This is a genomic window from Streptoalloteichus tenebrarius (assembly GCF_024171885.1).
GTDB lineage: Bacteria > Actinomycetota > Actinomycetes > Mycobacteriales > Pseudonocardiaceae > Streptoalloteichus > Streptoalloteichus tenebrarius.
Window position 1 is genome coordinate 57672 of sequence record NZ_JAMTCP010000014.1, and the last position, 57671, is coordinate 115342.

Sequence of the window (57671 nt, forward strand, 5' to 3'; positions counted from 1 at the left end):
CGGCGCGCCCGGCGCGCCGCCCACGGCTCGCTTCCGGAGCCCCGCACCGTGCCGGTGCGGGGCTCCGTGCCGTCCGGGGTCGTTTCCGCGTGGGGACGCTGGCGGTGCTGGCGGCCCTTGCCCGGCCGCGCGGATCCGGGGCGCGTCGGGCGTCACTCCGGCGAGATGTGACGCGGGTCCGAATGCGCCCGTTGATCACCCGATCCGACCATTGTCGGGCGACGGAGCGTAGAGAATGGACCTGGCGCGACCCGCGCCGCGCCCGGAACGAGAAGTGGTGAGCGTTCGATGAGCACGGCCGACCCACGCCGGACCCGACCGGCGTCCCTGGAGCTGACCTGGCACCCGGCGCGGCCGGCGCCGTCCGCTCCGGTCGTGGTCACGGGGGTGTTCGACGTGCTGCACGTCGGGCACGTGCGGTTCCTCGCCGCCGCGCGCGAGCAGGGCGCCGCGCTGGCCGTCGGAGTGGAGGACGACCCGAGGGTGCGGGCGTGGAAGGGCCCCGGCCGGCCGGTGCACCCCGCCACCGAGCGCGCCGAGGTGCTGGCCGCGCTGCGCTGCGTGGACGCCACCTTCCTCATCTCCGGCGACCCGACGCTGACGAGCTGGGAGCACTACGTGGAGCTGCTGCGCCCGCTGGCGCCCGCCGTCCTGGCCTTCACCGAGGGCGACCCGCACGCCGCCCCCAAGCGCAGGGCAGCGGCCGTGCTGGGCGCCACCGCGGTTGAGCTGCCGCTCACCGAGGGGCGGTCCACGACCGCCGCCCTGAACCGCCTGGGCGACGGGCGCGCCGGGTCGCTGGACGACGTGGCGGTGCCCCAGACCAGTCGCTGAGCCCCCGCCCGGGGCAGCCGCGACACGCGGGGACGACGTCGGTCCTGGTCGGCGGGCAGCGGCCGACCGGCCGGGGCCGCGTGCGTCGATCGGGTGATCTGCTCCGGACCGGACCACCGAATTTCACCGAAGGCGGCCGTTCCTGACAGTCCGACGCCGTACGGTCACGCGACGTGGGGGCCGAGCACCGGGGCGCGGCCGACCGCCCCGGGCCGGACGGGCCGTGGCGGGTCCGCGTCCGCGACGAGGACGGCGTGATCCTGGGCGCCGGGGTACTGGTGGGCACGGGACACGTGCTGACCTGTGCCCACGTGATCCCCGTCGCCGGTGAGCCCGCCCCGTCCGACGCCCGGTCCGCCCCGTCCGACGCCCGGGCCACACCACCCGACACGCGGGTCCTCGTCGACCTGGTCTGCCTGCCCGACTCCCCCACCGCGCACGCCAGGGTCCTCGACGACTGCTGGGCTCCTCCCGAGGGAGAGAAGGGCGAGGAGCGCGGGGACGTCGCCCTGCTCGTCCTCGACCGCCACCTGCCCGACGGGATGGGGGCGCCCCTGCGTCGCCTGCCCGTGAGCCTGGGCAGGGAGGTGCGCTCCTACGGGTTCCCGGACGGCGCTCCCGCCGGGATGTGGGCGCGGGCGACGGTGGCCGGCAGCAGCGGCCCCGGCGGCGAGTGGGTCCAGATGGACGCGTTGGTGCGCGGCAACCGGCCGCGCAGGGGCTTCAGCGGCGCCGCCGTGGTCGACCAGGCGACCGGCTACGTGATCGGCATGATGGTCAGCGAGTTCACCGAGGGCGACGCGGGCGTGTCGTGGATGCTGCCGATCGAGACGATCGTCGCCTACGTGCCCCTGGTGAGCGAGTGGGTGGGCGGCGACGTCGCGGTGGACCCCACCCTGGCCAGGGACTTCGACTCCTGGTCCCAGGACGTCGGGTTCGCGAGGCAGATCGCGGAGTGGTTCGCGCGGGCCGTGCGGGGCAGCGTCTGGCCGGTCGTCACCGGCGGCGCGGACTCGGCGGTGGCGGCCAACCTGCGGCGCGCCGCCGTGCTCGGGTCCCGCGAGCTGCGGCCGCCGGCCGTCGGCCGCGCGCCGTGGCCCGAGGGGACCGTGCCGCCGGTGGGCAGCGTCGACCTGGCGATGGACGTCTCGCACCGCACCGTGGAGGAGGTCGCGCGGCGCATCGCCGACCGGATCGGCCTGCCCGCCGACGAGGAGACCGAGGTGGTGGGGCGGGTCAGGAACGACCCCCCGCTGATGACGGTGGTGGTGGACGGGGTCGACCAGGCGGAGCGGCCGGAGGAGTTGATCAGCGAGGTGCTCCGGCCGCTGGCCGACCGGGGGCTGCGGCTGGTGCTCGGGTTCCGCAGCGAGTCCTCGCCCGGCCTGTCCGTCGCCCGGTCCTGGCAGTCGTCGCACCCGCCGGCCCCCGGGGACGACACGGCGTCCCTGCGCCGACGCCTCGACGAGCTGGAGCAGCGGCTGGCCGAGCTGGCCGAGAGGGAGGACGAGGTGCGCCGCCGTCGCGACCACGTGGCGACACGCGTCACGGCGGTGCCGGCGATGCCGGAGCGCGCGTCCCGGCTGCGGATGCGGTGGGGCTCCCTCCGCGTGGCGGACCTCGACCGGGACCGGGAGTGGGTGGCGCCCGAGCTGCGGGAGTGCGAGCGGTCGGTGAGCCGGGCCCTGGCCCGGCTGGCCAGCTTCGAGGGGCGGCTCGACCGGCTGCTCGACCGGCGCCGCGAGCTGCGGGGGCTGCTGGCCGCCTACCAGGCCAGGGCGGCCGACCACGGGCTGGCCGAGGACGACGAGCTGGACGACGCCTACCGCGCGGCCCACGCCACGCTGTGGACCGCTCCCTGCGACCTCATCGCCGCCGCCGACCGGGTCGCCCGCTACCAGCGGGCCGTGCGCCGCCGGATCGAGGGCGGCTCCGGAGGGGGGTGGCGATGACCCCCTGTGGCCGGCCCGGCTGCTCTGGTGTCGTGGAGGAGACGGGGTTCTGCGACACGTGCGGCCGCAGGCCCGTGCCCCGCGAGGAGAAGACCGCGCCTCGCGCGCCGGCCCCGTCGACCCACACCTCGCCGTGGCCCGCGCCGCCGCCCCGGGCGTCGACCGCGCGGAGCGGCGCGACCAGCGGCCGCTGGCCCGGCGCGGGCGGGGACCTGGTGTCCCTGCCGGCGCTCGACCTCCCCGACCCGACCGACCAGCTCGACCTGGACCCCGAGGTCCGTGAGGACCGGCGGTTCTGCGGCAACGCCGCCTGCCGGGCCGAGGTGGGCAGGAGCTACGCCGGTCAGCCCGGTCTGACCGAGGGGTTCTGCCCCCGGTGCGGCACCCGGTTCTCCTTCTCCCCCAAGCTGCGCCCCGGCGACCTGGTGGCGGGGCAGTACGAGGTGCTGGGCTGCCTGGGCCACGGCGGCCTCGGCTGGGTCTACCTCGCCAGCGACCGCAACCTGGACGGGCACCGGGTCGTCCTCAAGGGACTGGTCAACACCAGCGACGAGCAGGCGCTGGAGCTGGCGGTGACGGAACGCCGGTTCCTCACCGAGCTGGACCACCCGAACATCGTCCGGATCTTCAACTTCGTCAGCCACCCCGACCCGATCTCCGGGGAGTTGGGCGGCTACATCGTGATGGACCACGTCGAGGGCCTCTCGCTGCGGGAGATCAGGAGGAGGGCGGTCGGGCAGGGGCCGCCGCTGACCGAACCGCTGACCGTCGAGCACGTCGTGGCCTACGGCCTCCAGATCCTGGCCGCGGTGGAGTACCTGCACGGGCGGGGCCTGCTGTACTGCGACATGAAGCCGGACAACGTGATCCAGGGCGCCGGCCGGCTCAAGGTCATCGATCTCGGCGGGGTGCGGCGGATCGAGGACCGGTCCAGCCCGGTGGTGGGCACCCCGGGGTTCCAGGTGTCCCGCGAGGAGATCGAGAGCCACGGCCTGACCGTGCGCTCGGACCTGCACGCGGTGGGCAGGACGCTGGCGGTGATGCTCGACGCCGTCGACGAGGCCGCTCCCGGCGCGGATGGGCCGGTCGCCTTCGGCGTCGGCTCGCTGCGCCGGGTGATCGCGCGGGCGAGCGACCCCGAGCACGACCGGCGGTTCGCGTCGGCGGCCGAGATGGCGGACCAGCTCCGCGGTGTGCTCCGGGAGATCCTCTCGCTGCGGGACGGGCGGCCCCGCCCGGAGCGCTCGTCGGTGTTCGCCCCGTCCGCGACCCTGCTGGACGCCGGGCTCGGCGCGGTCCCCCCGCTGGAGCACTGGACGACCAAGGCCGCGCTGCCCCCGGACCGGCGCACCCTGTTGGCTGACGGCCGTCCCCCGGCGCACGCCGTTCCCTCGGGACTGCCCACGCCCGTCCCTGACGCGGACGACCCGGAGGCCGGCCGTCTGGCCTCCGTGGACGCGGCCGACCCGCGCCGGCTGCTCGCCAAGCTCACGGCCACCGCCCCGGCCCGGCCCACCGGCTCGGCGTCCGTGGAGGTCCCCCTGGTGCGGTGTCGCGCGCACCTGGACCTGGGCGAGCTGGACGAGGCGGCGGAGTGCCTGTCAGCCGCGCGGCGGGCGCTGGGCCGCGCCGCCGAGCACGACTGGCGGATCTCCTGGCACACGGGGCTGGTCTCACTCGCGCGGGACCGGGTGGACGTCGCGGAGTCCGCGTTCACCCGGGTCCTCGCGGCGTTACCGGCCGAGGACGCGCCCAAGCTGGCGCTGGGGTACTGCGCCGAGGCGCTGGGGCGGCCGGACGCGGCCGAGCCCTACTACGAGGCGGTGTGGCGCAGGGACCCGGCGCAGGCCAGCGCCGCCTTCGGCCTGGCGAGGATCAGCCTGGCCCGGGGTGACCGGGCGGGGGCCGTGCGGGTCCTCGACGGGGTGCCCGAGGCCTCCCGCCACGCCGACGCGGCGCGGATCGCCGGGGTCCGGGTGCTCGCGGGCCGACTCGGCGCGCCGGGGGCGGGGCGGACGGAGTTGCCGGGCGTCGACGACTTCGCCGAGGCGGGGAGACGGCTCGACGAGCTGTACCTCGACGACGGCGAGAGCGACGGGGACTCGCGGGGGCGGCTGGCCACGGCCCTGTTGGAGGTCGCCCTGGCATGGGTGCGCCGTGACGGCGACGCGCCGGGGCGGGCCGTGCTCGGGTGCCCCGCGACCGAGCGGGACCTGAGGTTCCGGCTCGAACGCCGCTTCCGGTTCCTGGCGGAGCAGGCGCACAGCGCGGCGGACCACGACGTCCTGGTCGACCTGGCGAACGCGGTTCGTCCGGTCACCCGATGGTGAGGGGTGGTGGAGGTGGGCACCGAGTGGGACTCCGGGGAGGACGCCGACGGAGGCACCGGGGATGGCGCCGGGGATGGCGCCGCGCCGGGGGCGACCGGCTTCGCGCTGGAGGTCAGCCAGAACCGGTACCTGTCCACACGGGACGACGTGATGGACGCGGTGCTGACCGTCACCGCGCACGACCCTGTCGAGTCCACTGTGGACACCGAGGCCGCCGAGGTCGTGTTGCTGGACTGCTCCGGCTCCATGGGCACGCCGCTCACCAAGCTCCTCGCGGCCCAGCAGGCGGCGGCCGCCGCCGTGGACACCCTCCGCGCGGGCGTGCGCTTCGCGGTCGTGCAGGGCACCCACCGCGCGGCGATGGTCTACCCCGCCGAACCCCGGCTGGCCAGGGTGGACGACCGGACGCGGGCCGAGGCCAAGGCCGCGATCGCGCGGATGCAGCCCAGCGGCGGCACCGCGATGGGGACCTGGCTGACGTTGGCCAACACGCTGTTCGACCAGCACCCCACCGCGATCCGGCACGCCCTGCTGCTGACCGACGGCAGGAACCAGAGCGAGAGCCGGGAGCAGCTCGACCGGGCGCTCGCCGCCTGCGAGGGCCGGTTCGTCTGCGACGCGCGGGGCATCGGCGAGCACTACGAGCCGAGGGAGCTGCTGCGGATCGTCTCCGTGCTCAGGGGGCGCGCGGCGGCCGTGCGCGCCGAGTCCGAGCTGGCCGAGGACTTCCGTCAGATGATGGCCGTCGCCATGGGCAGGACCGTCGCCGACGTCCGGCTGCGGATCCGCACCCTGCCCGGTGTGGAGGTGCGCCTGCTGAAGCAGGCTTACCCGACCGAGCTGCACCTGACCGAGCACGCCATCACCGTGGACGACCGGACCGCGGAGTTCTCCACCGGCTCGTGGGGGCGGGAGAGCCGCGAGTACCACCTGTCCCTCACCGTGGAGCGGGAGGGCCGGCCGTGGAACGAGGACCTCCAGGTGGCGGTGGTGGACCTGGTGGTCCGGCGGCCCGGCCAGGTGGAGGGCCGGCCGTGCGGCGCGCGCTCGCCCGTGCTCGTCCACTGGACCGAGGACCTGCGCCTGTCCACGCGGATCGACCCCAGGGTCGCCCACTACCTCGGGCAGGCGGAGCTGAGCCAGGCGGTGCTGGCCGGCTACGACGCCTACGGCGCCGGCGACCACGAGCGGGCCGGGGTCGAGTGGGGTCGGGCGGTGCGGCTGGCCACGGAGTCGGGCAACGGGGAGATTTTGGCGCGGCTCGTGCGCCTGGTCGAGGTCGTGGACGCGGGCGCGGGGCTCGTGCGGGTCAGGGCGAACCTGCGGGCCCGTGACCTGCTCGACGCCGCGGTGAGCCATGTCGTCTCCACGATGCGCCCCGACTCCGCCGCCGACCCGCCCCGGCAGGACGCGCCGTCGGGGCCGGACCGCACATGTGTCCAGTGTGGACGGATCTCGCCCGGCTCCGCGGCGCACTGCGCGGCCTGCGGGCGACGCCTCGACGACGAGGGACAGCCGGACCAGGCCGGCGTGGGGCTGCCGTGAGCGCGACGACCCTCCGGCCCCCGGCGCCGGCCGAGACCGCGCGGAGCACCACGCGTCGGACGTTGCGGTACCTGCGCGGCGTCTTACTCGGACTCACCGTCGTCGTCGGCCTCACCTCCCTGTGGGCGTTCACCGAGACGCACCGCACCGCCGAGGCCGTCCGGTCCCGCACCGCGCCGGCGATCCTGGAGGTGTCCTCGGCACGGGCCGCGCTGGTGGCCGCCAACGAGGCCGCGATCACCAGCTTCCGCACCGGGGAGGTCCGGCTCGCCGGACCCGGGGAGCGCTACCGGAGCCAGATCGCGTTGGTCAGCCAGAGCCTGGCCCAGGTGGCGGAGGACAACGCGGCCGGCGAGTTCGGCAGCCAGACCTTGCAGTTGGTGGAGGGGCTGCTCGCGGCGTACACGGGCGCGGTCGAGCAGGCGGCGGCGCACTTCCCCCGAGACAGCGGCACCGGCGGCACGGGCGGCACCGGCAGCACCGGCGCTGAGGGCACCGCCGGTTCGACGCTCGGCACGGCGGACCTGTGGCACGCCGCGCGCCTGCTGCACTCCGACGGCCTGCTCGCCCAGCTCGACGTTCTGCTGACCGCGCAACGCGAGGCGCTCGACGACCAGCTCGCCGCGAGTCCCGCCGGCCTGGTTCCCGCGCTGGCGTGGGCGCTTCCCGCGGTGGCCCTGTTCGTCGTGCTGGTCGTGACCCAGGTCTTCCTCCGGCGTCGCTTCCGCCGCAGGGCCAACCCCGCCCTGCTGGCGGCGACGCTGTGCCTGCTCGGGCTGGGCGCGGTCATGTCGCTCACCTTCGTGACGCAGCAGCGGCTGACCACCACGAGGGAGAGCCTGACCGTGGTGCTGAGCGAGTCCCGGGACCAGGCCGCGGTGCTGGACGACCGTGGCCGGCGCGCGCTGACCGAACTGGTCCGGGGGCGGTGCCGGGCGACGGAGAACGGGTGCGGCGAGACGATGGCCAGGGTCGAGGCGGGGCTCGGGCGGGTCAACGCCGGCCCCGACCAGCCCGACGACCGGAAGCTCGCCGAGGGCGCGCGCCACGTCCACGACCAGGCGGGCGCCGCGACGGAGTACGGGGACTGGGTGTTCCTGGCCCCGCTGACGGCACTGCTCATCGCGGCGCTGGTGGTGCTCGGCCTCCAGCCCCGCCTCGACGAGTACAGGTACCGGTGGCGATGAGAAGACGTCGACGGGGCCGGGCCCGGCCCCTGCTCCTCCTGGTCGTCGTGGCCCTCGCCGCGGCGCTCTGCGGATGCGCGGGCACGACCACCGGGGGCGCGGTGTCGGTGTTGGCCTCGTGGAGTGGCGCGGAGGAACAGCAGTTCCGCGCGGTGCTCGACGCGTTCACCAGGGAGACCGGCATCAAGGTGCACTACCAGGGCACCCGGGCGCTCAGCCAGGTGCTGCACACGGAGGTGCAGAAGGGGACCCCGCCCGACGTGGCGGTGTTGCCCAGCCCCGGCGAGCTGGCGCTCTACGCGCGACGCGGCGACCTGCGCCCGCTGGACGACGTCCTCGACCCCGCGCAGGAGCGCACGTACAGCCGGCAGTGGCGCAAGCTGGAACGGGCGGGAACCGAGAATCGGTACGGGGTGGCCGTCAAGGCCGACGTGAAGAGCCTCGTGTGGTTCAGCCCCCGCCACCTCCGGATGGCCAGGGCCCCCGGGACGTGGGACGAGTTGCTCGCGCTGGGCCGACAGGCGCCCGCCGGGGTCGCCCCCTGGTGCATGGGCATGGGCGCGCCGCCCACCTCGGGGTGGCCGGGCACGGACTGGATCGAGGACATCCTCCTGCACCAGTCCGGTGTGGACGCCTACCAGCGGTGGGTGGACGGCAGGCTCGCCTGGTCCTCGCCGGAGGTGCGGCGGGCGTGGGCGGCGTGGGCGGCCGTGACCGCGCCCGGTTCGGTGCGCGGCGGCGCGGGTTCGGCGCTGCTGACCGACTTCGGCGACGCCGGCCGGCCGATGCTCGCCGAGCGGCCGGGGTGCCTGCTGGACCACCAGGCGTCGTTCGTCATGGCGGTCTACCAGGGCTATGACGAGGTGGGCGGCCGGCAGCCGACCCCTGGCGAGGACTTCGACTTCGTCCCGTTCCCCGACTCGCGGGGCCCTGAGGCGTCCGCGTCGCGGGTCTGGGAGGTCTCGGCGGACCTGGCGGGGATGTTCAACGACACCCCCGAGGCGCGTCGCCTGGTCCGGTTCCTGGCCTCGACCAGGGGTCAGGAGATCTGGCCGGGCATCGAGGGCGCGAGCGCGTTCTCGGTGAACCGGGAGGTCGACCACCGGGTGTACCGGGACGACGTGCGGCGGCGCGTCGCGGAGGTGCTGACCGGCGAGGACACCCTCTGTTTCGACGCCTCCGACCTCATGCCCGCGGCGATGCGCAACGCGTTCTACCGCGCGGTGTTGGAGTTCCTCGCCGATCCGGGCCGGCTGGACGCCCTCCTGGCCGACCTGGACAGGGTGAAGCAGGGCGTGGCGTCCGGGGAGTGGCTGGGCTTCTCCTGCGCGAAGGCGGAATGAGGCGACGGCGGAACGAGGTGCGCCGGCGCGGGGGCGTCGGTGCGCGAGAGGTGGTGCGGCGTGACGGAGTTGGTGCGCTTCCCGCTGGAGAACGGGGGCGTGGTGACGATCGAGGTGGACGAGGAACCCAGGGTGGCCAGGGCGTCCCGCCAGGGCGAGGTGCTGCGGGAGGCCAAGGTCTACTTCGAGCGGGCGCTGGGCGAGGTGCGGAACGCGGCGGCCGCCGCGCTGGGCCAGTTCCAGCGGATGGCGCGGCGACCGGACGAGGTGGAGATCAAGTTCTCGGTGAAGATGGACGCCAAGATCGGGGCGGTCATCGCCAACACCGGGGCGCAGGGCCAGTTCGAGGTCAAGCTGAAGTGGCAACGTCCGGCCGACGACCGCCGGCCCGTGCAGGAAGAGACCAACGACGGCGACGGCTCACCGGCGCCCTGCGGTGAGCCGTCAACGGGTGGCACGGACGGACAGACCTCCACCTAGCCCGAGGATTCCTCTCCGTTTGAAGAGGACGAACCGCGCGCCTAGTGCTCGTGCTCGGGCGCCTGGCGCGCCGGCGTCTCCACGCGGTCGAGGAAGGCCGGCACGCGGGAGTTGATCACGTCGGCCGGGAGGAGGTGCCGGCTCCCCGGCACGATGTCCGCCTCGACCGAGGGAATCAGGGCCCGGGCGCGGTCCAGCGCCCGGCGCGCGTCGTGCGGCATGCTGTGCTCGCCGAGCAGCACGAGTGCGGGCACGGCGATCGAGCGCAGTTCGTCGTCGGTGAGGTACTGCGGCATCACCAGGCGGATGCGGTACCCGTACAGGCTCGCGATGGTGAGGTCCACCGATGGTGCGTCCCTCCTCTCCCCCGTCAGCTCGGACAGGAACCACCGCCGTGCCGCGTCGCTCCCGGCGAGGCTCATCACCACGCCGCCGAGCACGAACCTGGCGCGGAGCCCGGCCAGGGCGCGGGCCGGGTCGAGCACGGCGAGGCTGGCGACGCGCTCGGGGCGGCGCACCGCCTGGTTGAGCGCGATCCAGCCGCCGTAGGAGGCCCCGACGAGGTGGGCGTGGGCCACGCCCAGCCCGGCGAGGACCTCGTCCAACCACAGCGCCATGTCCTCGGGCCGGCGCAGGGGCGCGGTCTGCGTGCTGGGTCCGGCCTCCCCCACCGTGCTGACGGCGAACACCGGACGTCGTGCGGCGAGGGCCGCGACGTTCTCCACCCACATCGCCGGGGTCGCGCCCTGGCCGTGCAGCAGCACGACGGGCGTTCCGCCTTCCTGGCCGGAGCGGACGACGCGGGTCCTGCCGAAGCTCGTCGCGACGTCCAGGTCGGTCCGGTCGACCGGCCACGCCGCCATCATCCTGTCGTAGGCCGCCCGGAACCGCGCGGCGGCCGCGGCGGTGGTGAAGCCCCCAACTTCGTTCCCCATGCCCCTTTCCTAGTCCGCGAGGACGGGTGAGGACAGGATCATCGGGACAAGGTGACCAACGGAACAACCGGCGCGGACGGGGAGCCAGTCTCCTTTGTGTCCACTATGGACGTTCTTGTGTGGCCACCTGACCTCGCTTGGCCTACCCGGTTGACTCGATCTGTTGGAACAACCTGTGTTCGACGCCCTTGTCCAACCCCGCCCCCCGACCTGGTTGCCCCACTGTTCGTCCGGCTGGGTGCCCGGCTGGTTGTCCTCCTCGGCCCACGGGCGGTATGGCGGGGCGCGGGTGGCGGGCTGACGCGTCGCGGCCGGGATCTCGAAGGAGGTATGGGGTTCCTCGGGGAGAGCGGCGTCGACGTACGGCGAACCCTCCAGTGGACCACGGACGACGGCTATTCCTGTCTGGTCTCACCCTTCTGAGGCCCGAGTTATCCACATCCCCCGGAGTTGTCCACAGCCGGCGGTGTTCAGGTTCTCGCGCGGGGTTCGGGCCGATAGGCTGGAGCGGGGCTCGCCCCCCAGGGCGGGTGGGGGCTATCCACTGGGGGAGGACGGCGAGCCGGGTTCCGGTGAGTGTTTTCTGGGTCCTGTCAACCCTTTCGCCCTGTTGGGGGACAGGGTTGTCCACAGGGCCCTGAGTTGTCCACAGGAGACTGGCGCGGCCCTGTGTCGAGGGGTGTGCGGCGGTAGGCTGGAGCGGGGCTCGCCCCCCAGGGCGGGTGGGGGCTGACCTCAGGGCGGGGCGTCAGGGCGTTGGTGTCAGGGCGTTGGGGACGTTGACGGCAGGACCGGGGCCGCGGCCGGCGAGAGCCGGTCCGGGCACGAGGCGGCCCCGGGCACGAGGCGGCCCCGGGCGAGAGCCGGAGCGGGGCGGACCGGGGCGAGGTCAGACCGTGGACGCGCGGTGGACGTCGAGCAGATCGGTCTCCTGCGCTGCCCAGATCTCCCGGAGCGCGTCAGCGCCCTCGTGCTCGGCGTAGCCGCACTCGGCCAGGGTGATCGGCACGAGCGTGATGATCTGCAACTGGGGCTCGTCCGTGCCGGCCGGGTAGAAGTTGAACTCCTCGTCGCAGAACGGGTGCGTGGTCGCCAACACGCCCTGGATCAGGGTGCCGGGGACCAGCGGCTGGTCGTTCTGGACCACCGTCCCGTACTCCAGCCCCTCGCCGCTGTCGACGACGATCGCGCCCAGGGTGTCCACGAGGAACCGGGCCACCGGCTCCTGGTCGGCCTGGAGCGAGCAGACCAGCTCCTCGCCGTACCGGGCGTCGACCCTGCGCAGCCGCAGGCCGTTGGTCACCACCGAGACCATGTCGTACTCGGGGTGGTCGTGGATGACGAGCGAGTACGCGTGGTCGCCGGCCACCGAGCCGCCCGGCGCGTCGCCCCGGATGCGACCCAGGTGGCGTTCGATGTGCTCGACGAGCGCGTCGTCGTTGTCGGACACGGCGTTCCTCTCCTGCTCACGACTGCTCACGACCAGATCCGTGACGCCGCGCGCCCGGTTCGGGTCGTCCACCCTACCGGTCGCGCCGACCGGGGCTGACACCTGATCGTCCCAACGCCGCCGCGCCGATGCGGCGGATGGACGCGGCGTGGACCCCGCGAATCACCCAGCGGGGTTGCTCCGGCCCGCCGGCGGTGGCCGGACGGCCGCCCGTTTCCCGCTTCTCCCCCAGCGAAGTCGCGCGGATCGGAGCAACGCCGCGGGCGCGCCGCCGTGCGATGCTGCCCCGCGTGACCCTGTCGTCGCTGGCCGGTTTCGTCGTCGCCGTCGCGCTCGCGGCGATGGCCCCGGGGCCGACCACGGCGCTGGTCGTGCGCCGGGGCGCGCTCGGTGGCGTGCGGGCGGCGGCGCCGGTGATCGCGGGGATGCAGGCCGGCCTCTCCGCGTGGGCGCTCGCCTCGGCGTTGGGCCTGGCCGCGCTGGTCGCCGCGAGCGAGGTCGCGTTCCTGGTCCTGCGGATCGTCGGCGCGGTCGTCCTGGTGTTCCTGGGAGTTCAGGCGTGGCGGGCGTCTCGGGAGGCGTCGGGGGGCCTCGCGACCGGCGAGGAGGGGGAGCGGCCCGGGTGGTGGCGGGCCGCCGGCAGCGGGCTGCTGACGAACCTGACGAACCCGAAGGTCGCCGTGTTCGCGTTCGCCTTCTACCCGCAGTTCATCGCGCCTGGCGCCGACGTGCTGGGGACCACGGCCGCGTTGGCCCTGCTGCACATCGTCGTGGACAGCACCTGGTTCCTGCTCGTGGCGGCCTTCGTCGGGCGAGCGCGCGCCTTCTTCGGCCGGGTCTCCGTCCGCCGCCACCTCGAACGGCTCACGGGCACGGTGCTCATCGCGCTGGGCCTGCGGCTGGCCGTCCTGCACCAGTGACGACGAGCCGGTGACGACGAGCCGGTGACGACGAACCGGTGACGACAGGACCGGTGACGACGAACCGCTGACAGAGAGTCCGAACTGGACAGTCGAGGATGACGTACTGTCCGCGCGGACCCGGTTCGCGGCGCGGCGCGCCGGGCGGGTCCACGCCAGCGAGGCGGAACGGCGGAACGGCGGGACGACGGGCGAGGCGGGAGGACGGGATGGGGCTCGACCGGCGGGACCACCAGGCGTTGGCGCGCTGGGCGGCCGACTGCGCCGAGCGGGTGCTGCCCCTGTTCGAGGAGCGGCGCCCCTCGGACGACCGGCCGCGGCGGGCGGTGGCGGCCGGCCGGGCGTGGGCGAGGGAGCAGATCACGACGAGCGAGGCGCGGGCCGCCGCGGTCGCCGCCCACACCGCCGCGCGCGAGGCCGACGACGACGTGGCCCGAGCCGCCGCCAGGGCCGCCGGGCACGCCGCCGCCACCGCGCACGTCCCCGCTCACGCGTCCCACGCCGCCAACTACGCCGTCACGGCGGTCGCCCGCGCCGCGATCAGCCACGACACCCCGGCCAGGGAACGCGACTGGCAACGTGGGCGCCTCCCCGCGCGCCTCAGGGCGCTGGCCTCCTCGGAGCCGCACCGGGAGGACAGTCCCTGGTGGACGGTGCGGGCGGCGGGGCTCAGAGGGTCATCTTGAACCCGACGTGACTGGCCTGGAATCCCAGTCGCTCGTAGAACCGGTGCGCGTCCACCCGTGTGCGGTCGGAGGTGAGCTGCACGATCGCGCACCCCGCGGCGCGCGCCTCCTCGACCGCCCACCGGACCAGTTCCCCGCCGAGGCCGCCGCCCCGCTCGGTTCCCCGTACGCGCACGCCCTCGATCTGCGCCCGCGTCGCGCCCCGATGGGACAGGCCGGCGATGAACGTGAGCTGGAGGGTGCCGACGACCCGACCTTCCCGCTCGGCGACCACCAGCACCTGGTGCGGGTCGGTCTCCAGCGCGGCGAACGCCGTGAGGTACGGGGCGAGGTCGTCGGGGCTTTCCCTGGTCGCGCCGAGCGGGTCGTCGGCGAGCAGGGCGACGATCTCCGGAACGTCCTCGACCGTCGCCGGCCGGATCGACACGGCCCCCGTCGCGTCCGTCATCCGCTCTCCCTCCTCGCCGCGTCGGCGCGGCACGCCTCACCTCGGCCCCGCCCGCGCCAGTCTGTGCCAGTCCCGGCCAGGCCCAGCCAGTCCCGGCCAGGCCCAGCCAGTCCCGGCCACGCCCAGCCAGTCCCGGCCAGTCCGGGCCGGACTGTGCCGGTCCGTGTCGGGCGCGGGCGCGTTCCGAAGGGCCGGCCGGACCGCGCCCCGAAGGGCCGGTCGGGCCCCGACCTGAGGGATCGGGATCCGACCGGCGGGTTCGACAGGATCAGCGGGACCCGTGGCCCCGGCCGCCGCCGGCGTACCCGGCGCGGCGGAGGGCGTCGGCGAGCGCGCCGCCGCCACCGCCCGAGCCGCCCCGGTCCGACCGCTGCTGGCGGTTCTGCCGGCGCTGCTGGTCGCGCTGGCCGTCACGACGACCGCCGCCACCGCCGTGCCGACCGGGCTCCGCGCCGCCGCCGCGCTGGCCGGACTCGACCTCGTCGTCGAGCCGCAGCGTCAGCGCGATCCGCTTGCGCGCCACGTCGACGTCGAGCACCTTCACCCGCACGATGTCGCCGGGCTTGACCACGTCCCTCGGGTCCTTGACGAAGGACCGCGACATCGCCGAGACGTGGACGAGCCCGTCCTGGTGCACGCCGACGTCGACGAACGCGCCGAAGGCCGCGACGTTGGTGACCACGCCCTCCAGCACCATGCCCGGCCGGAGGTCCTGGATCTTGTCGACGCCCTCGGCGAAGGTGGCCGTGCGGAAGGCCGGGCGCGGGTCCCGTCCCGGCTTCTCCAGCTCCCGGAGGATGTCGGTGACGGTCGGCAGGCCGAAGGTGTCGTCGACGAACCGCTGCGGCTCCAGCCGGCGCAGCCGGGCCGTGTCGCCGATCAGCTCCCTGATGTCACCGCCGGTGGCGGTGAGGATGCGCCGCACCACCGGGTACGCCTCGGGGTGCACGCTGGAGGCGTCCAGCGGGTCGTCGCCCCCAGGGATACGGAGGAAGCCCGCGCACTGCTCGAACGCCTTCGGGCCCAGCCGGGGCACGTCGCGCAGGGCGCGCCGCGACCGGAACGGGCCGTGGGAGTCGCGGTGCCGCACGATGTTCTCCGCCAGGCCCTCGCTGATGCCCGAGACCCGGGTCAGCAGCGGCACGGAGGCGGTGTTGACGTCGACGCCGACGGCGTTCACGCAGTCCTCGACCACGGCGTCCAGGGAGCGCGAGAGCTTCAGCTCGGAGATGTCGTGCTGGTACTGGCCGACGCCGATCGACTTGGGGTCGATCTTCACCAGCTCGGCGAGCGGGTCCTGCAACCGGCGCGCGATCGACACCGCGCCGCGCAGGGACACGTCGAGGTCGGGCAGTTCCCTGGCGGCGTAGGCCGAGGCGGAGTACACCGACGCGCCGGCCTCGGACACCACGACCTTGGTGAGGTTCAGCTCGGGGTGGAGCCTGACCAGCTCGCCGGCGAGCTTGTCGGTCTCCCGGGACGCGGTGCCGTTGCCGATCGCGACCAGCTCGACCCGGTGTTCCCTGGCCAGCCGGGCGAGCACGGCGATCGCCTCGTCCCAGCGCCGCTGCGGCTGGTGCGGGTAGATCGTGTCGGTCGCGACGACCTTGCCGGTGGCGTCGACCACCGCGACCTTCACGCCGGTGCGGTAGCCGGGATCGAGGCCCATGGTGGGCCGGGTGCCGGCGGGCGCGGCGAGCAGCAGGTCGCGCAGGTTGGCGGCGAACACCCTGGCCGCCTCGTCCTCGGCGGCCTGGCGCAGGCGCATCCGCAGGTCGATGGTGAGCCGGACGACGATCCTGGTCCGCCACGCCCAGCGCACGGTGTCGGCGAGCCAGCGGTCGGCGGGCCGGCCCAGGTCGGCGATGCCGAAGCGCCGCGCGATGTCCCGCTCGTAGTCGGTGGGGCCGGACGCCGCGGCGGTCGCCTCGCCCTCCGCCCCGGCGTCGCTCGGCTCCGGGTCGAGCGTGAGGTCGAGGACCTCCTCCTTCTCGCCCCGGAACAGCGCGAGGACGCGGTGCGAGGGCAGCTTGGTGAGCGGCTCGGAGAACGCGAAGTAGTCGGCGAACTTCGCGCCTTCCTCCTCCTTGCCCTCCCGCACCCGGGAGACGACGGCGCCCCGGGTCCACATCTTCTCCCGCAGCTCGCCGATGAGGTCGGCGTCCTCGGCGAAGCGCTCGACGAGGATGGCGCGGGCGCCCTCCAGCGCGGCGGCGGCGTCGGGCACGCCCCTGTCGGCGTCCACGAAGGACTCCGCCGCGGTCGCGGGGTCGTTGGTCGGGTCGCCGAGAAGCTGGTCGGCCAGCGGTTCGAGGCCGGCCTCCCTCGCGATCTGCGCCTTGGTGCGCCGCTTGGGCTTGTAGGGGAGGTAGATGTCCTCCAGGCGGGCCTTGGAGTCGGCGGCCCTGATCTGGGCCTCCAGCGCCGCGTCGAGCTTGCCCTGGGACCGGATCGAGTCGAGGACGGCCGTCCGGCGCTCCTCCAGCTCCCGCAGGTAGCGCAGCCGCTCCTCCAGCGCGCGGAGCTGCGTGTCGTCGAGCGCGCCGGTCGCCTCCTTGCGGTACCGGGCGACGAACGGCACGGTCGCGCCGCCGTCGAGCAGCTCGACCGCCGCCCGCACCTGCCGCTCCCGCACACCGAGCTCGTCGGCGATCCGCTGGTACAGGGCGGCCTCCTGGCCGGTCCCGGTGGCCGGGTTCGCCGGTGCCGCCGCCCCGTCGGGAGCGGCGCCGGGTGTCGAGGGTGTCGTCGTCACGATCCTGATCCGCCTTCTCGCTGAGCTTCGAGAGGCATTGTGCAGGGACCTGATCGTGACGCTCGCGCCGCCCCGCCGGCCACCCCGCCGGTTGTCGGGTCGGCCACCTCCTGCCCGGGCGGCTCGGCGCGCGAGGACGCCAGGCGCGGGCCAGGGGGGTGAACGGGATCGCTCCCTCATCCCGAACGGGCCGCGAGGGATCGCTCGGGGCGTCGCTGGCGACGGGCGCGAGTCAGGCGACGGCGACGTGCGCCGAGGAGCGCCCGACTCCTGGTCGGCGTCCCGGCCTGGTCCGTCCACCTAGGACACGCGACGCGTCGCGCCGGCGACCCGGAGGCGTCTTCTCCCCCATGACTCCTCCTTCGCCACGGCCCGGCGACACGTCCCCGGTCGTCACGCCCAGGCGCCGCGCACGGCGTCCGCTCGGCTCGGGGAGGCCACCTTCACCCACACGCACCGGGTTCCCCGATCAGCCGAGGGCTCTCTTCACCCGTTCGGTGCATATCCGGACATTTTGCCCACGATCTTCGTTGCCGGGGATGGCGCAGGTCATGGCCCCTACGGCCGGGGACGGGGTCGCCGGGCGGGCGTTCCTTGGTTGCCATCACCCTCCGTCCGACCTACCGTCGGAATCGACACGACCCGTGAAAGCGGGGGTGTGGTGCGGCAGACGGGTCCGCCCCGCACAGCGCGTCCGGTTCCCGGCCCGCGAGGGCCGAGGACACCTCTGGCATCCGGCGAGAACGATCTCGCGCTGAGCGTCCACCTGACGCGACCAGCTTCCCTGTCCCCTGTGGCGACGCTCGTCTCCTGACTTCCGGTGGCGCATGGGCCCACCGGAGGAACCAGTTCCCCGTGAGCCGGCAAGGAGGAGAACCATGTCCGCGCAGGATGTTCTCCACCCCGTCGACCCGTGAGGGACTGGAGGCGCCGCGCGGCGGCCGGGGCGCGCCCCGGCCGCCAGACGGCACCGGGCGCCGCCGGACGGCCTCCCGGCCGGACGTCGGCGACCCGCTATCGCACCGCCACACAAGGTCGTGCGGCGCGAGGCGAGAAACCTCGCGCCGCACGACCACGGGGCGCCGCCGGGGTCAACGGAAAACGTCCGCCCCTTCCGGAGGTCCTCGTGCGCTCGCGGTGGGCACGACCGCCACCAGGGCGCGTCACATGCCGTGGTGACGGCGACACGGCTTTCCCGTGTTCCACCCGTCAGGGTGGGTTTCTCCTTGTCCGCCAACGGGAAACGCGCGGACGGGTGGCGCCGTGAGCGCCCAGCCGCTCACCCCTGGTCCGGGCTGATCCCGGCGAACAGGTCGTCCTCGGGCAGAAACGGTCGGGACGTGGGACCGGGCGAGGTGGTAGTCCTCGGTCGGCCAGACCCGCCGCTCCAGCTCGACCGGGCAGGACAGCTCGGGGCCGTCCGGGTCCACCTGGGTCCGGTGGGCGAGGAGCGCGGCCCGCCGGGTCGGGAAGTGCTCGGCGCACTCGACGCGGGTGGCGACGTCCCAGACCGGCCACGAGTCGTCCCAGTCCATCAGGATCTCCCCCGCCGGCGAGTCCAGTCCCGCATTCCCGCATCGGTCATCGCGGCGTGGATGGCCGCGAAGTAGTCCTTGGTGAAGGCGCGGATGTAGTACAGCTTCAGGGGCTGCCACGGCTGGCCCGTGCCGGGATAACGCTCGGGGTCTCCGGCGGCGTCGAACGCCTCGACCGCCACCTGGTGCGTCCTGATGTGGTCCGGGTGCGGGTATCCGCCGTTCTCGTCGTAGGTGACCAGCACGTGCGGGCGGACCTCGCGCACCGCCCTGACGAGCGGGGCCGCGGCGGTGGTCAGCGGTTGGACCGCGAAACAGCCCTCCGGCAGCGCCTCGCCGTCCCAGACGCACCCGGAGTCGACGAAGCCCAGGAAACGCTGGTCGACGCCGAGGATCGCGCGGGCGCGCGCCATCTCCTCCCGGCGGAGTCGGGGAAGGTCCGCCCGGACCTCGGGGCGGTCCAGCGCCGGGTTGAGGACGTCGCCGCGTTCACCTCCGGTCATGGTGCGGACGAGGACCTGGGCGCCCTCGGCGGCGTAGCGGGCCATCGTGGCCGCGCCTTTGCTCGACTCGTCGTCGGGGTGGGCGTGGACGGCCATCAGGCGGAGGCCGGCGCGGGACGGAAGAACGGGAGTGGTCACGACGGGGTTCTCCTGTGAGCGGTGCTCGGTGGGGTGGTCGTCGGTGGCCGTGAGCGGACCGCCGGGAACGGCCGGCGCGGGACGACGCTGGATGACGCCGGACCGGGCACCCGGAATCACAGGTAGGTGTAACCCGTACGGGGGAAGGTAGATCGGGCGAACCCGGAAGACACGTGGCTTTCGCGGTGTTTCCTGGCGTGCCTGGCCGACCCCCGGGTCAGCGCCCGTTCACACTCGTCAGCGCTCGTCAGCGCTGGTCAGCGGACCCGTCAGCGACGGTCAGCGATTGGTAGGCGTCCGGTCAGCGCGGCCGACAAACCTCACGGTCATCGGTTCGAACGCCGCGAGGGAGACCACCGTGCACAACAAGACCATCCTCATCTCCGGCGCCGGTATCGCCGGCCCCGCCCTGGCCTACTGGCTCCACCGGCACGGCTTCGCCGTCACCGTCGTGGAACGGGCGCCCGCCCTGCGGGAGGGCGGCCAGGCCGTCGACTTCCGGGGCGAGGCGCACCTGACCGTCCTGCGCCGGATGGGAGTCCTGGAGGAGATCAGGGCGGCGGCCACCCACATGGGCGAGCAGACGGTCGTCGACGCGGCCGGCAGGAAGGTCGTGAGCCTGCCCGCCGCGTTCATGAGCGGCGACGTGGAGATCCGGCGCGGCGACCTCAGCCGCATCCTGTACGAGCGGACCAGGGACACCACCGAGTACGTCTTCGGCGACTGGATCACCTCGCTGACCGAGACGGCGTCCGGGGTCCACGCCACCTTCGCCCACGGGGAGGCCCGCGAGTTCGACCTGGTCGTGGGGGCCGACGGCCTGCACTCGGGCGTCCGAGCCCTGGTCTTCGGCGAGGAGTCGCGGTTCGTCCGCCCGCTCGGCTACCACGTGGGCGCGTTCTCCGTGCCCAACCACCTGAACCTCGACCGCACCGGGCTGATCTACAACGAGCCGGGGAGGGGCGTCATCCTGGCCAACTACGGGGAGCCCGGCACGGCCACCGCCGCGTTCTTCTTCGAGACGCCGCCGCTGTCCTACGACCGCCACGACGTCGACCAGCAGAAGAAGCTGCTCATGGACGCCTTCGTCGGCGTGGGCTGGGAGACGTCCCGGCTGCTGTCGCACCTGCCGGACGCGACCGACCTCTACTTCGACGCGATCAGCCAGGTCCACATGGACCGGTTCACCAGGGGCCGGGTGGCGCTGGTCGGGGACGCCGGCTACGGCGCCACCCTCGGCGGGCTCGGCACCGGCCTGGCGGTCGTGTCCGCGTACGTCCTCGCCGGTGAGCTGGCGGTCGCCGCCGGTGACCACCGGGTGGCGTTCCCCTGCTACGAGGAGGCGATCAGGGGTTACGCCGAGGAGTGCCGGAAGGTCTCGAACAGCGCCGGGCCGTTCCTCGCGCCGCCGTCCCGGTCCCGGCTCTGGTTCCGCAACGCGATGTACCGGGTGTTGTCCGCCCCCGCGATGTCCGGTGTCTTCACCAAGCTGTCCACGAAGTCGGCCAACGCGATCACGTTCCGGAACTACCCGCTCTGAGCGCGCGGTGGGGTCACTCGCGCTCGACCATCTCCCTGAGCAGCGCCAACGCTTCGTCTCGTGGCATGAGGGAGCCCTCGGCGAAGGCCGAGGCGAAGCCGTCGGCGCCGACCAGCTCCCTGGCGCGCTCGGCGGTCCTGGCGACCTCGGGGTCGGCGTCGGCCGCGCCCCGCAGGGTGACGGCGACGCCGAGCAGCAGGGCGGCCCGCTCGCCGTCGCCGGCCGACGCGACCGCGCCCGCCATGCCCTCGGTCACGCTGGCCAGGTCGGGGAGGAACCGTTGCCCCAGGGCGATCTCCACGGCCGCGCGGTGCCGGGCGCGCGCCGCGGCGAGGTCCCCGGTGTCCTCGGCGAGCCGGCCGAGGGAGGTGAGCACGTGGGAGCGGGCCCCGGCGCTGGCCCAGTCCGTGGACGGCACGGCCAGCGCGCGGTCGTACCAGCTCCTGGCCGTGGCGAGGTCGCCCCGTCGACGCGCGACCTCGCCGCGGCCCCGGTGGGCGTAGGCCAGGGTCGCCGGGACGCCGACGCGCCGGGCCAGCTCGGCGGAGCGGTCGTACTCGGCCAGGGCGCCGGTCAGGTCGCCGGCTCCCAGGAGCCGGTCCCCCCTGCGGCACCGCAGCTCGGCCAGTTCCTCGAACGCGCCCAGCTCGGTGACCCGGGTGATCGCCTCGTCGGTGAGGGCGAGCGCCCGCGCCCACTCGCCGCGCAGCGCCGCGAGCGTGGCCAGCCCGTCGAGCACCTGGGCCACGCCCCACCGGTCCCCGACCTCGCGGAAGGCGGCGAGGGCCTCGCCGAACTCCCGCTCGGCCGCGTCGAGGTCGCTGCCGAACAGGCGGAGGTAGCTGAGGGAGAAGTGGGAGAGCGCCCGGAACCACGGGTCCGGGTTGGCGAGGAACCACGCGCCCAGCGGCGAGTCGGTCACCCGCTCCTCCGGCGGCCCGACGAACAGCGCCCAGTTCACCATGAGGTAGGGCTGCCGCACGGGCCAGCTCGTGGTCTCCATGAGCGTGATGACCCTGGCCAGGTGGGGTTCGAGCTTCTGGTTCGGGTCGTCGCCCGCGGCGGCGGCGAGCACGCACAGGACGTACTCCTCCACCATCCCGTCCTGGGGTCTCTCGCCGATCCGGTCGAGCAGGGCGGTGGCCAGCGGGGCGACCTCGCTGCGGACGCCTCGCAGCCGCCAGTAGGCGGTCAGCGCGCTGATCAGGTGGAGCGCGGTCGTCGGGTCCTCGCGCACGGCCCACCGCAGCGCGCCCTTGAGGTTGCCGTGCTCGGCGGACAACCGCTCCATCCAGACGAGCTGCTCGGCGCGCCGCAGGTGCGGGTCGGCCGTCCTCGCCAGGTCGAGGAAGTGCTCCGCGTGCCGGGCGCGCAGTCGCCGTCGCTCACCGGCCGCCTCCAGGTGGGCCGCGCAGAACGCGCGGATGGTGTCGAGCATGCGGTAACGCCCGTCGACGACCTCGACCAGCGACTTGTCCACCAGCCCCGCGAGCAGGTCCTCAGCGTCCTCAATGGACAGATCACAGACCGAGGCCGCGGAGTCGAGGGTGGCCCCGCCGTCGAACACGGTCAGCCGCCGGGCCAGCGCCCGCTCCTCGAGGGCGAGCAGGTTCCAGCTCCACTCGACGACCGCGCGCAGCGTCCGGTGGCGGGGCGAGGCGGTGCGGCTGCCCCGCGACAGCAGCCGGAACCGGTCCGGCGGCGGCGCGTCGCCGGCCGCCTCCTGGTGATCGTCCCGTCCGCCGACGTCGGCGAGGCGGTCGGCGATCTCGTCGACGGACAGGGTGCGCAGTCGCGCGGCGGCCAGCTCGATGGCCAGGGGGAGGCCGTCGAGCGCCGAGCAGATCCGCAGGACACCGCGGACGTTCTCGTCGTCCACAGTGAACAGAGGAGAGACACCGGCGGCGCGGTCGGCGAACAGTCGCACCGAGGGATAGGTCAGCGCCTCGTCCGGCGAGACCCCCGACGGCGGCACGGCCAACGGCGGCAGGGGGCACAGGGCCTCGCCGGTGATGCCCAACGCCTCCCGGCTGGTGGCCAGGACGCGCAGGTCGGGGCACGCGCCGAGCAGCCGGTGGACGAGCTGGGCGACGTCGGCGACCACGTGCTCGCAGTTGTCCAGCACCATCAGCAGGGGGCGGCTGGCCAGGGCGGAGACGAGCCGGGCGACGGGGTCGGACGGGCCGCCGGGCGCGGGCATCAGGCCCACCTCGCGGAGGCCGAGCGCGTCGAGGACCGCCTGCGGCAGCTCGGCCCCGCCCGCGACGGGCGCGAGGTCGACGAAACACACCTCGTCACGGACGCGTCCGGCGACCTCCACGGCCAGCCTGGTCTTGCCCGCTCCCCCTGGGCCGAGGAGCGTGACCAGGCGGGCGCGCCGCAGCAGCGCGCCGATCCGGTCCAGTTCGGCCGTCCGGCCGACGAAGCTGGTGAGCTGGGCGGGAACGCCCCGAGGGCGGGTCGGCTCGCCGGCCGGAGCCGGCGGCTGGAGCCGGGAGGTCGGCCGCTCGGCGGACTGTTCGGTCGGCCGTTCTGCCGGCCGTCCTGCCGTCCGTCCTGCTGGCGGCCCTGTTGAGGGCTCGGCCCTGAGCACGGCGAGGTGCGCGGCGGCCAGCTCAGGGGATGGATCGGCGCCGAGCGCGTCGGCGAGCGTGCGCCGGGCGTCCTCGAAGACCGCGAGCGCGTCGGCGGTCCTGCCGGCGGCGTGCAGGGCGCGCATGAGCAGCACCCGCAGCCGCTCGCGCAGCGGGTGCTCGGCCACGGCCGCCTGGAGGTCGGGCACGAGCGCGCGGTGCTCCCCCGAGGCCAGCGCGGCCTCGGCGTGGTCCTCGACGGCGGACAGCCGCAGTTCGGCCAGCCGCACCGCCTCGACCTCGGCGAACGGGGCGTCCCGCACGTCGGCCAGCGCCGGCCCCCGCCACAGGTCGAGCGCGCGCCGCAGCAGGGAGGCGGACCTCGCGTGCTCCCCCGAGGCTGACGCCGCCCTGCCGTCCTCGGTCAGGCGGGTGAACCGGTGGAGGTCGACGTCCTCGGGGTCGACCGCCAGCCGGTAGCCGGCGGGGTGGAACTCGACCAGCTCTCCGGGGTAGCCGCCGTCCCGCAGCCGGCGGCGGAGCCGGGACACCTGGGCCTGGAGCGCGTTGGCGGCGTCGGCCGGCGGTCGCTCGCCGTAGAGGCCGTCGACCAGCCGCTCGACCGCGACCACCCGGCCGGCGTCCAGCGCCAACAGGGCGAGCAGCGACCGCGCTCTCGGTCCGCCGACCGGGAGCGCGACTCCTTCGGAGGAGTGGACCTCCACCGGCCCCAGGACGCCGAACCACACACCGGTGATTGTCACTCACCCGGGCGCGGGGAGAGACGGCCCCTCCGAGGTCCGAGGTCAGAGGTCCGAGGTCAGAGGTCCGAGGTCAGAGCGGGGCGTAGGGGTGGCGCTCGGCGAACTCGTCGGCGGTGATCCCCAACAGGACCACGTCGTGGTGCCGCCCCGCGCAGTACTCGTGGTCCCGCAGCCGGCCCTCGACCCGGAACCCGATCTTGCGGTGCGGCGCGATCGACGCCTCGTTGAAGGCGAGGGCCGAGACCTCGCACCTGTGGTACCGCAGCTCGCCGAACATGGAGGTCAGGAGGACGACGACCGCGTCGGTGGCGTAGCCCCGGCGCTGGTGCTCACGGCCGATCCCGATGCCGTGGCCGAAGCGGCCCGCCCTGCGGTCGGCGCCCGTCGTGGACAGCGCGCCGACCACGACCCGCTCGGACAACGACTCGACGGCCAGGCGGAACTCGTCGCCGTCGGGCGCCCTGGTCGCCTCCTCGGCGGCCCACTGGCGGTATCCGGCGGCGGAGCGGGGCGGGTACACGCGGTCCACCGTCCGCATGTCGGCGGTGTGGTCGTCGAAACGTTGGAAGGCGGGCCAGTCCTCCGGCTCGATCCCGCGCAGGCGGACCTTGGACCCGGTCCAGATCGAGGTCATGGGGAGATCGAAGCAGCCGTGTCGACCCGGTTTCCCGCGCCCTCCCCTCAGCAGGCCACCCGCGCGGCCGCGGGCCAAGTCTGTCCATAGTGGACACTGCCGGGTCGGTCCTACGGTCGGATGGCACCGGTCCACCCGGCGGGTGCGGACAGGCGGGTGACCGGGGTGCCCCGGGGTGCCCCCCGGGGTGAACCTTCCGCGTGAGGGAACGCGGGCGCGACCGCCGGTGGAGGCGGCCCGATCCCTCCCACATCGCGACGGACCGGGCGGAGCAGGCCGCCGGGCTCCTGGAAGCCTCGGAAGGAGCGGACCAGCATGACAACCGCCGACGCCACAGCCAGGAAGATGATCCTCTACTACCAGACCCAGTTCGTGGAGAAGGACGGCAAGCGGACCCTGGTCTCCCCCATGGACCTGGTCACCCACGACGCCGGGGTCACGGACATCAACGTCGGCGCGATCCACCTCAACCGCCCGAAGAAGAAGGAAGACCCTGTCTTCGTCACGGTCAACGACACGGTCCCCGCCGACGCCAAGCTCAAACCCCTGTGGGACGAGCTGAAGAAGCTCAGGGAGAAGAAGGACAAGCGGATCGCGGTCCACGCGTTCATCGGGGGAGACGCCAAGGGGACCTTCACCCTCCTGGAAGAGGACTTCGAGAAGGCCTACGCGCCGCTGAGGAAGTTCCTCCAGGACTACAAGATGGACGGCGCCGACCTGGACATCGAGAAGGAGGGCGTCGAGGACATGAAGAACCCCACCGCCACGGTCACCAAGGTCATCGACGCCCTGCGCAAGGACTTCGGCGAGAAGTTCGTGATCTCAATGGCCCCCGGGGCGTCGGAGCTGACGCAGGACGTCGGGGCCATGTCCGGCGTGAAGTACAAGGAGCTGTACCGGACCCGCGGCTCGAAGATCAACCGGTTCCACGCGCAGTTCTACTGCACGTGGGGGGACATGTCCACGAAGAAGGGCTACCTCGACGTGGTCAAGGGCAGCGGGATTCCGGCGGAGAAGATCGTCGCCGGCGTCGTCACGAACAACAAGCACTGCGGCGACTACATCAAGCTGGCGACGTTGAAAAGCGTGCTCCAGGACCTGAAGAAGGACTGTCCCGGCTTCGGGGGTGTCTTCGGCTGGGAGTACCACCTCTCCGGCGAAGACGAACAGGGCGCCGGGTACAAGGGCAACCCGTGGAAGTGGGCGAAGGAGGTCTCCTCCGTCGTCAGGAGCTGAGCGCCTCCCGCGCCCACCGCGCCCCGCGTCCGCCACACCTGGCCGACTGAACCGCTCATCGAGTCGACGCCGTTGTCCGGCGGGTGATCCGGAGTGGCGTTCGGATCATCCCGCCGGCGACGACGCCGGGATCTTCGCGGAGAACGCGACAGGGACGCGTGGTCCGGGACGGGCGATGCTTCGGCGCGCCGCTGCGCCCTCTGGGGCCAAGAGGGGAAGGAGCGTCCCGGCGAGAAGGCGACGAGGGGGCTTCGCGGGAAGCCCCACCCATCCGCACAACATCATCTAGCGCGGTGGAGGCGATGTCGTATCGGGGGCACGCGTAGGTGACGTTCCGGAGGTCGTGAGGGGCCGGGTCGAGCTGGCGGCCGGTTCGGACGATGCGGCAGTGGGCGGAGGCCGCGCGGCGGATCGACCGCCACGTCGGCTCGCTCCAGGTCCTGGCGCGGATCGACCGCCGCCCCGACTTCCTGCCCCTGTCCCCGGTCACCACGCCCCACGACGGCGCTCGGCTCCGCCGTCGGCCGACGCGGCTCCGCCGTGGCGCTTCGGGATCGACCGCGACGGAGGGAGGTGAAGACGCATGACCTTCTGGCCGCCGACGACCGACCGGACCTGGCCGCCGACGTGTCCGTCGCCGGCCATCCGGAACGGCACCGGGACGACACCCGGATGACCCCGGACCGACAGGAGGCGCGGTGCTCCCCTTCTGGCACGAGGAGCACCGCCCCGCACCGGCGCTCGACGCCCACCGCCGGGGTTCGGCACGATGGTGATCAAGGGCGAGCCGAGGAGTGGGATGCGGGCGTATCGGAGCCTGGTCGGGCAGCGGGGCGTTCCCCGCCTCGTGGTGGCCGCGACCGTGACCCGGCTCGCCACCCCCGTCCTCAACCTGAGCCTGCTGTTGGCCGTGGTGGCCGCGACCGGCTCCTACGCCACGGCGGGCCTGGTGCTGACCGGGTTCTCCGTCGCGCTCGCGGTGTGCACGCCGGTGATCGGGCGGCTGCTGGACCGGCTCCACCCCCGCCCGGTCCTCCTGGCCCTCCTCGCGGTGCACCTGCCGGCGTACGCCCTGATCGTCGGCGCGATGCTGCGGCACGCTCCCCCCGCCGTCCTCGTCGGCGGCGCGGTCGTGTTGGGCGCGAGCGCGCCGCCGGCCGCGCCCCTGGTCCGGTCGACGTGGTCGGCGATCGTGCCCGGCGAGCACCTCGGGACGGCGTTCGCCCTCGACGCCGTGCTCACCGAGGTCACGGTGGTGGCGGCGATGCCGGTGGTGGCCGGGTTGGTGGCGCTGGCCTCGCCCCTGTCCGCCGTCCTCGCGGCCGGGGCCTGCACCCTGGTCGGGGCGCTGATGCTCCTGACCATCCCGGACCTCGGGTCGCACGGCCGCGACGGGGACCAGCGCCACGACGGGGGTGGCCGGGGCGGCGGCGGTGTGCTCGGGCCGCTGGCCCATGGCCAGGTCCGGGTCCTGCTCGGCATCGCCGCCTGCGACATGACCGCCTTCGGCTGCATGTTCGTGGGCATCTCGGCCGTGGCCGCGCACGCCGGGGAGTCCGGCATGTCCGGTGTGCTGCTCGGGGTCTACTCGCTCGGCGCGCTGGTCAGCGCCCTGGCCTACGGCTCGCGGCGCCGGGACGCGCGGCCCCGCCGGCAGCTCGCCGTCCTGCACGCCGTGTCCGTGGCCTTCCTGCTGACCACGAGCCTGACGTCCGCGCTGCTCGTGGCGGGCGCGCTGCTGCTCGCCGTCGGGCTGGTGAGCGGGCCTCGGGACACGCTGCACCAGCTCGTGCTCGGCGACGCGGCCCCGATCCGGCAGCGCACCGAGGCCTTCGCGTGGATGAGCACGTTCATGTGGATCGGCAACGGCGCGGGCACCGCGCTGGCCGGCCACCTCGTGACCTGGGCTGACGGCCGGCACCACACCTCCTTCCTGGCCGCCGCCGTCGCCAGCGGCCTGGCGACGCTGCTCTCACTGCTCCTGCGGCGCGCCACGGAACGCGGGGAGCCGGCCCAGGACGCACCGCCCCGGGAGGACCCGGTCGCGCCGGGCGCGAGACCCGGTCAACGCTCCACAGTGGACGGTTAGTCGGCGGAGACCGCGCGACCGCTCCCGTCGGCGGAGACCGCAAGGCCTGCCTGACGGATGACGAAGCCAGGCGAGCTGGCCAACAAGCTCCGCCCACCCAGGTAGTCGCGGACCAGCGGTCGTAGCGGGTGGCGATGCCCCGACAACCCTTGAACCGGTTGAAACAGCGCCCGACCACGGTGCGTTGCTGGTAGATCCGCTTGCCCGAATGCGGCAGCGACCGCGAGTGCGGGTGGCACGGTTGGAAACGCCGGCGGTGAGCACGATCGACAGCAGACTGCCCGTGCCGTCGACAGCGGAGGTGGATCGTGGTGGTCAGGCCGCCACGGGAACCTCCGATGGCGTGATCAGCGGGCTCCGCAGGTCGGAGTCCTGTGATGCGACCACGTCCCCCGTGTCACGGGGGAGGCCGGCGTCGTGCTGGGGAAACCGGAGACAGGCTGGAGTCCACCGACTCGACCCAGTCCCGCTCCCTGGCCGGGTCCGCCCTCACAGGACCTGATGGACCAGGGGACTCCACGTGCTGTCCGCGCTCCGGCGTGACCGCCGCTCACCCAGCGTCTACTACAGCCCGAACCGTTCCGGCGCCTCCCCGCCACGGCACAACCCGTGTGGTCCTTGGAGGCGATGCCCTGGATCACATGAGGCCTGATCACGCCACCTGCCGCCCCGACGCGGGGACCGGTCCGGCGACAACGGCTCCCACACCGCCCCGCGCCGCATCCCACCTCCAACTCCCTGCCCATGAACCAGGACCCCGCCACGCCCCAACAACAAGATCCACCAGACACGGCCCAGGGCCTGTCGTCCACGGGAGAACACGGTTTCCACGACCAGGTCGTCCTCGGCGATCGACATCGGACCGTGGTCGAGGTTGGCCGGCCTCAGGCCAGCCTCCGACGGGCCGCGCGAGGTGGCCCGAGGTGGCCGAGGCACGCACTCGGCGAGAACCGGCGACTCCCGCGTCGGGATTGAGCCCTCGATCGAGCCGCGAAAGCGGGCCTGGTCGGAACCTCGTCCTCGACGGGCGTCCGTCGTGTTCCTCCTTCGGAGGCCTGGACGCCACCGTGCCCGAGTGATTGGCGGGCACCACCTGCGTCGATCATCGAAGATCTTGACCACGGCCTGGGTGTAACAGCTACGGCTACATCCGTGGGGTGCCGATGAGCGCGAACAGCCGGATGACGATCGCCGTGCACGTGTTGACCTGGATGGCCCTGGTGCGCGGCAGGGGCCGCGAGGTGGTCACCTCGGACCAGATCGCGGCGAGCGTGAACACCAACCCCGTCGTCATCCGCCGCAGCCTCGCCGACCTGCGTGACGCGGGCGTGGTGGTGGTCCGGCACGGCGCGGGGGCCGGGTGGAGCCTCGCCCGCGAGGCGGAGGCGATCTCCCTGCTCGACGTGTACGAGGCGGTGCGGGACGGCGGGCCGTTCGCGCTGCACCGCAACGAGCCGAACCAGGCGTGCCCGGTCGGCCGCGGCATCCGACCCGCGCTGAGTCGCGTCTACGACCACGCGGAGGAGGCGGTGCGCCGGGAACTGGCCCGCGTCTCGGTCGCCGACGTCCTGCGGGACACCCTGGCCGCCTGACCCCCTGATCCCTGTCCCCCGCCCGTCGTGCGGCTCCGCCCGCACGACGACGACCGCGCACGACCTCAGTCGTAACCATTTCTGTTTCAACAAGGAGAGCCCCGACGATGCGAGCCATCGCCTTCTCCCGCCACGGCGGGTACGACGAGCTGCGGCTGGTCGAGCGGCCCACGCCCCGGATCCGCGACGGCCAGGCGCTGGTCAGGGTGGCCTACGCCGAGGTGAGCCCGGCCGACGACACGATCAGGGCCGGCCGGATGTCCCCCTCCCTGCACCAGGCGCCGCCGCTGGTCCCCGGCGGGGGCGGGGTCGGCGTCGTCGTCGACCCCGGCACGACCGGCCTGGCGGAGGGCGGCAGGGTCGTGGTCGGCGGAGGGGGCCTGGGCTGGACGACGGACGGGACCTGGCGCGAACACCTCGCCGCCGACGCCGCCCAGCTCCTGCCGGTCCCGGACGGCGTGAGCGACGAGGCGGCCTGCGCGCTGTTCGCCGGGGCGGGGTTCAGCACCGCCTACCTCGTGCTCACCCATCTGCTCGACTTCCGGCCGGGCCTCAGCGTGCTCGCGCCCGGTGTCGGCGGGGCCGTCGGAATGGGCACGACGCAGGTGGCCCGCGAGCTGGGCGCCTCGATGGCGATCTCCACCGCCAGCGGGACCGACAAGGCGGAGCGGGCGCGCGCCGCCGGGTACGAGCACGTCATCGACCTGTCTCGCGAGTCGGTCGAGGACGGGGTCGCGCGCCTCACCGACGGCAGGGGCGTGGACGTCGTGATCGACGGCGTGGCCGGTCCCCTGTTGGGACCGGCGATCGCCTCCCTCGCCCATGGCGGCTCCTACGTCAGCGTCGGCTACTCGGGCGGGCGCGAGGGCTCCGTCAACGTCACCGACCTGATCTGGAAGAACGCCAAGGTGTACGGCTACACCTTCACGATGATCCCGCCGCGGGTGACGCGCGCCGCGCGGGTGACGCTGCTGGAGTGGCTGAGTCAGGGGCGGATCGACCCCGTCATCGCTCGGATCTTCCCCCTCGACCAGGCCGCACGCGCGCAGCGACACCTGGTCGAGGACCGACCGTTCGGCCGGGTCCTCCTCGCCATCGCCCCCTGAGACCCACCGCACGGCCCGCCGTGGCGTCGGAGACAGGTCGTCCGAACGACGTCACGGCGGGCCGGGCAGCACACCTAGCCGCGGCGGCGCTGGGCGAGGCCGTCGACGAGGGCCTGGAGGCCGAACTCGAACTCCCGGTCCGGCCCCTCCTCCGCCACGCGCGCCATCAGGCCGACGAGGAACGCGCTCCCCGGCGAGGACTCCGGCATGCCGTCGGTACCGTCGCTATCTCCGGCGTCGCCGTCGGCCGGGGCGGCGGAGGCCGCCTGCTCCTCCAGCACCACGCCGACCACGTACCGGCTGATCGCGATGAGCGCGCGGACGGCATCGACCTCGTCGAAACCCTGGTCGCACAGGAACCTGATCTGCTTCTCCGCGGTCTCGTGACTGTCGGGCCGGGGGCGCGTGCCGGCGTGGATGCGCGCGCCGTCCCGCACGGACAGCAGGGCGTTGCGGAAGCTCCGCGCGTTCTCCAGCAGGAAGGACCGCCAGTCGTCTCCGGGGCGCGGCAGGGGGTAGGTGTGCCCCCTGTCCATGATGGCCTCGGCGAGCGCGTCGAGCAGGGCCGTCTTGCCCCGGAAGTGCCAGTACAGCGCCGGCTGCTTGACGTGGAGCCGGTCGGCGAGCCGCCGGGTCGTGAACTCGTCGAGCCCGGACTCGTCGATCAGCGCCAACGCCGCGCTGATGATCGTTTCCCGGTCCAGTGCCATCCCGGCTCCTCCCTCGCGCCCATCGCCGGTTGACAGCTTATCACCGATAAATTTATCGTTGATAAGTGCCTCTTCGGACCCCCTCGGCCGCGCCCACCCTCGCGGTGGTGCTGACGACCGCCACCCTCGACGCGGTCGGACTCGGGATCGTCATGCCCGTGCTCCCCGCGCTGCTCGGCACGCTGGTCGACCCCGGCCGCGTGCCGCTCCACGTCGGGCTCCTGACCGCCCTCTACGCGGTCGCGCAGTTCGCCCTCGCGCCCGTGCTCGGCGCGTTGTCCGACCGGTTCGGCCGACGCCCGGTGCTGCTGGCCTCCCTGACCGGCGCCACGGTCGACTACCTGGTCATGGCGCTGAGCCCCGCGCTGTGGGTGCTCTACGTCGGTCGGGCGGTCGCCGGGATCACCGGGGCCACCACCGCCGTGGTCGGCTCGTGCGTCGCCGACATCTCCTCGGAGCGGGAGCGGGCGCGCCGTTTCGGCGTGATGGGCGCCTGCTACGGCGGAGGGATGATCGCCGGGCCGGTGATCGGCGGCCTGCTCGGCGGGCTCTCACCGCACGCGCCGTTCGCCGCCGCGGCCGTCCTCAACGGCCTCAACCTGCTCGTGGGCCTCGTGTTGCTGCGCGAGACCCACACCGGGGACCGCGAACCGCTCACCGCGCGTCAGCTCAGCCCGTTCACCTCCTTCCGCTGGGTCGGGGCCGTGCCGACGGTGGGCGCGTTGCTGTTCGTCTTCTTCGTCATGCAGCTCGTCGGGCAGGTCCCCGGCACGATGTGGGTGCTCTTCACCGAGCACCGCTTCGCGTGGGACCCGCTGACGGTCGGGCTCTCCCTCGCCGCGTTCGGGGCCCTCCACTCCCTCACCCAGGCGGTGCTCACCGGACCGGTCGCGCGACGGCTGGGCGAGCGACGGGCCGCCGTGCTGGGGATGTGCGCGGACGGGCTGGGCTTCGTGGCCCTCGCGTGCGCGGGGCAGGGCTGGCTCGTGCTCCCGATCATGCTCCTCCTGGCGCTGGGCGGCGTCGGGCTCCCCTCGCTCCAGGGCCTGCTCACGAACGCGGTCGACGACCGGGGCCAGGGCCGGCTCCAGGGCGTGATGGCCAGCCTCAACAGCCTGACCGGGATCATCGGCCCGCTGCTGTTCACCGGCCTGTACGCGGCGACCGTCGACCAGTGGGACGGTTGGATCTGGGTCTGCGGCGCGGCGCTCTACCTGCTCTGCGTTCCGGCGATGCGCAGGGCCCGACGGTCGGGGACGGGAGCGCCGGGCGGTGCTGACGCGACCCCGGCTCGGACCGCTGAGGTGGCCACGGAGGTGGCGGGGAACCGCGCGGAGTCCTGATCCGGTCGGGAGATCGGGGGTCTCGACCGGTCGGGGAGCGTCAGTACGAAGCCCGCGACGACGGATCGCGAGGACGCCGAAACCAAGGAGGCCGGTCGGCAGGCGGAGCACGCCCGTGGCCGAGCACAGGCCGAAGCCCATGCCCCCCCGGCCGCGACGACCGGGGTGGCCAGCGTCGCCAGGTGGGCCGTGCGCCCGGCCCGCCACGGCGCGGACGACGCATCGGACGGTCCGATCGTTGCCGCACGAGGGTCGATGCGGTCCCGCCATCACAAGGTCATCACAAGGTCGCCCGAACGGCGAGCGCGCTCCGTCGACCGGCCGAGGAGCGTGGCCGGTGTCCTGGCCACGTTCCTCGTCGGACCCGACTCCCCCTCCGCACCGGAGACGAGAAGTCCACAGTGGAGGGTTCTGTTTCCCCCGGTTACCGTCTTCGCGTCTCTGATCATGGATCTCTGGTCACCAGGCCCGGCATGACTGTCTCCCCCCGGTCACCCGCGATCCGGGAGATGTCACCGGACCCTGGCGGCATCCAGGGACCGCTGACAGAGGCAGGACCGCCCCTGGCGGGGCAGGCCTGGCCGTAACGTGGCTGCCGGCCGTCGATGCCCGACCGTGACCAGCACCCACGCTCCTTGTGGAAGGCATCTGGATGACCGGCACGTTCGGGGTGTTCCTCGGCCTGGACGTAGGCCAGGGCGAGCACCACGCCGTCGGGGTGGACACCGACGGCAGGCGGCCGCACGACGGGCCATTGCCCAACAGCGAACCCACGCTGCGCGAGCTGTTCGCCAAGCTCGCCGCCTGGAGACCGCTACTCGTGGTGGTCGACCAACCGGCCACGATCGGCGCCCTGCCGGCCGCCGTCGCCCGCACGGCCGGCCACCAGGTCGCCTACCTGCCCGGCCTGGCCATGCGCCGCATCGCCGATCCGTATTCCGGCAACGCCAAGACCGACGCCCGCGTCATCGCCGACGCCACCCGCACCCTGCCCACGCACGCTGCGGCGGGTCGACACCGGCGACGACACCCTGGCCGAACTGGATGTCCTAGCCGGCTTCGACGTCAGCCAACCACGCCGAGGACATCCAGGACGCCCTGGTCGCCCTGCCCGGTGTCCGGGTGCGCGAGGTCTGGCGACCGCACCTTCCTGATGCACCTCGGCGGCAAGATCGAGGTCAACTCCAGGGTCGCGCTCCGGAACCGGGACGACCTGTCCCGCGCCTACACACCCGGCGTGGCGCGCGTCTGCCAGGCCATCGCGGCCAACCCCGAGGACGCCCGCCGCCTCACCATCAAGCGCGACACCGTGGCCGTGGTCACCGACGGCTCCGCCGTCCTCGGCCTGGGCAACATCGGCCCGGCCGCCGCCCTGCCCGTGATGGAGGGCAAGGCCGCGCTGTTCAAGAAGTTCGCCGGCGTCGACGCGTGGCCGGTGGTCCTGGACACCCAGGACACCCAGGACACCGAGGCCACCGAGGACATCCCGGTCTTCCACGACGACCAGCACGGTGCCGCCGGGTGGTCCGATCGTTGCCGCGCGAGGGTCGATGCGGTTCCGCCATCACCACAAGATCGCCCGAGAGGCGGCGCGCCTCCCCTCCACACCAGGACAGGCGTCCACAGTGGAGGGTTCTGTTTCTCGCCGGAGCGACCGTCCCACCGCGACAACGGCGGAGTGCGCGGCCGAGATCCGTCCCGCCTAGCTGGCGAACACCCGGCCAAGCCACGCCCTCCAGCTCTCGCTCTCCGACTTCGCGTCGACGCCCTCGCCGAAGAGGTGGTGCCCCACCGCGACGTGGCCGGCGCCGCCGAAGAACCGGTACATGCCCTCGCTCCCCCGGACGCCGAGGAACGCCTGCTGGTCCGGCCTCGCGTAGTCCACGACGCCCTCGATGGGCGCGAGCCCCTCCGGGGTGAGCCGCACCCGGTCGCCCACCGCGGCCGGGCCCGACAGCCCGAGCGCGCCGGTGAGCAGCGCCCACGCGTCGCGCCCCTCGGGCACGTCGAACCAGTGGGCGTACACGTAGGTGCCCGGCCGGCCCCGGAAGTGGCGCAGGTACTCCCCGAGGGTGTGCAGGTACATGTCCCAGCCGTGGCTGGTCTGGTCCTCGTACTCCTCGCCCCAGTCGTCGCCGAGGACGCCGCTGTGCACGAACCGGAGCACGGTGCTGCCGCCGTCCCGCCCCTCGACCAGGTACTCCATGGCGTGGAAGGTCCCGTCCGGCGCCGGGTCGCCGCGGTAGGCCAGCCGGTGCGGCGGGTCCCACGCCGTGATCGTCGACGCCTCGGAGAAGTCGCCGATGTCGAGCGTGATCCGGCCGCCGACGCCGGGCTCGACCTGGTGCGGCCCCATGAACCATGAGGAGATGCCGGGGCCGGTGGCGATCGCGTCCCACACCTCGTCGGGGCTGGCGTCGAGGCTGGTCTCCTTGCGCAGCTCGAACTCTCGGGGCATGTCAGGTCTCCTTCGACTGTGTCCGATCGGGCTGTGTCCGATCGGGCTGTGTCTGACCGGGCTGGGGCCGGACGGCGGGGTGGACGGCGACGACGACCCGGTGCGCGCGTCCGCCCTCCGCGTGCTCGTCGTGGTACTTCGCGACCAGGGCGGTGACCGCTCCGGCCAGTTCCTCGGCGAAGGCGGCGCGGTCGGCCGCCGAGGCGAACCGCACCTCGCCGTCGACCGCGAACGTGGCCACCCGCTTCCCGGCCCTGGCCGCGCCGGAGAGCAGCGCGCCGACGTCCCGCACCAGGCGGGCGGCCAGCGCCACCAGCCAGTGTGCCGACAGCCGGTCCGGCGCGCGTTCCGGATCAGGCTCCACCGGGGCCAGCGCGGACGGTGAGATCACGTAGGAGGCGGCGCTCGCGCGCACCACCCGTTCGGTGACGTTGCCCTTGCGCCGTTCCTCCACCAGCTCGACCAGCCCGTGCCGTTCGAGCGCCCGCAGGTGGTAGTTCACCTTCTGCCGGGGCAGGCCCACCCTGGCGGCGAGCACCGTGGCCGAGGCCGGCTCGGCCAGCTCGGCCAACAACCTGGCCCGCACCGGGTCCAGGGAGACCCCGGCCGCGGCGGGGTCCTCGATCACCGCGACGTCCTTCACGTCCTCCACGGTGCCTGCCGACAACAAAATTTGTCAAGACGAGTGGAGTTGTCGGTGGGCGGGCCGCGGTGGCCGGAGCGGGGCCGGCGGGGGGCAGGGCCTACCAGCTCGTGCCGATGAAGAAGGCCGCGTCGGTCGGGCTGTGCGCCGAGGCGGAGAAGCAGCGGACGTCGGAGACGAGGTCCGCGCCGTCCGGAACCCAGTTCTCGACGTGGCAGTACGCGTCGGACTCGCCGAGCGCGGACGCGGTGGCGTGACCGCTCGGGCTGCCCATCTCCCGTGAGCGGACGCGGTAATAGCCCGTCTCGACGCGCATGACGTCCGCGTCCACCGCGCTGGAGGCGTTGCCGAAGTGGCGGTCGGTGCGGCCGATGACGCTGGACCCGGCGGAGAAGCTGAGCAGGAACGCGTGGTCGACCGGTTCTCCCCGCACGTCCCGACAGGTCACCTGCTGCACCCCTGACGGCGCGGGCGGGGCGGCGAGCTTGCAGTGCGCCGGCCCGTCGCCCCGCGCCGTGACCTGGTAGAACTGCTTCGCCGTCGGGACGCCCGCCGAGGCGGGGACGTGGACGAGGTACTGCCCGGCCGACCGTCGCTCCACCCAGGCGACGCCGCCCGTGGAGTCGTACCGCGTCGCGGGGTCCCCCGGCCGGTACCGCTCGTTCCTCGGCTCGGCCCACAGGTAGGAGAACCGGCCGTCCCCCACGGACCGGTGGGCGAAGCTGGCCACGAAGCGGACGTCGACGGGCGCGCCCCCGGTGTCGAAGCACCGGACCCGGACCACCTCGGTCATGCCCTCCTCGGCCAACCCCGCGACCACGCAGAAGTCGCTCGTCGGCCCGTAGGCCGAGGCGTGTGCCACGCCGCCGGCCACGCCCAACCCGCCGAAGCGCACGGCGTACTCGCCAACGCCCTCCCGCACGATCTCCACGTCGGCCGCGTCGGCGGAGTTGTAGACGTACATGCTCTTCTGGGCGACCGGGCGGTAACGCGACGCCGTGGGGTCGTGCGCCCAGACGAAACCCCCACGGCCGTCGACGACCATCGGCCCCCGGCCCGGGTCCTCCCCCCGCCGGAGCTGGGAGGCCGCGATGAGGCCGGCCGCCAGGGCCAGGCCGACGGCCAGGGCCAGCCACCTCCTCGGCAGCCGCCGGGAGCGACGCCGCCTCGGCCGTCCACTCTCGACGTGGATGTGGATTCCACCGTGGACGTCCCGCGTCTGGACCGACGACACCGCCTCGCCGGCCATCGTGTTGCTGGTCCCGCCCGCCACGGCGTCCGGTGCGGCTGTCCGGTCGCCGGCGGGCGGGAGGCGCGGGTCATCGTCCACAGGCGCCCATCACCGGGGACGGGCTCATGACCACCCCGCCGTCCATGCAGGGGCGGGCGGACGAGGACGACGAGGAACCGCTGGAACCGCCGGAGCTGCTGGAGGGCCGGCTGGAAATGGACGGTCGTCCGGAACTGGATGGCCGGGCGGAGTGGGAGGACCGCGCCGTGGTGGAGGACCGCCGCGCGGCGGAGCCCTCGGACGAGGTCCGTTGTCCGGTGGACCCGCCGGAGGTCGTGGCGTCGCCCTCCTGGCCCTCCTGTCGCGCGGAGTCGGTGACCCCCTCGTCGGGGACTTCCTGGCCACCGGCCGACTCCTGCCTCACGGACCCCTCGGACTGACCGGCCACCGCGGCGCCGGGAGAACGGGGCCGGGCGCCCGGCACGGCCGTGGAGGTGCGACCGCCAGAACCAGGGACGATGACCTGCCGCGTGCCCGAGGAGCCGTTGCCGGGCGGCTCCGGCGACGTCCCGTCGCCTGCGGTGACGGCGTGGACGAGGGTGAGCGCGGAGGCCGAGAGCACCAGCGTCAGCACGGGCAGGGCCCAGCGCCGGCCGGTGGGCGGACGGGGACGCGGGGAGGGACGGGACGTCACGGCGGCACCTCACTCACCAGGCGGAGAGGGACGGGGAGCGCTGGGAGCCGGCTGTGCGGACGGAGTACGACGCCAGTCGATCACGGCGCTCGGTGTGATCCGACGCACACGTTGAGTGAGGTGTTCCCGTTCTGTGGACTGCGCGATGTTTCGTCCCTGTCCCGCAACCCGACCGTAATTCATTGCGCCGAACGAGTGGCCTCTCCCGGGTGAGGACAGGCGTGGGTCCCGGGACTCAGCCCCGCCAGTTCGGGGTGGCGGACCACCACGGCGCGGTGTCGATCGGCCCGCGCGTCAGCGCGGTCAGGACCTCGCCGAGCCTGACCCACCACGGGCTCATCAGCCGGGGACGGCGCACGATCGCCCGGCACACCGCGTCGGCGGCCTCGGCCGGCGCCAGGGCGGGCAGCCGACCGAGCACCAGGGCCGGCACGCCCCTCGACACGCGAGGCCTCGGGAACCGGATCGTCGTGGTGACCACGCCGGCGGCCGAGGCCGCGTCGGCCGCCGCGCCGAGCCAGACCTCGAAGGCGGCCCTGGCGGCGTGGTGGGCGGACCAGCGCGGCGGGGAGACGGCCGCGCCGACCGCGCCGAGGTGGACGACCTGTCCCCGTCCGCGCCTCACCATCGACGGCAACAGGCCGAGGAGCAGGCGGGCGGGGCCGCGGTAGTGGGCGTTCATCGTGCGGGCCAGCTCGCGGGCGCGGTCGGCGGTGTGGTCGGCGGTGTGGTCGGCGGTGTGGTCGGCGACGCGGTCCGACGAGCCGGCGGAGCCGCCCGGGTTGCTCACCACGACGTCCACGTGGCCGTGTTCGGCGAGCACGCGCCGGACGAGCGGTTCCACGGCCGCGACGTCGGCGAGGTCCACCTGGTACGCGTGCGCCGCGCCGCCGGCGCGGACGATCTCGGCGCGGACCGCGTCGAGCCGGTCCCGCCGGCGGGCCACCAGCAGCACCGTGGCCCCCGCGGCCGCCAGCCGGCAGGCGGTCGCCCTGCCGATCCCCGAGGACGCGCCGGTCACCAGCACGGTCCTGCCCGCGACGGCCGCGCGGAGCCGGCGCTCGTCCGGCGGCGGCCAGACCACGCCGAGCGCGCGCCGCAGGGCCGCGAGCACCTCGTCCCGCCGGCGGAGGGCCTCGTCTGTCCACTGTGGACTCCGTTCCGGCAGGGCCGGGCAGCCCGTCGCGACCGCGAGCCGGAGGCGGCGGCACAGGGCCAGGACCGACCACGCCCTCGGCGGCGACATCACCCCTCCCCCACCGGCGCGGACGCCGCGCACCGCGTCACCGGAGGTTCGGCAGGTTCGGCGCACGCTCGCACCCCGGGTCCCCTCCTCACTTCTCGGCCGCGCTGGTCTCGGGGGAGGCCACGGACCCCGGTGCCGCCCGCCCCGGCGGGGCGTCCGCCCACGGACCGGACGCGCCCGCGCCGATGACGACGATCCCGTTGTCGGCGCGGGGCGGGCCGAACTGCCGCACGAACATCTCGGCCCCGCTCTCGGGCGGCAGCAGGGCGGCGCCCCGCGCGGCCACCAGCTCCGCCAGCTCGGCGCTCCCCGCGCCGGCGGCCCACGGCCCCCAGTTGACCGACGTGACGCGGGCGGTGGGCAGGCACGCGCGCAACGCGACCGCGTAACGGTTCAGCCCCTCGCTGGCCATCGCGTAGTCGGCCTGCCCCCGGTTGCCGACCAGCCCGACGACCGAGGAGAACAGCACGACGTGCCGGAGCCGCTCGGTCCCCAGCACGGAGAGCACGTTGTCCAGCCCGACCAGTTTGGTGGCGAGCACCCGCCGGACCTCCTCGGCGGTCTTGTCCACCAGGGGGCGGTCGACCAGCAGGCCGGCCCCGTGCACGACCCCGGTGACGCGGTCGGCGTGCGGCGCGAGGGCCTCCCGCAGGCGGGCGTGGTCGAGGACGTCCACCGGCAGGTACTCGACCCGGGGGCCGCACGCGGCCAGGGTCCGGCGCACCTCGCGTCCGGCGCGCACCGCCGAGCACCACCGATCGACCTCCTCCGGCGTGGGCGCGCCGCCCTGGTCGCCGAGGTGCGCCTCGGCCGCCGCGAGGAGGTCGTCCCCGTCGCGGCCCTCCGCCCACCCCGGCTCCTCCGCCAGCGGCGTCCGGCCGAGGACGAGCAGGTGGCAGGGGAAGGCGCGGGCCAGGGCGGTCACGCAGTGCGCCGTCACTCCCCTGGCCCCGCCGGTGACGACCAGCAGGTCGTCCGCTCCGGGACGGGCCGCGTCCCCGGCCGCGCCGGCCTCCGGCTCGTCGGCTCCGGCCAGGTCGAGCGTGGTGCGGCGGTGGTCGTGGTAGACGACGGTCGTGACCGAGGTGTCGACGTCGAGCAGCTCGGCCGTGACGAACCGGCGCACGGTGTGGTCGTCCAGCTCGGCGCTCAGCTCGACCGAGCGGCAGAACAGCGTCGGCGCCTCGACGGCCAGCGTCCGCGCCAGCCCGGACACCGCGCCCAGCAGCGTCCTCGGCACGTCCACGTCGGTGGCGCCCGACGTCACGGCCGAGCGGGTGATCGCGAGGAAGGCGGACCGCCCCTCGCCCGCGCTCGCCTCCAGGTGGCGCTGGGTGTGCTTGGCGACGAGCAACGCGTGGGTGAGCCGGCGCACGCTGTCCTCGACCGAGCCCACCGGGGTGGCCGCGACCTGCGCGCACACATCCAGCCGTCCGGTCGTCGCCACCAGGTCGGACACGGCCCTTGCCAGCTCGTCCTCGTCCCAGCCGAGGAGCCGCCGCGTCCCGTCGGCCGGCTCGCGGTCCGCCGCGCCGGGCAGGACCAGCACGTGGACCCGCATGTCCGACGCGCGCAGGGCCTCGACGACCACGGGCGCGGTCGACGACCCGTCGTCCACCACGAGCGCCACCGCGCCGGGGACGTAGGCGCCGGTGTCGATCTCCGCGTCGGCCAGTTCCCGGCTCACGACCTGGCGGCAGTGGATGGTCGGAGGCGGGGGCGCGGCGTCTCCGGCCGTGGCGGGCCGCGCTCCGTTCCCGTCCTCGGCCACGTTCTCGCCCGTACTCTCCGGGGAGGCGGTCGTCCCGTCGGAGGTGGGTGCCGCACCGCCGGCACCGCTGGTGCCGCCGGCAGCGCCCTCCCCGGTGGTGTCCACTCCCGGGTCCAGGACGATGTCCCACTCCCCGTCCTGCCCCTGCGCGGAGGCCCCTGGCCCTGGCTCGTCCGGCGTGTGCGACGGCGACGGGGGTGGGGCGGGCCGGGCGCCGCGCTCCCTGGGCGGGTCCGGTTCACCGGATCGACCGGGCGGGGCGGGGCCGACCGACTCGACGGGGACGCTCTCCCGGGGAGCCGGCAGCTCCACGGGGGCGACCGGTGGGAGCGGGACCGGCGCCCCGTCGGACGACGGCACAGCCGTGGAGGGGGTGGCGGCCCTCGGGTCGGACGTGCGCAGGAAGTCGAGCAGGGCGTCGCCCGCGCGGACGTGCGCGTCGGCCAACGTCTCGCCGTAGATCCGCAGGTGGTCCAGTGTCGCCCCGGGGCGCGCCCCGTCCGGCCGGCCGGCGAGGGCCGCCATGGCCTCGCGCACGATCCGCGACTGTCCACTGAGGAACTCGTCGTAGAGCGCGAGCCGCTGGGCGACGAACCGCAGCGCGCCCTCGTCCCTCGGCGGGACCTCGACGGCCGACCCCGGCGGCACCGCCACCACCGACAGTGGGCCGGTCTCCGCCGGCGCCGACGACACCGACGACACCGATGACACCGACGTCTCCGCCGGCACCGACGTCCCGGCTCCTGACGACGGGACGGGCGGGGACGCCTCCGCCTGATTGTCCACAGTAGACACCGAAGCGCCGCCGATCACGATCACGTCCCCCCGACCGGTCCGCGCGGGCGTGGGAGCCTCCCTGTCGAGGCCCCGGTTGAGCCCCCGGAGCGGGACGCCCGCGACGGCCAGGGTGAGCGCGGCCCGCTTCAACGCCAGGTCCGAGTCGCCGGAGGGGCCGGCGTCGGTCGCCACGCACAGCACGTCGGGGTCGGGGAGGGTGCGGCGGGCGAAGCCGGTGAGCACCGCGTTCGGGCCGAACTCCACGAACACCCGGCACCCCTGGTCGTACAGGGCGCGCAGCCGGTCGGCGAACGCCACCGGACGGCGGAGCTGCTCGGCCAGTACCCTCCGGTTCGCCACCACGTCGGCCCCGTACTCCGCCCCGGGCGTGGTGGCGAGGACCGGGATGCGGGGCGGGAACATCTCCCGGGTGCGCACGGCGGCGTGGAACGCGTCCACGGCGTGGGCGACGAGCGTCGTGTGGAAGGCGGCGGACGCCGGCAGCCGCCGCGCCCGCACACCCGCCTCCCGGCACGCCTCGACCAGTTGCTCCGCCTGCCGGGTGACCCCGCCGACCACGACCTCGTCGGGGGCGTTGACGTTGCAGATGACGAGGTAGGGGAACTCCGCGATCAGGCGGCGCACCGTGGCCTCGTCCGCGGCCACCGCGACCAGGGCTCCAGGGTCGAAGTCCGGTGGCGCGCCGACGGGCGGAGCCAGCGCGGCCCCCCTGGCGCGGGCGAGCGCGCAGAAGGTGAGGTCGTCGAAGGCCCCGGCGGCCCACAACGCGGTCAGCTCCCCGAAGCCGTGCCCCAGGCACCCGGCGGGGAGGAAACCCCGCTCGCTCAGCCACCGGAACTGGCCCGCCGCGAGCGCGCCGATCGCGGGCTGGGCGTACTCGGCGCGGCGCAACGCCTCCCGTTGACGCGCGGCCGTCCCCTCATCGTCGGTCGGGGGCGGGAAGACCACCCGGGACAGGGGCTCGGTGTCGGCGAAGAAGAGGTTCATGGTGTCGAACGCGGCGCGGACGGGCGGCACGGACACCGCGGCGGCCCGGCCCATGTTCACGTACTGGCTGCCCTGACCGGCGAACAACGCGGCCACCCGGACCTCCGGCGCCAACGCCGCGCGGCGGTACGCGACGCCGGCCGGGTCGCTCCACCCCCACCCGCCCGGGTTCGCCCTGAGTCGGGCCGCCGCCCGCTCCACGAGCACGGCCCGTTCCGCCCGGTCGCGGTGCACGACACCGATCCTGGGGTGGGTTGGCGGAATCTCGTCGGGCTCCACGGGAGTGTCCTCGTCCAGCCGGCGCAGCAGGGTCCGCACGTCGGGCGCGGACCAGACCGTCACGCGCGCGGCGGGACCGGCCACCCCGGTCACCACGGGCTCGCCGTCGTGTTCCTCCAGCACACAGTGGACGCTCGCGCCGCAGGGGTCGACGACGGAGACGACGGCCCTGCGGCGACGTCCGACGGGCTCCCTGATCCACGGCAGGGCCACGGGGGTGCCCCGGGGGCCGCCGTCGCCCACCGGCCACCCCCGGTCGAGCCGGACGGACCGGTCGGGCCGGTCGGGCCGGTCGGGCCGGTCGGGCCGGTCGGGCCGGTCGACCGTCGTCGGCGGCAGGATCTTCTGGTGCAGGGCGAGCGCGGCCTTGACCAGGCCGGCCGCGCCGGCCGCCGCCCCGGTGTGCCCGATCTGCGCGGCGACGCCGCCGAGCACGGAGAGCCCTCGTCCCCGCCTCCGTCCGCGCGGGTCCTCGGCGCCTGATTCGTCCACAGAGGACAGTTCAACGAGGTCGGCGGCGACGACGCGGGGGCGGTCGGCCTCGACGAGCCCGACCGAGGCCGGATCCACCTCGGCGTCGGCGAACGCCGCGCGCAGCGCCGCGAGCCGCTCCCGTCGGCCCGGCGGGTCGACCTCGGGATTCCCGCGGTTCCCGGGGTTCCCGCCGTCGCGGGCCGCGCCGAGGCCGAGGAGCACCGCGTAGACCCGGTTGCCGTCCCGCCGCGCGTCGGCCAGGCGGCGCAGGGCCAGCATCGCGACGCCCTCGCCGGGGGCCGGGTCCTCCGGTCCCGGGGACCAGCCCGGCCCGGCCGGCGGCCGGAGGACCGGCGCGCCCTGGTCGACCAGGGCGTCGAGCAGGTCGCAGCCCCCTGTGATCATCATGTCGGCCCTGCCCTCGACCAGCTCGGACACGGCGACCCGCAGGGCGGCGAGCGCGCTCGTCCCGCCGGCGACGACGTCGCAGCTCAGCGCGCCCAGACCGAACCGGTCGGCGACGAACCCCGACACGTCCCTCGGGGGGAGGCCGGGGAAGCGGGCCTCGTCGGGGTCGGCGGCGGCGTCCCGCGCCCGGGACCCGCCGACCGCCGGGAGGCCCACCCCGAGCACCACGCCGACCCGGGCGCGGTCGCACCGGGCGGCGCCGTCCGCCTCGGCGTCCCGCACCACGGCGCGCGCCACCGCGAGGGCGAGGAGGTGACGGGCGTCGGCCACCCGCGCCACGGTGGACGGGAGGCCGAACTCCACCGGGTGGAAGGGCACCGGGGGCAGGAGGCCGGCCCTGCGGGGTGTCGCTCCGTCCGGCGCTCCGCGCGTCGCCGGGAGGTCCGTGAGGCAGTCGCGTCCCGTCACCACGTTGTGCCAGAACTCGCGGAGGTTGGCGGCGCCGGGGAACACCGCGCCCATGCCGACGATCGCGACCGGGTGGTCGCCGAGTCGTCGACCCCCCTCCGGCGAATGGCTTTCCCGCGCCCCGATTCCCGGCGCCCCGCCACGGACGACCCTGTCCACGCCAGTCCTCCCACCCGGTTTCTCCCGCGCTCGATGTCACCTCGCCGCATCGGGCGCCACAGCGCACCTGTTCGTCCGGCCGACAGTTGTCCGGCCCCGCGTTGTCCGGCCCCGCCCGCCGCGCTTCCCGCGCGGCCGACGGATCAATTCCCGCCTCCGCCGAACGCCCTGCCCCGCCGGAGGTCGCCGCCCATCGTGACCAAGCCCCCCAGGCCGATCAAGCCAGGTCATCCTGTCGAGTCATCGGGCCGACCGGTCGCGCTCCCCCCACCGGGCAAGGGCGGTTCACCCATTGGTTCGGCGCGGCGCGCCCCGTTTTCCAAGATCGTTCGTTGCCCGCGCAAGGACAAGATCGACAATTGTGCTCGGTCCCCGGCGGACAACCGGACCTCTCTTTCCCTCCTCAGAACATCCACGAATTCGCGAGGGATAAGCGGGTATCGCCGAAAGGGCGAGGAACGCGCGATATGTCCACTGTGGACAAGGTGCGCGCGACGAGGAGACCGCCGTTCCCCGACCCCTTCAGGGACAGGACGGGGGCGGGCGACTGGCGCCGCCCACCCCCGTGACCGCCCGGCGGCCAGCCTCAGCCCCTCGCGGCCTCACGCAGGATCTCGACGGCGCGCGCCCGGACCGGCTGCGACGCCTGGCTCGGCGCGCCGGCGTGGAACGGCGGCCGGGGGTCGTACTCGATGGCGAGCTGGACCCCCTCCGCGGTGACCTGGTCGGCCAGCCTCGCCGCGAGGGCCAGCGCCATGTCGATCCCCGACGAGACGCCGGCCGCCGTGACGACCCGGTGGGCGTCCTGGAACACGACGCGCTCGGGCAGGAACCGCGCGCCGTACGCCTCCAACCGCTGCGCGGCTCCCCAGTGGGTCGTCGCGTCCAGACCGTCGAGGATCCCGGCGGCGCCGAGGAGCAGGGAGCCGGTGCAGACCGAGGCCGTCCACCGCGTGGTCGCGTGGACCTTCGCCAGCCAGGGCACCAGCTCCGGCGGCGGCGCCAGGCTGCCCTCGCCGCCGGGGACGACGAGGACGTCGCAGGCGTCCACCTCGTCGAGGGCGGCGTCGGCGGTGATCGCCAACGCGCCGCTGTCGGCGCGAACCTCGCCCTTCTCGGTCGCGACGAACAGCACCTCCGCGCCCGGCACGAGCCGAAGGACCTCGTAGGGCCCCACGGCGTCGAGCGCGGTGAAGGACGGGAAGAGAGGGATCACGACGCGCATGCTGAGTCCTTGTCCCTGAGGTGACGGTGATGACCGCAGAAGATCAGAAGGGGTACCGGGAGGACATCCCTCTCGCGACCGATGTGGCGTCCACACCCGACGGTCACCGCGCCCCGGGCGGCGGCGCTCCGAATCGTGGGTGAGCGCGGGAGGACGCAGAACCCGGTGACCGGCTCGGGCGGGATGTCGCTGGGCACGGCGCGGGAGGTGGGGCCGCGGCCGCCGTTGGGGTTGAGCCGTTGTTCGACGCGGCACGGGTGGCGGTGACGGGTTGTACGCCCGTCGTGCCGGGTCGGGAGTGGGGCACGCGGTTGAACCTGCACGCGGTCGAACCTGTTCGGGCCGCCGCCCAGCCTCGGCCTCGGTCGGCACCCCCGCCACCAACCGACCAGCACCCGCCCGCCGCGCCGCCGCCCGCACCCAGCGAACACACCGCCGGCGCGCCCGCCGCCGCACCCCCGGTCTGGTCAGCCGCTGGCGGTGTCGCTACCGCGCCAGGGCGTGTCTGGTGGATCTTGTTGTTGGGGCCCGGCGGAGTCCTGGCTCCTGGGCAAGAAGTCGGGGGTGGGATGCGGCGCGGGGCGGTGTGGGAGCCGTTGTCGCCGGACCGGTCGCCACGTCGCGGCAGGCCGAACCTCCGCCAACGCCAGCGCGCCCACCTCCCACTCCGCCAAGGGAAAGCCCTCGACGACCACGGCCACCGCGACCGCCGCCGCCAACCCCGACGGGTCTCACACGGCGCCACCACCGCGTCGACCAACCTCGCGCCCCGAACGGACAACGCCGTCGCCCGCGACCCCAACGCCCCGTCCACGAACAGGTCGAACAGGTCCCCCGCCAACCCCCGCACCGCCAGCTCCGGTGCCTGTTCGCTCGCGAAGGCTCCACACCGAGCTGACGACCGGTTTTCGCGGAGCGCGAAGGGGGTTGCGCGCTCCGCGCTCGGTCTGGTCGTCTCGCCGGTGCGATCCGACGTGCGACGAGGGGACGTGGTGGCGGTGCCGACCATGGTGCGCGACGTGACCGACGAGCGGGACGCGCTGCTGGCGTTCCTGGCCGAGCAACGGGCCGCGTTGCGGCGCGCCGTCCACGGGCTGACCGACGCGCAGGCCGCCGCCACGCCGAGCGCCAGCGGACTGAGCCTCGGCGCGCTGGTCAAGCACGCCGGGCAGGTCGAGAGCACGTGGATGGACCTGGTGGCGGGAGAGGAGGTCCGGCTCCCCGACGAGCGGGACGCGTTCCGGATGACCCCGGACGAGACGCTGGACCGGTTGCTCGCCGACTACGCGGCCGCGGCGGAGCGGACGGACGCCGTGGTCGCGGCCGAGCCCGACCTGGGCCGCCGGGTCGATCTGACCCCGATGAGCCCGCTCCTGCCCGCCGGCGCGGGCCGCACGGTTCGGTGGGTCGTGTTCCACCTGGTCGAGGAGACCGCGCGGCACGCGGGCCACGCCGACGTCATCCGCGAGTCCCTGGACGGCGCGAGCGCCCTCGACCTCGTCTCGGCCGTGGGCGCCCCGCTCATCCCGGAGTACCCGCACCTCACGATGGGCAGTGTGGCGTCGCGGACAGGGCAGTGACCTGACGAACGAATCGCGCCCGGGACGAGGGCGCGCGACCTAGCATCGCCGGCGTGGAACCGTCGGAGGCGAACGCGGCGCAGGAGCGGACAGGGCGGGTCGGGCCGGGCGGGTCCGTCGGGTCGGACGGCTCCGTCGGGTCGGACGGCTCCGTCGGGCCGGACGGCTCCGTCGGGCCGGACGGATCGGCCGTGGCGGTGTTCGAGGAGCACCGACCCCGCCTCCTCGGCCTGGCCTACCGCCTGCTCGGCTCGGCCAGCGAGGCCGAGGATGTCGTGCAGGAGGCGTTCCTGCGGTGGGACGCCGCCGAGCGCGACCTGGTCGCGTCGCCGGCCGCCTGGCTGACCAAGGTCGTCGCCAACCTCTGCCTCAACCAGCTCGCCTCGGCCAGGGCGCGGCGGGAGAGCTACGTGGGCCCGTGGCTGCCGGAGCCGGTGCTCACCGAGGACGGCGCGCTCGGTCCATTGGAGACGGTCGAGCGCCGCGAGTCCGTCTCGTTCGGCCTGCTGGTCCTGCTGGAGCGGCTGACGCCCCCGGAGCGCGCGGTCTTCGTGCTCAGGGAGGCGTTCGGGCACAGCCACCGGGAGATCGCCGAGATCCTCGACGTCGAGGAGGCGCACTCGCGCCAGCTCCTCCGCAGGGCGCGGCAGCGCGTCGGGGAGTCGCGCGCCAGGTACTCCGTCGACAGTGGACACCACCGCAGGGTCGTCGAGCGCTTCCTGGCCGCGACCCTGCACGGCGACGTGGCCGAGCTGGAGCGGCTGCTGGCCGACGAGGTCGGGTCGTGGGCCGACGGCGGCGGCGCGGTCACGGCGGCCCGCCGGCCGGTCCTGGGCCGCGACCGCGTCCTGCGGTACCTGCTCGGGATGGGCCAGCGGCCGGAGGCCGCGCACCTGACCGCGACGATCGCCGAGGTCAACGGCGAGCCGGCCGCGCTCCTCCGCTTCGGGGGCGTGCTCGCGGCGGTCGTCACCGTCGAGACGGACGACGACGGCCGCGTCACCGCCGTGCGCAGCGTGTTCAACCCGGAGAAGCTCGCGTACCTGACGAAACAGCTCGTGTGACGACCCTCACCCCTCCGCCCTGTCACGAACCGGCCGGCTGCCCGGTTCAGGGGGCAGGCAAGGAAGGGGTGGACGACATGTCGCATCGACTCGTGATCCTGGGGGCCGGCTACGCGGGGCTGGCCGCGGCGCGGCGGGCGGCCGCGAGGCTGCGGCGCCCCGACGTGCGGGTGACCCTGGTCAACGCGACGGACCGGTTCGTGGAGCGGGTGCGGCTGCACCAGCTCGCGGTCGGGCAGGACCTGCGGGAACACCCGCTGGCCCCGCTGGCCGCCGCCGCGGGGATCGAGCTGGTCGTCGCGCGGGTGACCTCCGTGGATCTCGCGACCAGGACGGTCCGGTTGGACGCGGCGCCGCACGCCGTCGGCTACGACACGCTGGTCTACGCGCTGGGGAGCGGGGCGGACACGGCGGGGGTGCCCGGCGTGGCCGAGCACGCCCTCACGGTCGCCGAGACCGAGCAGGCCGAGCGGGTGCGGGCCCACGTGGCGACGCTCCCGTCCGGCGGCGTCGTCGCGGTGGTCGGCGGCGGGCTGACCGGCATCGAGATCGCCGCCGAGCTGGCGGAGTCGCACCCGCGCCTGCGGGTCGAGCTGCTCACCAGCGGCGGGGTCGGCGACTGGCTGTGCGCGAGCGCGCGGGACCACCTCCGTCGGGCGTTCGACCGGCTGGGAGTCGGGGTCCACGAGGACAGCCGGGTCGTCAAGGTCGGCGAGGGGGCGCTCCTGCTCGACGACGGACGGGACAGGCAGGCCGACGCGGTCGTGTGGGCGGCGGGCTTCCGGGTCCCCGACCTGGCCGCGCGGGCCGGTCTGGCGGTCGACGACCGGGGCCGGATGGTCGTGGACGAGACGTTGCGGTCGGTGTCGCACCCCGACGTCTACGGCATCGGGGACGCGGCGGCCGCGGCGGCGATCGACGGCGCGGAGACCAGGTTGTCCTGTCAGACCGCGCTGCCGATGGGCCTGTACGTCGCGGATGCGATCACCGACGTCCTGACCGGACGGACGCCGAAACCGGTGAGGGTGCGCTACTTCTGGCAGAACGTCTCGCTCGGGCGGCGGGACGGGGTCACCCAGTTCACGCGGGCCGACGACAGCCCGGTGGACCGGGTGCTCACCGGGCGGGTCTCGGCGCGGTTCAAGGAGGTCATCACGCGCGGCGCGGCGTTCAGCGCCCGCCGGCCCGGCCCCTACCTGCCCCACCGGCGCCGCGCTCCGCGCTCCTCGGCCTGACAACTCCCCAGCCTGGCATCTCCCCAGCCTGACAACTCCTCAGCCTGACAACTCCTCAGCCTGGCATGGCCAGAGGCTGGCCCGGTGACGGCGTTGCCGCTCCGCGCGCGCGGAGCGGCAACGCCGAGGGGCGACACCGAGGGGCGACGCCTCGAATGTCCTCTGTGGACGATCGAGGCGTCCCCCTGCCCCACTGGACCCACCGGCCCTATCGGCCGGACCGCGCCGTCGCCCGCTCGGGGCGGAGCAGGACCCACGCCTGGAGCGCCGCGTAGAGCAGGAGCCCCGCGCCGATCGCGCTGGTCACGTGGATGCTGTCGGTGAAGGCGGCGCGCGCGGCGTCGGCCAGCGCCTGCCCCGCGGGGCCGCCCACCTCCCTGGCGGTCACCAGGGCGCCGCCGAGGGTCTCCCGCGCGGCCTCCATCCTGGTCTCGTCCACACCGGGCACGGAGGTCAGCTCGGTCTGGTAGACGGCGGTGGCGAGGCTGCCCAGCACGGCGACGCCGAGCGCGCCGCCGAACTCGATCGCGGTCTCGGAGATCGCCGAGGCCGCGCCGGCGCGTTCCGGTGGCACCGTGGACAGCATGGTGTTGTTGGTCAACGTCATGACCGAGCCCTCGCCGAAGCTGACGAGGACGAAGGCCACGCTGGCCACCAGCACGCCGTGGGAGGGCGGCAGCCACACCAGCACCACGAAGCCCAGCGCCGCCAGCACCAGCGCGAAGGCGATCAGGGTGGCCATGCCGACGTGACGGGCGGCGGCGGCCACGACGAACCCGGCGCCGATGGCCAGCGCCGCGCCCGGCAGCAGCAGGAGCCCGGCCCGCAGCGGGGTGAGCCCCTGGACGAGCTGGAGGTACTGCGGGATCAGGAACAGCGAGGCGGTCAGGGCGAAGACCACCATCAGGTCGGTGCCGATGGCGACGCTGAACCGCCGGATGCGGAACAGCCCCACGTCGATCATCGGGTCGGCCAGCTTCTTCTGCCGCCGCACGAACAGGTAGCCGACCAGCAGGCCGAACGCGATCGTCAGGATCGGCGTGACGGCCAGCCCGCGCTTGGCGACGGTCTTGACGCCGTAGACGACGGGGAGGATGGCCAGCATCGACAGGACGACGCTGGGGATGTCGAACCGGCCGGGGCTGGGGTCGCGGTACTCCCGCACGAGCAGTGGGGCGACGACCAGCGTCACGACCGTGACCGGCAGGTTGATCAGGAACACCGACCCCCACCAGAAGTGCTCCAGCAGCCAGCCGCCGATGATCGGGCCGAGCGCGGCGCCCGCGCTGAAGGCCGACCCCCAGGTGGCGATCGCGAACAGCCGCTGCCGCTCGTCGTGGAACATGTTGCGCAGCAACGACAACGTCGAGGGCATCAGCGTGGCGCCGGCGACGCCGAGCAGCGCGCGGCCGGCGATCAGGGTCGCCGCGTCCGGCGCGTAGGCGGCCATGAGCGACGCCACGCCGAAACCGGCGGTGCCCATCAGCAGCAGCCTGCGCCGGCCGATGCGGTCGCCGACCGTGCCCATGGTGACCAGCAGGCCGGCCAGCAGGAACGAGTAGATGTCGACGATCCACAGGAGCTGCGGCCCCGACGGGCGCAGCTCCTCGCTCAGGTAGGGCACGGCGAAGCCCAGCACCGTCATGTCCACGGAGATGAGCAGCACGGGCAGCATCAGCACGACCAGGCCCACCCACTCGCGGGGGCCCGCCCTGCCCTGCCGGTCGCCGCCGGGCGTCATCGGCCCGCTCCCGTCCCGTGTCATGAGTTCTCCGTCCTGCCGACCGGCGGATGTCGCGGCGCGCCCCTCGACCGCCCCCCGGCGGCGGGCCGCGCCGCCGCGTGCCGGCCGGGCCCTTCTGTGTACAGATGTACATTTATTTGTACTGTAGTACACAAACGACCGGAGGTGCCCGATGAGTTCCGCCAGCCCCCACCGCGCCGCCGCCGCCCGCGAGCATGGCGGCAGACGTTGATGGCCGCGCGCCGAGGACCGGCCGACCCGCACCGGCGGGAGCGGATCATCGCGGCGACCGAGGCGGTCCTGCGGGAACACGGGATCGCCGGGCTCACCCACCGCGCGGTCGCGCGCGAGGCCGGCGTGCCGCTCGGCTCGACCACGTACTACTTCGCGAGCCTGGACGACCTGCTCAAGGCCGCCCTGCACCGGCTCGTCGAGCGCTACCGCGCGTGGATGCACGAGTGGGGCGAGCAGGTCGGCGACGCCTCACCGGAGCGGCTCGTCGAGGGGTTGACCGACCTGGTCCACGAGAGCGTCGCCGAGTACCGGCAGGACCTCGTCGTCGAGTACGAGCTGTGCACCGCCGCCATGCGCCGGCCGGAGCTGCGCGAGCTGGCCTCGTCCTACACCAGGATCGACGTCGCCGTGCTGGCCCCGCTGACCGGACTCGGGAAGGCGCACGCCCTGTCCGCCGCGATGGACGGCCTGCTCGTCAGCGGCCTGACCTCGCCGGCCCCGCCCTCCCGGGACCAGATCCGCACGGTGTTCGCCGCCATCCTCACCCCGTCCGAGTGACACACCCCTGGCGGCGTCCACCACAGGTTCGCCGAGGACTGTGTGGGGCGACCACGTAGGCGTCCGGGTTCCGGCCACCTACCGTGATCGCCCATGACGCGTGGCTCAGCTCACACCGTGGACCTGTCCGGCCGGGTCGCCCTGGTGACCGGGGCGGGCGGCGGCATCGGGCGGGCGTGCGCCGTCGCCCTGGCCGGAGCCGGGGCCAAGGTGCACGTCGTGGACCGGGACCGCGACCGCGCGCTCGCCGTGGCGGACGAGGTCGACGGCTGGGCGCACGTGGTCGACCTCGCCGACGCCGGCGTGATCGACACGCTGCCCGACGAGGTCGACGTGCTGGTGAACAACGCGGGCCTCCAGCACGTGGCCCCGCTGCACGAGTTCCCGCCCGAGCGGTTCGCCCACCTGCACCAGGTCATGGTCACCGCGCCATTCCTGCTGATGCGGCGCTGCCTGCCCCACATGTACGCGCGGGGGTGGGGCCGGCTGGTCAACGTCTCCAGCGTGCACGGCCTGCGGGCCAGCGCCTACAAGGCCGCCTACGTCTCGGCCAAGCACGCGCTGGAGGGGCTGAGCAAGGTGGCCGCGCTGGAGGGCGCCAGGTACGGGGTGACCAGCAACTGCGTCAACCCCGGCTACGTCCGCACGCCGCTGGTCGAGGGGCAGATCGCGGCGCAGGCCGAGGCCCACCGCATCGCGCCGGACGAGGTCGTCGACGAGGTGTTCCTCCAGCGCCCCGCGGTGAAGCGGCTGGTCGAGCCGGAGGAGGTCGCCGCGCTCGTGCTCTGGCTGTGCGGCGAGGCGGCGGGCTGCGTCACCGGAGCCTCCCTCCCGGTCGACGGCGGCTGGACCGCGAACTGACCTCGCCGGTCCCTCCCCCTGCCCGCGTCGTGCGACGCGCCGCTTTCCCACCGCGACACAACGAAGTGTGGTGACCCGCCTTGAGCGCCTCCCCTCCCTCCCGTTCCCTGCCCAGAATCGTCGCCGCCAGCCTGATCGGCACGACCATCGAGTGGTACGACTTCTTCTTGTACGGCTCGGCCGCCGCCCTGGTGTTCAACAAGCTGTTCTTCCCCAACAGCGACCCGTTGACCGGAACCCTGCTGGCCTTCGGCACGTACGCGATCGGCTTCGGCGCGCGGCCGTTGGGCGGCCTGGTCTTCGGGCACTTCGGCGACCGGTTGGGACGCAAGAAACTGCTCGTGCTGAGCCTGTTGCTCATGGGCGGATCGACGTTCCTCATCGGACTGTTGCCGACCTACGCCACGGTGGGGGTGGCCGCGCCGCTGCTGCTCACCCTGCTCCGGCTCGTGCAGGGGTTCGCGCTCGGCGGCGAGTGGGGCGGCGCGGTGCTCATCGTCTCCGAGCACGGTGATCCGGCGCGGCGCGGCTTCTGGGCGTCGTGGCCGCAGGCCGGAGCGCCCGGCGGGAACCTGCTGGCCACGGCGGTGCTCGCCGCGCTGGCCGCGCTCCAGTCCGATGTGGACTTCGTGGCGTGGGGGTGGCGGGTGCCGTTCCTGCTCTCCGGCGTGCTGGTGCTGATCGGGTTGTGGATCAGGCTGGCCGTGTCCGAGTCCCCGCTGTTCCTGGCCGCCCAGCGGGCGGCGGAGGAGCGGCCGAGGCAGGCGAGGGCGCCGATCGTGCGCGTGTTGCGCGAGCACCGGCGCGAGGTGCTCGTCGCGATGGGCGCGCGGATGGCGGAGAACGTGTCCTACTACGTGATCACGGCGTTCATCCTGGTCTACCTGACGGGGCCGCTGGGCCTGCCCAAGTCCACGGGGCTCAACGCGGTGCTGATCGCGTCGGTGGCGCACTTCGCGGCGATCCCGTTCTGGGGCGCGGTCTCCGACCGGTTCGGGCGGCGGCCGGTGTACCTCGCCGGCGCGGTCGGGGTCGGCGTGTGGAGCTTCGCGTTCTTCCCCCTGCTGGACACGGGGTCCTTCGCGGTGATCACCTTCGCGACCACGGTCGGGCTGGTGCTGCACGGCATGATGTACGGGCCGCAGGCTGCGTTCTTCTCCGAGCTGTTCGGCACGGGAGTGCGGTACTCGGGAGCCTCGATCGGCTACCAGATGGCGTCGCTGGCGGCGGGCGCGGTCGCGCCGCTGATCGCCACCGCGCTGTTGGGGGCGTTCGGCTCCGCCACCGTCGTCGCCGGTTACGTCGCGGTCAACGCCGTGCTCACCGTCGTGGCGGTCCTCGCCGCGCGCGAGACCCGGGGCAGCGACCTCGCCACCGACCTCGCCGGCGGCGGGGAACGGGAACGGACCCCGTCCGTGCCAGCATGAGCGCGGTGAGCGCCGTGACACCGCTGACGACCGCACTGAGCCGGATGATCGACCTGCTCGCCGCCGGCGCCCCCGCCGAGTCGTTCGCCGAGGTGACGGCGACGGCGCGGGCGGCGGGCCTGGCCGGGGGCGAGCTGGCCGAGGTCGAACGGGCCGCCGAGGCCGCGGCCAGGATCGAGCGCGCGCTGCGCCAGCACCGGCGGCGCGAGGCCGAACTGGCCGCCCTGTTCGACACCGCCAGCGACCTCGCGGCCCTGCGGGACACCGACGCGGTGCTGCGGTCGATCGTGCACCGCGCCCGGATGCTGCTCGGCACCGACGTCGCCTACCTGAGCCTGAACGACCCGGCGGCGGGCGACACCTTCATGCGGGTCACCGACGGGTCGGTCTCGGCGCTGTTCCAACGGCTCCGGTTGGGGATGGGGGAAGGGCTCGGCGGTCTCGTGGCGCAGACCTGCCGGCCCTACGCCACCCCCGACTACCCCACCGACCCCCGGTTCCGCCACACGCGGCCGATCGACGCCGCCGTGCTGGACGAGGGGCTGGTGGCGATCATCGGCGTGCCGCTGACCGTGGGTGAGCGGGTGATCGGCGTGCTCTTCGCGGCCGACCGCGCCCCGCGCGCGTTCTCCCCCGACGAGGTCGCCCTGTTGTCCTCGCTGGCCGACCACGCCGCGATCGCCCTGGACACCGCCCGGCTGCTGGAGGACAGCCGCACCGCGCTGGCCGAGCTGAACACCGCGCACGAGACGATCCGCGCGCACAACGCCGCCATGCGCCGAGCCGAGAAGGCCCACGACCAGCTCACGGACCTGGTGCTGCGCGGCACGGACGTGCGGGAGGTGGCCGCCGCGGTCGCGGCCGTGCTGGGCGGCGGGATCGTCGTGCACGACGCGGACGGCGTGGAGCTGGCCTGGATCGACGCGGACCCGGTTCCCGCGCCGGCCGCCGCCGTGGCCGCCTCGCGGGCCTCGGGCCACGCGGTCCCGGCCGCCGAGGGCTGGGTGTGCGCGGTGTCGGCCGGCGCGGAGCTGCTCGGCAGCGTCGTGCTGACCGGGCGCCCCGACCTCGGCGACGCCGACCGGCGGCTGTTCGAGCGCGCGGGCGTGGTGACCGCGTTGTCGTTGCTGTTGCGCCGCTCGATGGCCGAGGCCGAAAACCGGGTGCGCGGCGAGCTGGTGAACGACCTGGTCAGCGCGCCGGGACGGGACCAGGACGGGCTGGTGGCGCGGGCGGGGCGGTTGGGCGTCGACCTGCGGTCCGAGCACGTGGTGCTGGTCGGGCACGCCTCGGCCGAGGTCAGGGACCGGCTGGCCGCGGCGGCGGCGCGGCACGCGCGGGCCGCGGGTGGCCTGGCCGGCGGCCACGAGGCGCACGTCGTGCTGGTGCTGCCGGGCGACGCGCCCGGCGACGCGGCGCGGGCCGCCGCCAGGGACCTCGGGGCCGCCGTGGGCTGCCCGGTGACGGTGGGCGCGGCCGGCCCCGCCGCCGGGCCGCCCGCCCTGGCCGCCGCGCACGCGGAGGCGACGCGCTGCCTCCGCGCGATGCTCACGACCGGCCACAGTGGACGCGGGGCCTCCCTGGCCGAACTGGGTTTCCTGGGCGTGCTGCTGGGCGACCGGGCCGACGTCGACGGTTTCGTCACCGCGACACTCGGCCCGGTCCTGGACTACGACGCCCGGCGGGGCACCGAGCTGGTCCGCACGCTGGACGCCTTCTTCGCGCACGGAGCCAGCCTGACCCGCGCCGCGTCCGCGCTCCACGTCCACGTCAACACGGTGGTGCAGCGCCTGGACCGAGTCAGGACCCTGCTCGGCCGCGACTGGCAGGAGCCCGACCACGCGCTGGAGATCCAGATCGCGCTGCGCCTGCGCCAGCTCGCCGCCACCGACTGATCACGAACCCTGGGCCGCCCTCGGAGGACCGAGGACGACCGGCAACCCCGGCACGTCGGGGTTGCCGGTCGAACCGGAAGGTCCCACCCGAGGAACTACTGCCAGCGCTGGTTGTTCGCCAGGTCGCAGTTGGCCTGGACGACCTCGGCGCCGTCGTCCTGGCTCGCCCGGACCACGCTCAGGCACTTTCCGGTGCTCTTGTTCTGGAAGCTGAAGACGCCGTACCCGTGATTGATGAGGTACCAGCGCTGGCTGTCCCCGCCGCTACAGGTCTTCTGCACGACAGGAGCGTTGTTCGCCGTGGAGCCGGCGAGGATGTCCAGGCACTTCCCGCTGTTCTGGTTGATGAAAACGATGGCGTCGTCGGGGAACTTCTCGTTGTACCAACCCTGGTTGGTGCCGCCGTTGCAGCCCCACTGAATGACCTTGGCCGCGTCCTCCGTGCTGCCGCCGAAGACGTCCAGGCACTTTCCGCTGTGCAGGGCCGCGTAGGTGTACGGGCCGCCGGGCAGCGGCGCCGCCGAGGCCGAGGGGGCCGCCACCAGGAGGGACGCCGCCATCACGGAGGCCCCCGCCGTCAGGGCGCGAAGCAGGCGTGGCATGGAATCTCCTTCACAACGAAGAGGACGGATGTCTGCCTTTCCGCGAGGGAGCGCCCACTCACACGACGACATGAAAAATCCGGCGGGAAACGCGAGGACCGTGACCGAAACCCCTGTGTTCCCGTCGGTCGCACACCCCCTCGTCCGTGCTCGCCGTTCCCGGGGAGCACACGTGATCATCATTGGGCGTGCGGAAAGCGGGCGTCAAGCGTTCGGACAGAGAGTGCCGGCATCGTCAGTGATCACGACTTTCGCACTGGGACGACCAGTGGCGCGCGGAAAGGACCACGCGCGCCGGCCTGTTCGCCGAGACCCGTGAACCCGTTCGGCTGCCGGAAGGCCGGAATCTTCCCGAGCGCCACGAGGCGGATACCACGCACTGGGCCAGAAGGATGTCGCGCGCTGTCGGTCGACCGCACGACAGCGAGGGGAGCCGTCGTCATCCGCCGCACATTTGAGTCCACAGTGGACTAGTCGCGGCCGGTCGGTCCTCGCGGAAAAGATCCACCATCAGCGCGGGGCACCGCGCGGCGAGGGGCCGTCACACCCGAGGTCAGTGGTTCGCGTCCCGCGCGACGGCGGCGGCGTTCGCCTCGGCGGCGTCGAGCAGGGCGTCGAGCAGCCCGGGGAACCGCGCGTCAAGGTCCTCCCGACGGAGGGAGAGCAGGTTCTCCCGCCCCGACGGGCGCTGCCAGATGACGCCGCTGTCCCTGAGGACGCGCCAGTGGTGGGTCAGGGTGGAACGGGAGACGCCCGGGAGGAGGCCGCCGCACGCGCGCTCCCCCTCCGCCGCCAGGACCCGCACCACCTCCAGCCGCATCGGGTTGCCGAGCGCGCTGAGGACGTTCTCCAGCCGGATCTGCTCCCGGCCCGGGTGCTGGGCGATCACTCCCCGAGGGTAGCGCGATCGTACGCGTACGGTCGAACGATCCCGCGTGACCAGGCTCGACGAACATCATCGACAACCGTACGTATTTTCTAGTACGGTCCGACCGTACGACT

Annotated in this window: 40 protein-coding genes and 3 pseudogenes; 26 read left to right on the forward strand and 17 right to left on the reverse strand. The window is 74.2% G+C overall.

Annotated elements, in window-relative coordinates:
* The first annotated feature begins 288 nt into the window (after positions 1-288).
* The 7 genes from LX15_RS14380 (at position 289) to LX15_RS14410 (ending at position 9671) form a co-directional block, all read left to right on the forward strand.
* Entirely contained in the window at positions 289-834 is a 546-nt protein-coding gene (locus LX15_RS14380) for an adenylyltransferase/cytidyltransferase family protein (protein WP_253670077.1), read from the forward strand.
* 173 nt (positions 835-1007) lie between these two features.
* Positions 1008-2786 (forward strand): trypsin-like peptidase domain-containing protein, encoded by a 1779-nt coding sequence (locus LX15_RS14385; RefSeq protein ID WP_253670078.1) that lies wholly within the window; start codon positions 1008-1010, stop codon positions 2784-2786.
* A gap of 32 nt (positions 2787-2818) precedes the next feature.
* Positions 2819-5116, forward strand: coding sequence for a serine/threonine-protein kinase (locus LX15_RS14390; RefSeq protein WP_253670079.1), 2298 nt, complete (start codon positions 2819-2821; stop codon positions 5114-5116).
* 12 nt (positions 5117-5128) lie between these two features.
* A complete protein-coding gene (locus tag LX15_RS14395) occupies positions 5129-6661 on the forward strand; it encodes a vWA domain-containing protein (protein WP_253670080.1) in 1533 nt (510 codons plus the stop codon).
* Positions 6658-7848 carry a GlnX family signal transduction membrane protein gene (locus tag LX15_RS14400; protein ID WP_253670081.1) on the forward strand — a complete coding sequence of 397 codons (1191 nt, stop codon included), beginning with the start codon at positions 6658-6660 and terminating at the stop codon, positions 7846-7848. Before LX15_RS14395 ends, LX15_RS14400 begins: the two co-directional genes overlap by 4 nt.
* Positions 7845-9191 carry an ABC transporter substrate-binding protein gene (locus LX15_RS14405; RefSeq protein WP_253670082.1) on the forward strand — a complete coding sequence of 449 codons (1347 nt, stop codon included), beginning with the start codon at positions 7845-7847 and terminating at the stop codon, positions 9189-9191. The genes LX15_RS14400 and LX15_RS14405 overlap by 4 nt, the downstream gene beginning before the upstream one ends.
* A 60-nt stretch (positions 9192-9251) precedes the next feature.
* Positions 9252-9671 carry a CU044_2847 family protein gene (locus tag LX15_RS14410; RefSeq protein WP_253670083.1) on the forward strand — a complete coding sequence of 140 codons (420 nt, stop codon included), beginning with the start codon at positions 9252-9254 and terminating at the stop codon, positions 9669-9671.
* A 41-nt stretch (positions 9672-9712) separates the two neighbouring features.
* On the opposite strand, the gene LX15_RS14415 is transcribed toward LX15_RS14410, so the two are convergent.
* Together LX15_RS14415 and LX15_RS14420 are read right to left on the reverse strand one after the other, a co-directional pair.
* Complete coding sequence (locus LX15_RS14415; protein ID WP_253670084.1) at positions 9713-10606, reverse strand: alpha/beta fold hydrolase; 894 nt, start codon at positions 10604-10606, stop codon at positions 9713-9715.
* Between the two features lie 889 nt (positions 10607-11495).
* Positions 11496-12086 carry a suppressor of fused domain protein gene (locus tag LX15_RS14420; RefSeq protein WP_253670085.1) on the reverse strand — a complete coding sequence of 197 codons (591 nt, stop codon included), beginning with the start codon at positions 12084-12086 and terminating at the stop codon, positions 11496-11498.
* A gap of 260 nt (positions 12087-12346) precedes the next feature.
* On the opposite strand from LX15_RS14420, the gene LX15_RS14425 reads away from it, so the two are divergent.
* Both LX15_RS14425 and LX15_RS14430 read left to right on the forward strand, forming a co-directional pair.
* Positions 12347-12976 carry a LysE family translocator gene (locus tag LX15_RS14425; protein ID WP_253670086.1) on the forward strand — a complete coding sequence of 210 codons (630 nt, stop codon included), beginning with the start codon at positions 12347-12349 and terminating at the stop codon, positions 12974-12976.
* A 209-nt stretch (positions 12977-13185) separates the two neighbouring features.
* On the forward strand, positions 13186-13662 hold the full coding sequence (locus tag LX15_RS14430; RefSeq protein WP_253670087.1) for a putative immunity protein: 477 nt from the start codon (positions 13186-13188) through the stop codon (positions 13660-13662).
* On the opposite strand, the gene LX15_RS14435 is transcribed toward LX15_RS14430, so the two are convergent.
* The 3 genes and pseudogenes from LX15_RS14435 to mca all read right to left on the reverse strand — a co-directional run bounded on the left by LX15_RS14435 (position 13646) and on the right by mca (position 18999).
* Positions 13646-14110, reverse strand: coding sequence for a GNAT family N-acetyltransferase (locus LX15_RS14435; RefSeq protein WP_253670088.1), 465 nt, complete (start codon positions 14108-14110; stop codon positions 13646-13648). The two genes, LX15_RS14430 and LX15_RS14435, sit on opposite strands and share 17 nt — an antisense overlap.
* Positions 14111-14378: 268 nt before the next feature.
* Positions 14379-16775 (reverse strand): Tex family protein, encoded by a 2397-nt coding sequence (locus tag LX15_RS14440; RefSeq protein ID WP_253670124.1) that lies wholly within the window; start codon positions 16773-16775, stop codon positions 14379-14381.
* A 1369-nt stretch (positions 16776-18144) separates the two neighbouring features.
* A pseudogene (gene mca, locus LX15_RS14445) lies at positions 18145-18999 on the reverse strand (mycothiol conjugate amidase Mca).
* 400 nt (positions 19000-19399) lie between these two features.
* Here mca and LX15_RS14450 point away from each other — a divergent pair.
* Positions 19400-20581: an FAD-dependent monooxygenase gene (locus LX15_RS14450; RefSeq protein ID WP_253670089.1), complete on the forward strand. Its 1182-nt coding sequence runs from the start codon at positions 19400-19402 to the stop codon at positions 20579-20581.
* 13 nt (positions 20582-20594) lie between these two features.
* On the opposite strand, the gene LX15_RS14455 is transcribed toward LX15_RS14450, so the two are convergent.
* Positions 20595-23903 (reverse strand): AfsR/SARP family transcriptional regulator, encoded by a 3309-nt coding sequence (locus tag LX15_RS14455; protein WP_253670090.1) that lies wholly within the window; start codon positions 23901-23903, stop codon positions 20595-20597.
* An 85-nt stretch (positions 23904-23988) separates the two neighbouring features.
* Positions 23989-24552, reverse strand: a complete 564-nt coding sequence (locus LX15_RS14460; RefSeq protein WP_253670091.1) for a GNAT family N-acetyltransferase — start codon at positions 24550-24552, stop codon at positions 23989-23991.
* A 315-nt stretch (positions 24553-24867) separates the two neighbouring features.
* On the opposite strand from LX15_RS14460, the gene LX15_RS14465 reads away from it, so the two are divergent.
* The 4 genes from LX15_RS14465 to LX15_RS14480 all read left to right on the forward strand — a co-directional run bounded on the left by LX15_RS14465 (position 24868) and on the right by LX15_RS14480 (position 30575).
* Positions 24868-25788 (forward strand): glycosyl hydrolase family 18 protein, encoded by a 921-nt coding sequence (locus tag LX15_RS14465; RefSeq protein ID WP_253670092.1) that lies wholly within the window; start codon positions 24868-24870, stop codon positions 25786-25788.
* Positions 25789-26587: 799 nt separating this feature from the next.
* Positions 26588-27877 carry an MFS transporter gene (locus tag LX15_RS14470; protein WP_253670093.1) on the forward strand — a complete coding sequence of 430 codons (1290 nt, stop codon included), beginning with the start codon at positions 26588-26590 and terminating at the stop codon, positions 27875-27877.
* A 1163-nt stretch (positions 27878-29040) separates the two neighbouring features.
* The gene (locus LX15_RS14475; RefSeq protein ID WP_253670094.1) at positions 29041-29469 is read left to right on the forward strand and encodes an Rrf2 family transcriptional regulator; all 429 of its coding nucleotides are present in this window, start codon (positions 29041-29043) and stop codon (positions 29467-29469) included.
* Between the two features lie 107 nt (positions 29470-29576).
* Positions 29577-30575, forward strand: a complete 999-nt coding sequence (locus LX15_RS14480) for a quinone oxidoreductase family protein (RefSeq protein WP_253670095.1) — start codon at positions 29577-29579, stop codon at positions 30573-30575.
* Positions 30576-30649: 74 nt separating this feature from the next.
* On the opposite strand, the gene LX15_RS14485 is transcribed toward LX15_RS14480, so the two are convergent.
* Complete coding sequence (locus LX15_RS14485; protein ID WP_253670096.1) at positions 30650-31285, reverse strand: TetR/AcrR family transcriptional regulator C-terminal domain-containing protein; 636 nt, start codon at positions 31283-31285, stop codon at positions 30650-30652.
* A 107-nt stretch (positions 31286-31392) separates the two neighbouring features.
* Here LX15_RS14485 and tet point away from each other — a divergent pair, with 107 nt between their 5' ends.
* The 3 genes and pseudogenes from tet to LX15_RS14500 form a co-directional block, all read left to right on the forward strand.
* Positions 31393-32628, forward strand: coding sequence for a Tet(A)/Tet(B)/Tet(C) family tetracycline efflux MFS transporter (gene tet / locus LX15_RS14490; RefSeq protein WP_372502720.1), 1236 nt, complete (start codon positions 31393-31395; stop codon positions 32626-32628).
* A gap of 652 nt (positions 32629-33280) precedes the next feature.
* Positions 33281-33692: pseudogene (locus LX15_RS14495) on the forward strand (IS110 family transposase); the annotation flags it as partial.
* Position 33693: 1 nt separating this feature from the next.
* A pseudogene (locus LX15_RS14500) lies at positions 33694-34087 on the forward strand (NAD-dependent malic enzyme); the annotation flags it as partial.
* 243 nt (positions 34088-34330) lie between these two features.
* On the opposite strand, the gene LX15_RS14505 reads toward LX15_RS14500, so the two are convergent.
* The 3 genes from LX15_RS14505 to LX15_RS14515 form a co-directional block, all read right to left on the reverse strand.
* Positions 34331-35086 (reverse strand): SRPBCC family protein, encoded by a 756-nt coding sequence (locus tag LX15_RS14505; protein WP_253670097.1) that lies wholly within the window; start codon positions 35084-35086, stop codon positions 34331-34333.
* A gap of 1 nt (position 35087) precedes the next feature.
* Positions 35088-35729 carry an ArsR/SmtB family transcription factor gene (locus tag LX15_RS14510; RefSeq protein ID WP_253670098.1) on the reverse strand — a complete coding sequence of 214 codons (642 nt, stop codon included), beginning with the start codon at positions 35727-35729 and terminating at the stop codon, positions 35088-35090.
* A gap of 100 nt (positions 35730-35829) precedes the next feature.
* Positions 35830-37059 (reverse strand): hypothetical protein, encoded by a 1230-nt coding sequence (locus LX15_RS14515; protein ID WP_253670099.1) that lies wholly within the window; start codon positions 37057-37059, stop codon positions 35830-35832.
* Between the two features lie 26 nt (positions 37060-37085).
* Here LX15_RS14515 and LX15_RS14520 point away from each other — a divergent pair, with 26 nt between their 5' ends.
* A complete protein-coding gene (locus tag LX15_RS14520) occupies positions 37086-37400 on the forward strand; it encodes a hypothetical protein (RefSeq protein WP_253670100.1) in 315 nt (104 codons plus the stop codon).
* 489 nt (positions 37401-37889) lie between these two features.
* On the opposite strand, the gene LX15_RS14525 is transcribed toward LX15_RS14520, so the two are convergent.
* From LX15_RS14525 to LX15_RS14540, 3 genes are all read right to left on the reverse strand, one after another.
* A complete protein-coding gene (locus LX15_RS14525) occupies positions 37890-38900 on the reverse strand; it encodes an SDR family NAD(P)-dependent oxidoreductase (protein WP_253670101.1) in 1011 nt (336 codons plus the stop codon).
* 88 nt (positions 38901-38988) lie between these two features.
* On the reverse strand, positions 38989-44244 hold the full coding sequence (locus LX15_RS14530) for a polyketide synthase (protein ID WP_308213469.1): 5256 nt from the start codon (positions 44242-44244) through the stop codon (positions 38989-38991).
* Between the two features lie 586 nt (positions 44245-44830).
* On the reverse strand, positions 44831-45469 hold the full coding sequence (locus LX15_RS14540; protein WP_253670102.1) for a DJ-1/PfpI family protein: 639 nt from the start codon (positions 45467-45469) through the stop codon (positions 44831-44833).
* Positions 45470-45550: 81 nt separating this feature from the next.
* On the opposite strand from LX15_RS14540, the gene LX15_RS33930 reads away from it, so the two are divergent.
* The 4 genes from LX15_RS33930 (at position 45551) to LX15_RS14555 (ending at position 49348) form a co-directional block, all read left to right on the forward strand.
* Entirely contained in the window at positions 45551-45736 is a 186-nt protein-coding gene (locus LX15_RS33930; RefSeq protein WP_464818591.1) for a hypothetical protein, read from the forward strand.
* Positions 45737-46443: 707 nt separating this feature from the next.
* Complete coding sequence (locus tag LX15_RS14545; protein WP_253670103.1) at positions 46444-47049, forward strand: DinB family protein; 606 nt, start codon at positions 46444-46446, stop codon at positions 47047-47049.
* 53 nt (positions 47050-47102) lie between these two features.
* Positions 47103-48113: an RNA polymerase sigma-70 factor gene (locus LX15_RS14550; RefSeq protein ID WP_372502718.1), complete on the forward strand. Its 1011-nt coding sequence runs from the start codon at positions 47103-47105 to the stop codon at positions 48111-48113.
* Positions 48114-48190: 77 nt separating this feature from the next.
* Positions 48191-49348 carry an NAD(P)/FAD-dependent oxidoreductase gene (locus tag LX15_RS14555; protein WP_253670104.1) on the forward strand — a complete coding sequence of 386 codons (1158 nt, stop codon included), beginning with the start codon at positions 48191-48193 and terminating at the stop codon, positions 49346-49348.
* Between the two features lie 208 nt (positions 49349-49556).
* Here LX15_RS14555 and LX15_RS14560 read toward each other — a convergent pair whose 3' ends face one another.
* The gene (locus tag LX15_RS14560; RefSeq protein ID WP_253670105.1) at positions 49557-51113 is read right to left on the reverse strand and encodes an MFS transporter; all 1557 of its coding nucleotides are present in this window, start codon (positions 51111-51113) and stop codon (positions 49557-49559) included.
* Positions 51114-51257: 144 nt separating this feature from the next.
* Between LX15_RS14560 and LX15_RS14565 the strand changes: the two genes are divergently transcribed.
* The 4 genes from LX15_RS14565 (at position 51258) to LX15_RS14580 (ending at position 56067) form a co-directional block, all read left to right on the forward strand.
* Positions 51258-51884, forward strand: a complete 627-nt coding sequence (locus tag LX15_RS14565; RefSeq protein ID WP_253670106.1) for a TetR/AcrR family transcriptional regulator — start codon at positions 51258-51260, stop codon at positions 51882-51884.
* A 93-nt stretch (positions 51885-51977) separates the two neighbouring features.
* Positions 51978-52745: a 3-hydroxybutyrate dehydrogenase gene (locus LX15_RS14570; protein ID WP_253670107.1), complete on the forward strand. Its 768-nt coding sequence runs from the start codon at positions 51978-51980 to the stop codon at positions 52743-52745.
* An 80-nt stretch (positions 52746-52825) separates the two neighbouring features.
* Positions 52826-54172 (forward strand): MFS transporter, encoded by a 1347-nt coding sequence (locus LX15_RS14575; RefSeq protein ID WP_253670108.1) that lies wholly within the window; start codon positions 52826-52828, stop codon positions 54170-54172.
* Positions 54169-56067, forward strand: coding sequence for a helix-turn-helix domain-containing protein (locus LX15_RS14580; protein WP_372502719.1), 1899 nt, complete (start codon positions 54169-54171; stop codon positions 56065-56067). The genes LX15_RS14575 and LX15_RS14580 overlap by 4 nt, the downstream gene beginning before the upstream one ends.
* Before the next feature lie 95 nt (positions 56068-56162).
* Here LX15_RS14580 and LX15_RS14585 read toward each other — a convergent pair whose 3' ends face one another.
* Both LX15_RS14585 and LX15_RS14590 read right to left on the reverse strand, forming a co-directional pair.
* The gene (locus LX15_RS14585) at positions 56163-56669 is read right to left on the reverse strand and encodes an RICIN domain-containing protein (protein WP_253670110.1); all 507 of its coding nucleotides are present in this window, start codon (positions 56667-56669) and stop codon (positions 56163-56165) included.
* A gap of 553 nt (positions 56670-57222) precedes the next feature.
* Positions 57223-57558, reverse strand: a complete 336-nt coding sequence (locus LX15_RS14590; RefSeq protein WP_253670111.1) for an ArsR/SmtB family transcription factor — start codon at positions 57556-57558, stop codon at positions 57223-57225.
* Positions 57559-57671: the final 113 nt, after the last annotated feature.

Bases quoted from the DNA above. Each gene is read 5' to 3' on its own strand.
- LX15_RS14380 (WP_253670077.1), top strand. From the start codon at position 289: ATGAGCACGGCCGACCCACGCCGGACCCGACCGGCGTCCCTGGAGCTG.
- LX15_RS14405 (WP_253670082.1), top strand. From the start codon at position 7,845: ATGAGAAGACGTCGACGGGGCCGGGCCCGGCCCCTGCTCCTCCTGGTC.
- LX15_RS14415 (WP_253670084.1), bottom strand. From the start codon at position 10,606: ATGGGGAACGAAGTTGGGGGCTTCACCACCGCCGCGGCCGCCGCGCGG.
- LX15_RS14430 (WP_253670087.1), top strand. From the start codon at position 13,186: ATGGGGCTCGACCGGCGGGACCACCAGGCGTTGGCGCGCTGGGCGGCC.
- LX15_RS14435 (WP_253670088.1), bottom strand. From the start codon at position 14,110: ATGACGGACGCGACGGGGGCCGTGTCGATCCGGCCGGCGACGGTCGAG.
- LX15_RS14460 (WP_253670091.1), bottom strand. From the start codon at position 24,552: ATGACCTCGATCTGGACCGGGTCCAAGGTCCGCCTGCGCGGGATCGAG.
- LX15_RS14465 (WP_253670092.1), top strand. From the start codon at position 24,868: ATGACAACCGCCGACGCCACAGCCAGGAAGATGATCCTCTACTACCAG.
- LX15_RS14470 (WP_253670093.1), top strand. From the start codon at position 26,588: ATGCGGGCGTATCGGAGCCTGGTCGGGCAGCGGGGCGTTCCCCGCCTC.
- LX15_RS14475 (WP_253670094.1), top strand. From the start codon at position 29,041: ATGAGCGCGAACAGCCGGATGACGATCGCCGTGCACGTGTTGACCTGG.
- LX15_RS14480 (WP_253670095.1), top strand. From the start codon at position 29,577: ATGCGAGCCATCGCCTTCTCCCGCCACGGCGGGTACGACGAGCTGCGG.
- LX15_RS14485 (WP_253670096.1), bottom strand. From the start codon at position 31,285: ATGGCACTGGACCGGGAAACGATCATCAGCGCGGCGTTGGCGCTGATC.
- LX15_RS14505 (WP_253670097.1), bottom strand. From the start codon at position 35,086: ATGCCCCGAGAGTTCGAGCTGCGCAAGGAGACCAGCCTCGACGCCAGC.
- LX15_RS14520 (WP_253670100.1), top strand. From the start codon at position 37,086: ATGACCACCCCGCCGTCCATGCAGGGGCGGGCGGACGAGGACGACGAG.
- LX15_RS14525 (WP_253670101.1), bottom strand. From the start codon at position 38,900: ATGTCGCCGCCGAGGGCGTGGTCGGTCCTGGCCCTGTGCCGCCGCCTC.
- LX15_RS14540 (WP_253670102.1), bottom strand. From the start codon at position 45,469: ATGCGCGTCGTGATCCCTCTCTTCCCGTCCTTCACCGCGCTCGACGCC.
- LX15_RS33930 (WP_464818591.1), top strand. From the start codon at position 45,551: ATGTGGCGTCCACACCCGACGGTCACCGCGCCCCGGGCGGCGGCGCTC.
- LX15_RS14555 (WP_253670104.1), top strand. From the start codon at position 48,191: ATGTCGCATCGACTCGTGATCCTGGGGGCCGGCTACGCGGGGCTGGCC.
- LX15_RS14560 (WP_253670105.1), bottom strand. From the start codon at position 51,113: ATGACACGGGACGGGAGCGGGCCGATGACGCCCGGCGGCGACCGGCAG.
- LX15_RS14570 (WP_253670107.1), top strand. From the start codon at position 51,978: ATGACGCGTGGCTCAGCTCACACCGTGGACCTGTCCGGCCGGGTCGCC.
- LX15_RS14580 (WP_372502719.1), top strand. From the start codon at position 54,169: ATGAGCGCGGTGAGCGCCGTGACACCGCTGACGACCGCACTGAGCCGG.
- LX15_RS14585 (WP_253670110.1), bottom strand. From the start codon at position 56,669: ATGCCACGCCTGCTTCGCGCCCTGACGGCGGGGGCCTCCGTGATGGCG.